Genomic DNA, 57671 nt, shown 5'->3' with positions numbered 1-57671 from the left:
GGCGGAGTGTCGTCGCTATCGTCACGGCCGGTGATCCGTCCTGCCACCCGCGCGCCTGCCGCGAGGGGGAACAGGAGCGAGTTGAAATAGCCGAGCTTGCGCGGCCGGAGACCCGCCGCCTCGATCCCCTTCACCAGCGTCGCCTTGGAATAACGGCGGTGATGGTGGTTCACCACATCATGCGCGCTCCACATCCATTGGTGCGCCGGAACGGTGATCAGGATCTTGCCGCCTGGCGCCAACCGCACGCGCATCGCACGCAGTGCCGCCACATCGTCCTCGATATGCTCGACAACGTCGAGCACGGCGATCAGATCATAGTGGCTGTCCGGCACGCCCGGGAGACCGGGCAGCGGCGCCTCGCCGACTGGTTTGCCAAGTCGCTGGCTGGCGATGCCGCGCGCCGCAGGGTCGATCTCGATCGCGTCCACGGTGCCAAACCGCGCCAGCATCGGGAGATTGTGCCCGGTGCCGCAGCCGATCTCCAGAATGCGCGCCTGCTTCGGGAGCTTGCCCTCGCGCGTCAGATAGTCGGCGAGGATGTCCCGGCGCGCGCGATACCACCAATGGGTGGAATCATGCTCGGCCATGCGATCGTAAACGCGGCGATCCATATCAGCGGAATACCCACAAACGGTTGAGTGCGAAGGTCACGAGCGGCGTCACGAACACGATGGGAATGAGTGGCCACCACCATGAGCCGGCGTACATGGCATCGTCGGTCAGCAGCCATACCCAGAAGGTGTTGACGCCATAGCTGACCAGCGACACCGCGAAGAACTTGAACATCGACGCTTTTGCCGACGCGGCGTGACCGCGAAAGCTCCACTTGCTGTGGAGGACATAACCCGACAGCATTGCGACGAGATAACCGGCAACGTTCGCAACCTGCTCCGAGGTGATCTGGAACGCGGCCAATGGCGAATAGACGATGGCATAGCAGACCGTGGCCAACCCGCCGGCCACGCCGAAGCGGACGAGCTGCCAGAAAGTCTCGCGCATTTGCGCCGTCACGAACTTGCCCCGAACCGCGTCCACGCCCTGTCCTTTGTGCCTCTTGAGGCCACTCTCATTCCGTTCGGGCTGAGCTTGTCGAAGCCCCGCCCTTTTTCTAAGCCGAGGCCGAATGCAGCGCCTTCGACAAGCCCAGGGCAAACGGATGATTGTCGCGGGCGTCTAAAGCCCAGACGCCTGCGAGGAAAGCCCCGTGAACAAGTCTCTCCCGCCGCTCGCCGCCGAGCTCGACCGGCACTGGATCAAGCTGACGACGATTGCCTGGGTGGTGATCGCGATTTTCTACGTGTGGAAGCGCTGGGCGGCGATCCACTGGCTGTCGCTCGGCGACACCGACGACAACATGCGGCTGATGCAGGTGCGGGCGCTGCTCGACGGGCAAGGCTGGTATGACCTGCGCAACTATCGGCTCAATCCGCCGGGCGGCTTCGACATACACTGGTCGCGCATCGTCGATCTGCCGATCGCCGGGCTGATCCTGTTGCTGCGCCCCTTCGTCGGGGTGGCGGAGGCAGAGAAGCTGGCCTGCGGCATCGCGCCGCTGATCCCCTTGTGCATCGTGCTGATCGGGCTGGGGGCCACCGTGCGGCGACTGGTGGCGCCGCTCGCCTGGCCGCTGGCGATCGTTTTCTTCATGGGATCCACCGTCGGGCTGATGATGTTCATGCCCGACCGTATCGACCATCATGGCTGGCAACTGGCGATGCTAAGCCTGACGGTCGCCGGCCTGTGCGACCCCGATGGACCGCGCGGCGGCGTGACAGTGGGGCTGGCAAGCGCCGTCTCGCTCGCGATCGGGCTGGAAATGCTGCCCTATTGCGCCATGGCCGGTGCGATCACCGCCTTGCGGTGGGTGTGGGATGCTGGCGAGCGCCAGCGCCTGCTGAGCTATGCGCTGACGCTTGGGGGCGGTTGTGCGGCTGGGTACGTGGTGTTCGCCTCCGAGGCGAATCGCGTCATGCGCTGCGATGCGCTCACCCCGATCTGGCTGAGCGTGTTCGTCGCGGCCGGGGCCTTGCTCGCCCTGCTCGCCTTGGTGTCTCCACACAACCGCACCGCACGCTTTGCACTCGCCGCCGTGGCTGGCGCCGTGATCGCGGGCGGATTCGCGACCTTGTTCCCGCAATGCCTGTCGCGACCCGAGCAAGTGTCGGACGAGCTGTACGCTAGCTGGCTCAGCAACGTGCGTGAGGCCAAGCCGATCTATCGCCACGCTTTCCGCACCGGCTTCCCTATGATCGCGCTGCCAGTGATGGGGCTGATCGGTGCGGGGATCGCCACCTGGCGCGCGCGCAAGAGCGACACGGCGCTCGGCTGGACCTGCGTGAGCCTGTTCGCTCTGTTCGCGGTGGCCATGCTGTTCTGGCAGGTGCGCGGCGGTGCGGCGGCGCAATTGCTGGCCGTGCCGGGGGTGACGGCGCTCGCCTGGATCATCCTCCCTTGGCTGTTCGGACAGAAGTCGCTTCTGATCCGCCTTTTCGGCGGGGCGGCGATCTTTGTCCTCATCTCGGGCACCTTTGCCAACCTTATGTTGCGCAATCTGCCAATTGACCGGCCCAAACCCTATGTTCAGCGGGTCAACCGCGCGACGGGACTTTGCGTCACCATGCCGGCGATGAACCCACTGAACCGCGTACCGCGAGCGACGGTCTTCACCTTTGTCGATCTTGGGCCCCGCCTGATCACGCTAACGCATCACAACGCCATTGCCGGTCCTTATCACCGCAACGGCGACGCGATCTTGGACGTCCAACACGCCTTCAAGGGCTCGCCCGAACAGGCCCGCGCGATCATGAAACGGCATGGCGCCACGCTGATGCTGGTGTGCCCGAATATGGCGGAATCGACCGTTTACCGCGACCGTGCCCCAGGCGGCTTTTACGACCGGCTGGCGCATGGGGAGAGGTTCGACTGGCTCACTCCCGTGCCCCTCCCGAAGGGATCGCCGTTGCGGCTGTTCCGGGTAGAATAGCGCCAGTCAGGCGGCGGGCAGGGTTAGCACGAACCGGGCGCCCTCGCCCGGCGCGCTGTCAACGGTGAGATCGCCGCGCATAGCGCGCGCCAGCCGCCGAGCGATGTAGAGGCCAAGGCCGCTGCCACCGGGTTCGCCCGGGTCGACACGTTCAAACTTGGCAAAGATCCGTTCCTGATCCTCGATAGCGATCCCCTTGCCCTGATCAGCGACGATCGCGAACACTCGCTCGCCTTCACGCTGCAAGCGAAGCCAGACGGTGGTGCCCCGTGGGGAATAGCGCACCGCATTGCCAATCAGGTTGACCATGATCTGCAGCGCGCGGCGAAACTCGCCATGTGCCGGCTGCGGCTGATCCAGACCATTCCGGTCGATCGTCACCCCGGCGTCTGCTGCACGCACCGAAAGGAGGCCGGCAGCGCGTCGGACCACATCGGCGAGATCGATGCCATCATCCTCGACGACGAAGTCCTCGCGCTCGATCGCTTCCATGTCGGCCAGATCGTCGATCAACCCCATCAGATGTCGCCCGGCACTGGCGATATCCGCGGCATAATCAGCGTATTGCGGATCGATAGGGCCATCGACGCCAGCGTTGATGCTGTCGGCATTGGCGACGATCTGGCCGAGCGGTGCACGCAAAATGGTGTCGAGCCGCTGGTTGAAGGCGACGCCGATCCGCTGCGCCGACGGCGCGTGTTGGTGGAAGGTCGCGCCAACAAAGCCGGCGAACGCACCGCCACGATCGCGCCGCACATGCCCTGCTAACAGCACGCGCGCGTCGTTGCTGCGCAACGTTGCCGGCTGATCGGCAAAATCTTCCAGCGTCGCCACCGCTTCGAGAAGGGGCAGCACGCCCTGCTGATTACTCTCCAGCGCGAACAACCGTGTCAGCGGTTGCCCCAAAGCATCGGCCGCATCGAAGCCGTGACGCGCCCCTGCCTCGATCGCAAGCTGTTGAATGCGCAGACCCGAATCAGTTTCCCACGTCCAGTCGGCACCAGCCGGTGGCGGAACAGGGCCGCTGGTCTGGACTGGGCGCCAGGCGGGTCGCTCGCGGGTTGGCGAAATGGCGAGGGTAACGCCGCCCTCGACCGGAGTGGCGCGCACCCAACAATCGAGATCAAGATCCATGTCGGCGATCGTCACCGCACGTGCCACCAGGATGCGCAGACGTCGTGCAAGCCGCACGACGGTCGCGAGTTGCGGCGTCGCTAGCGGGCGGCCGATTGCGCCGCCAGCACGCTCGTTCAAGGCGGCGAAATCGGTATCGGCTTCAACCAGCCGATCCTCGCCGTCCACCCGCGCCGTCAGGATCGCGCCCTCAATCACCGGCGCTCCTTCCGATCAAAAGCGCGGATTGCGGCGCGGAACTCGGGATGAAGAGATAGGGGTTCTAACGCAGTACGCGCCGTTTCCGGCGGGATCGCGGCGATCGTGTCGAGCATGTCAGCGAAAGCATCGATGTCGCGTCGGGGATCGGCGTCCGACAAGGCAAGACCGATCCGGGCGATTGTGGCTCGATCGAAACCACGAGCCCGTAGCGCGAGCCACAATCGATCGCCGTCGGGATCGAGCACCAGCGCGCGCGCCTCCCTGAAGTCGATAGAGGCCATGTGGGCGACCAGACCGATGAACAGTGTGGACAGGCCCTCGTCGACCGACTGGACCAGCAAGTCAGCCGTTTCCGCCGGACGCGGATCCAGCGCGGCGGCAAGCCGGAGCGCGATGGCCTCGAGGCGATCCTGATCGTCGTGCGCGGCGAGGCTGCGCTCCGCTCCGGCGACCAGCGCGCGATCGATCTCCGTTTGTCGGGTGGGATCAGCCATGTCTGGCTGGCGGAGTGCGGCGGCGATCCACCAGACCAGATGACGGTGAGAATGAGAAGAAAGTTCGCCATGGCAGCCCGCCTCCGATGAACGGCGGCGATTTTCGGCGAGAAGATATGCTGTAGCGGCGGCAGATGTCACCCCATCGCGGCTCGCGGTGAGCCGCGGCAGCAGCATTGGCTGCGACCCGGGCGCGCGGTTGGCGATCAGAGCGTCGCCGAGCAGATTCTGCCGCACCTGTCCAAGCAGTTCGTCCATCAGCGCACGGTCGCGCAGCACCCCGGCGTCAAGCAGGCGGCCGAGCAGTGCCGGTGCTTCCCCGGCCGATTCAAACCCGCCAGCGACGTGTCGGGCGGCATGGCCGGCTAGTTCGCGCGCGATTCCGCGGACTGCGCGGCTCAGCATCGCGCCGAGCGCAGCGCGAGTGCGATCGTCGAGGCGATCATCCTCGACCAGGAAAAAGTCGTCGATTGCCGTAGCGAGCCGAACCTCGGCGCGCCGCTCGGCAGCAGCCGCCCGCGCAAACAGCGCGGCGGCGTCCGCCGCTGAAGGCCCGGGAGCGTGAGGGGAATCGACCAACATGGGAGCGCCTCTAACGCGCGCTCCGTTAAAGCGCTGCTAAGCCGATGCGCGAAGCGCTTCGATCGCTAGCGCTAGCGTCACAATGGCGTAGAGCGTAGCGGCAACGAGGCCGAGCAGCGGCAGGCCAAGCAAGGTGCCGGCGGCGAGCACGACCAGATAGGCGGGCGGATCACCCCAGCCGATCGGGCGGGCACGGCCGCTTGCACGCTCCCCCAGGCCCACCGCAGCGACCAGCGCCAGGGCGAGAACCAGCGCAGTGAGTTCCCCAGTCTCTACGTCGATCGAATGACCCAGCAACAGCGCCGCCAACGCAGGAACGCCGCGCACCAGCACTTCCATAACCCGCGCGATCGCCGCTTCGTCGCGCAGCCAAGCAAAGCTCGTCGCGAGCGCAGCCGTTGCCACGCCGAAGAGCGCGATCAGTAGGCCGATCGTCAATTGCCCCACCCAAAGGCCGGCCAAGCCGGCGAGGCCGAGCACCGTTGCGGCGCCCGCAAGCGCGGTGGTCGGCACGTGGCGGCGCATCAGTGGCGGCAACGCCAGCCGGGCAAGCGGACGCACGACCCAGCGGTTGAACCACCCTGGCCGTGTCGCCAGCGTTGCCGCCACGACCGCGCGGCTGCGCGCCTCCAACGTTTCGCGGCGCCGTTCGACGCCATGCCCGCTGCGGCGTTCATCCTCCGGAAGGACAAGGCGAAGCGCCCCCGCCTGCGCGGCGACGTGGAGCAGCGCGGATTGCACATCATAATCGCGCGGCATGGCGGCCACTTCGCCCAATCGCCGCCCGTCGAGCCGCGCCACCCCGGCCCAGGCATCGCCGCCACCGATCAGCTCGAACCCGGTATCCGCCTCCCCCTCAGGCGTGACCAGCAGCACATCGCCCTTTTCGCGGGTGAGCGGCAGCAACACACTCTCAGTGGTTACAAGCCCATCGGCAAGCACCAGCAGGTGCGATAAGGGATGCAGCCGCGCCGCTGCCTCCCCGGCGCTGCGCACCGTATCAACCGCCACGCCGCGGCCGCCGATGCGCGCAACCGCGCCCAACAATTCCGGTGTCAGTCGGGCGACCACCACGACGATCTGCGAGACGCCCGCGGCGATCAGCAGCCGCGCCTGATATTCGATCACCGTCACGCCGGCGAATGGCAAGGTCGCCGCTAGCGCGCCGGGACGGTCATCGGCATCCTGAACGGCAAAGATCAGCCCTGCGAGCATCGCGCGCTGTTACGGATTGTCCCGGAGCGGGGCAATCGCGAACGCAGTGGAGCAGATACTCTATCGCGTTATACCGGATTGTTTCGACACCGGTGCACGACGAGCCATGGCTTTGCCCCTGGAGGCCTGGATCCTGAAACGAGTTCAGAGCGGCGGCAGAATGGTGGACGGGAAACCTAAAGCCGCGCAATGGCCTGGCGAAGGCGCTTGGTCATGGCGGGCTCGCCAACCGGACGGCGGGTAGCTTCGGTGGCGAGGGCGACCAGACGGACGGCACCAAAGCTTGCCGCCAGCCCCTTCAACCGCCACGCCGCCGCACGCCAGCTATCCTCATCGGTGGCGGCTTCAAGGGCGGCAAGGCCACGGTGCGCGCTCTCGACAAACGCTGCGCGCAGCTCGGCGATCAATGCGGGATCATCTCCCACTGCCGCAGCCAGCGCCGCATCGATTGCCCCCGGATCAATGGCCATTGGTAGGGCGCTAGCACGCAACGCTTAATCGCAAGTTGCCGCTATTTGCTTTGAGCGAGGTGAATTCGTGATAGACCTCCAGCCATGAACGGGGGGCCGACAATCATCGACATGCGCACGCGAAACGCGGGCAATCCGGACGTGCAGCAAACGGCACAACCGCCGGCTGCGGTGGCCGAGCAGTTAATGCTGGAGGAAGCGGATTACACGGCGCCGCCTGAGGGGGTGGAGCCGGTATCGTCCTGGCGCACGGTTGGACCGATCGCGCTGGCGGCGCTTGCGACGCTGTGGGTCGGAATGTTGCTGTGGATGGCACGTGACAGTCTGGCTGCCATGCCGGCGCTGGACCTTGCCCAGTTCGGTGCGGCGCTGGTGGCGGTGCCCGCGCTGGCTGGGATCGTATGGCTGATCGCGTTACGCACCAGCCGGGCGGAAGCGCATCGTTTCGGCGCCACAGCGGGCGCAATGCGCGCCGAGGCTGCCGCATTGGAGCAAACGGTGGCATCGCTCGCCGCCGCGCTGGAGGACAATCGCCAGCGATTGGCGGAGCAGGCGGGCCAACTTGGCACGCTGGGCGACAGCGCCACGGCGCGGCTCACCGCGGTGGGCCGGGGCCTTTCCGAGGAAATCGACCAGGCGGACGTTCACGCCCGATCGCTCGCGGAAGCCGCGGGTGTGGCGCAGAACAGCCTGTCCGTGTTGCTCGCCACCATGCCCGAGGCGCAGGCGGAGGCCGATGCGCTGACCGGGCGGATCGAGAAGGCTGGGCTGACCGCCAGCCAGCAGGCCGCCGCACTTGACGCTCAGATCGTGGCGCTAACGGAGCGGGGGCGTGAGGCGGAAGCAGTAGCCGGCGGGGCGGCGCAAAAGCTGGCAGCGCATATCGCGCGAATGGAAGCGACCAGCGAAACGGCCGGCGCGCGGCTGGAAGCAGTAACGGCTGAGATGTCGGCAGCGGTGGACGCCCTGCTCTCACGCACCGCAGATGCCGTTAACGAATCGCGCAAGGGCATCGCCGCGCAGGGCGAGGCAATGCTGGCCATGATCGGGGCCAATCAGGCCGCGCTCGACGCGGCAGTGCGTGACAGCGCGGGATCGCTGGCGGAGCGGATCGGTGCGATCGAAGTGGCGGTTGATCGGATCACCGGGCGGCTCGATCACCATCGCGCGGCAAGCGACGGCCTTGTTGACGGCCTGCAAGGGGCATTGGCGGGGATCGAGGATCGCCTCGCGCGTCTGCACCAGCAGGGGGTTGAGCGCACACAGATGTTGGCGGCCTCGATCAGCGCGCTTGGCGGATCGGCCGATGCGATGACCCAGGCGCTGGCCGCCGGCGACGCCATGGCCGGACGCGCGATCGAGACCACGGACGCCTTGCTGATGGCGCTGGATGCCGCCACGCGTGAGATCGACGAAACTCTGCCGGCGGCCGTGGATCGGCTCGACACCCGGGTGTTGGCGGCGAAGGCCGTGGTGGTGGCGGCAAAGCCCGAGTTGCTTGCGCTCGTCACGGCGGCGGAAAGCACGCATGAGGCGATCGAGGCGATCGCCAAGGTAATCGCGGACCAGCGCGGCAATGTCGACACGCTCACCGGCACGTTGCTGGACACGCTGTCGACAGGGCGCGCCAAGGCCGATGCGATGGGGCAGATGGTCGACGAGGCCGCCGATCGCGCTAATCGCTTTGCCGAAGAGGCGGCGCCGCGACTAATCGAAATGCTGCTGCGCGTGCGCGACACCGCGACCCAGGCGGCGGAACATGCCCGCGAAGTGCTGGGCCGCGTCGTCCCGGAAGCGGCCGATGCCTTGGAGAAATCGGGCGCGGCGGCGCTGCGCCGGGCGGTGAACGCCGGCGTCGATACGCAGATCGCGCAGATCGCAACCGCGGCGGATGCGGCAGTCACCGCGGCGTCGCAGGCGGCGGCGCGGCTGGACGAACAGCTGCGCGCGATCGACGCGCTTGCTGCGTCGGTGGACACGCGGATCGACGTGGCGCGGACCGAGCGCGAGGTGCAGGAGCAGGAAAGCTTCGCACGGCGCGCCTCCTTGCTGATCGACGCGCTGAACTCGGCCTCGATCGACATCACCCGCACCTTCTCGCCCGATATCGCCGACAGCGCCTGGGCGGCGTATCTCAAGGGCGATCGCGGGGTATTCACGCGACGTGCAGTGCGGCTGCTGGGCGATGTGGAGCATCGCGCCATTGCAGAGATGTATGACGAGAACGAGGGCTTCCGCGACCAGGTGAACCGCTACATCCATGATTTCGAAGCGATGCTGCGCACGATCCTGGCGCAGCGCGATGGCTCACCACTGGGCGTGACATTGCTGTCGTCGGATATGGGCAAGCTGTACGTGGCGCTCGCGCAGGCGATCGAGCGGCTGCGGTAGGCAGCGTCGCTCAGCAGGAGCCGTGGTTGACAACGTGCCGGCTGGAGCCGCGCCGCCGATACTGCTCGAAATTCACCATTCGTCAGGCTGGGCTCGTCGCGGCATGCGCTTTCCGCAAAACTCGACAGTTGAGGGTAGGCGGCATGCTGGCTGCCGGGAAATGCCCGGCGTGACCTAGTGGGCCTGGCCGTATCCCGCCGTGGTCGGGTTACGTTAGACAGGGACCAGGGCGGCGCCTCACCCCCTCAATACTTCGTCAGGTCCACCATGTCGGTCGTGATCCAGCCGAACGTATAGTTCAGGTAGAACAACACAAAGAGGATCGTCGCGACGATCGTGACGCGCAGCGCCAGCCGGCCGAGCAGAAATTCGTGCGGGGCGCTTTCCGCCTGACCCCGCACATGTTCGACGTTAGCTTCCTCGCTGGTCTTCATGCCGAACGGCAGAACCAGAAAGACTGAAAACACCCAGAACAGGATGTAGATCGCGAGCGCCGACGTCCATTGCATGACGCGTCAGACCTCCAGGATCAGCACGTCGACCATCGGCTTCTTGCCCGTCCAGCGCGTGGCGCAGCGGCGCACGGCTAAGCGGATATCTTCGCGCAGCCGGTCACGGTCGCGGCGGGCGCCTTGCATGGCCTCTGCGGCAGCTTCCTCTGCCTCGGCAATGAATTCGGGGCGCTCCTCCTCGACCGGAATGCCTTGCAGGCGGACCTGCGGGGCGCCGGCCAGGCGGCCGTGCTGCGTCACTGCAACAGCGACCGAAATCTGCCCGTAAAGGCCGAGCCGGCGGCGTTCGTTGATCGTCGCGCCGTCCGCCGGCAGGATCACATCACCGTCGAGAACGAGGCGACCGACCTGGGCGTGGCCGATCTTCTCGGGCTTGCCGGGTGCCAGCCGCACCAGATCGCCGTCGGTCTGCACCAGTGCGTTCGGAATGCCTTGCGCCTGGCCGAAGCGGGCGTGCTCCATCAGGTGGCGCATCTCGCCGTGGACGGGCACCAGCAGCTTGGGCCGCAGCCAGCCGTACAGAGCGGCTAGCTCGGGCTGGCCGGGATGGCCGGAGACGTGGACGTGCGCCTGCTTCTCGGTCACCATTTTCACGCCCTTGCCGGCGAGCGCGTTCTGGATGCGGCCGATGGCGACTTCGTTGCCGGGGATCTGCTTGGACGAGAAGATCACCGTATCGCCCGAGTCGAGCTTGATCGGGTGCGATCCGGCAGCAACGCGGGCGAGCGCGGCGCGCTCCTCGCCCTGCCCGCCGGTGGCGACGATCAGCACTTCGTTGCGCGGCAGGCGCATCGCCTCTTCGGGGGTGATCGTGTCGGGGAAGTTGCGCAGGTAACCGCAGGCCTTGGCAACCTTGATGATGCGATCGAGCGAGCGGCCGGCGACGCACAAGGCGCGGCCGGTTTCCTCGGCCACTTCGCCGAGCGTCTGGAGGCGCGCAGCGTTGGATGCGAAGGTGGTCACCAGCACGCGGCCGCGCGCCTTGGCGATCGTCTCCATCAGGCCGGTGCGGACGGTGCTCTCGGAGCCCGACGCCTCGGCATTAAAGACGTTGGTCGAATCGCACACCAGCACGTCGACGCCCTTGTCACCGATCGCGGTGAGCTGTTCCGCAGACGCGGGCTTGCCGATCACCGGATCGGCGTCCAGCTTCCAGTCGCCGGTGTGGAAGATACGGCCGGCCGGCGTGTCGATCAGCAACGCATTCGCCTCGGGGATCGAGTGCGACATGGGCACGAATTCGAAGCCGAACGGGCCGACCTTGAAGGCGTCGCCCGGCTGGATCACGCGCAGCTTGATGCGATCGGCGATCCGTTCCTCTTCCAGCTTGTGGCGGATCAGGCCGGCGGTGAAGGGGGTGGCGTAGATCGGCACGCCGAGTTCGTCGGCGAGATACGGCAGCGCGCCGATATGATCCTCATGCCCGTGGGTGATGACGATGCCGTCGAGCTTGTCGAGCCGCTCTTCGATGAAGGCAAGGTCTGGCAGGACGAGGTCGATGCCGGGATATTGGTGATCGGCGAAGGTGACGCCGCAATCGACCATCACCCAGCGGCCGCGGCTGCCATAGAGGTTCACGTTCATGCCGATCTCGCCCGAACCGCCGAGGGCGCAGAAGAGAAGTTCGTCGTTCTTGGAAATGGTAGTCGTCCTTGGTGGTCACGCCTGCTGGTGCGGGCGTGCAGGCGCCGGCGCGCCCTATTCTGACGGCCTCATTGTCTGGGGGAGGCCCCTGCCCCAATCTCTTCGTCATCCCGGACCTGATCCGGGACCCATCTTTCCTCGAGCGCTGCGGGCTCAAGCGGAGCGAAGCGCTCGCGGCGCCTTGGATCCCGGCGCGAGGCCGGGATGACGATCAAATCTCACCCACCGATATGGGCGCGCTCCCACATGAGCGCCAGACCCTGGATCGTCAGATCGGGCTCGATCGCGTCGAACACTATTGTATGCTGCTCGAACAAGGTCGCGAGGCCGCCGGTGGCGACGACCTTGGCGGGGCGGCCGATCTCCGCCTTCATGCGGCTGACCAGCCCCTCGATCATCGCGATATAGCCCCAGTAGATGCCGATGTTCATCTGATCGACGGTGTTGCGGCCGATCACGCCGACATGATCCTTGGGCGCCTCGATCGCGATGCGTGGCAGCTTGGCGGCGGCGTTGACCAGCGCGTCGAGCGACAGGTTGATGCCGGGCGCGATGATGCCGCCCTTATAGGCGCCGTTGAAATCCGACACGTCGAGCGTCGTCGCGGTGCCGAAGTCGATCACGATCAGGTCGCCATGGTGCAGCGCGTGCGCGGCGATGGTGTTGACCGCGCGGTCGGCGCCGAGGCTCTGGGGCTCGTCGACGTCGAGCGCGACGCCCCATTCCACGGGCGGGCGGCCGGCGATCAGCGCGTCGTGGCCGAAATATTTGGAAGAAAGAACTTCTAGATTGTGCAGCGCGCGCGGCACCACGGTGGAGATGATCACGCCATCAACGTCGCTGCGTTGATAGCCTTCCAGCGTCAGCAGCTGGCTGAGCCAGACGGCGTATTCATCGGCGGTGCGGCGGGGATCGGTGGCGATGCGCCAGCGCGTCTTGATCTCGCGGCCGTCCACAAGGGCAAAGACGATGTTGGTGTTCCCGGCGTCGATCGCGAGCAGCATGATCCCCCTCCCCTAAACCAGGAAAACGTCGCCAGCGTGAATGACACGTGTGTCGCCATCCGCCAAGCGAAGCCGTAACGCGCCGTCGCTCGTCAGGCCGTCATAGCTGCCGGACACCGATGATCCGTCCGACAAACGGGCGAGCAGCGGCGTGCCGGGCGGATGCGCCTGTTGCTGCCAACGTGCCACCACCGGCTCCAGCCCCTCAGCGCGCCAGATCGCCAGCCAACGGGCGAAATCCACGACGAGATGCTCGTAGAGTTCGGCGGCGGAGTGGATCCACAGGCGACCGGCGAGGCTAGCGGTTTGACGGCCCTCGATCGACGGGTGGCTGGCGAGATTGACGCCGAAGCCGGCGACGATTGCATCACCGCTTCGTTCGAGCAGGATGCCCGACAGCTTGGCGCCATCCAGCAGCAGGTCATTGGGCCATTTGATCTGTACCGCGGGGCAGCCAAGCGCCGCGATCGTCTCGGACAGCGCCACGGCGCAGACCAGGGCGAGCGACGCGGGCGACGGATCGCCCGGACGGACGCGCACCAGCGTGCTCGCGTAGAGGTTGCCGGTGGGCGAACTCCACCCCCGCCCCTGGCGGCCCCGACCGGCGGTCTGGCGCTCGGCGCGAAGCCACAGGCCTTCTTCTGCGCCGTCAGCCGCCAGCGCGAGGACGTCGGCGTTGGTCGAGCCGGTTTCGGCGACCGTCCGAATCTCGCTCAGAACAGCGCCTGCGCTGCGGCCATCGTCCACGCGCTCAGCAACGGGATTGCGAGGTAGCCGAGCGGCGACACCACAATTGCCGCCACCGCGATCAAGCCGCCTTCGAGCTTGTCACCTTCCCCGAACGCCGCGGCAGGTTCGTCGAAGTACATAGTCTTGACGACGCGCAGGTAATAATAAGCGCCGATCGTGCTCGCCGCGATGCCGACCACCGCGAGCGGGAACAGCCCTGCGCGCACGGCTGCGTCAAACACCGCGAACTTCGCCCAGAAACCGAACAGCGGCGGGATGCCAGCCAGGCTGAACATGAAGATCGCCAGCGCCGCGGCGAGACCGGGCCGCGTGCGCGACAGGCCGGAAAGCGAGGCAATCGTCTCAATCGGCTGGCCATCGGTGCCGCGCATCTGCAGCACGACCAGGAACGAGCCAAGCGTCATGACGACGTAGATCGCCATGTACGTCAGCACCGCAGCAACGCCCTCGGGCGTTCCGGCGGCAAGGCCGATCAGCGCGAAGCCGACATTGTTGATCGACGAATAGGCAAGCAGGCGCTTGATGTTGCTTTGGCCGATCGCGGCGACCGCGCCGAAGATGATCGACGCGAGCGCGGCGAAGATGACGATCTGGCGCCACTGCCCCTCGGCCGGCCCCATCGCCTCGATCGCGATACGGGCGGCGAGGCCCATCGCGGCGACCTTGGGCGCCGACGCGAAGAAGGCGGTGACCGGGGTCGGCGCGCCTTCGTACACGTCGGGCGTCCACATGTGGAACGGCACGGCGCTGATCTTGAAGGCGATGCCCGCGAACACGAACACCAGGCCGAACATCAGGCCAATCGACTTGCCGTCACCCGAGAGCGGCGCGGCAGCATAGGCGCCGGCGATTTCCTCAAACAGCGTCGAGCCGGTGAAGCCGTACACGAGGCTGATGCCATAGAGCAGGATGCCGCTGGCGAGCGCGCCGAGCACGAAATACTTCAGCCCCGCTTCGGCCGAGCGCTGGTCCTGCCGCATGAAGCTGGCGAGGACGTAGGCGGCGAGGCTCTGCAGTTCGAGGCCGATGTAGAGCGTCAGCAGGTCACCGGTGGAGACCATGATGCCCATGCCGATCGCCGACAGCAGGATCAGCACCGGATATTCTGGACGCAGGTCATCGCCAGCGGTGCGCTCGAAGAAGCGCGGCGCGAGCAGGATCGCCACAGCCGCGGCGACATAGATCAGCACCTTGGAGAAACCGGCGAAGGCGTCGGCGCGGTACATGCCGTCGAACGCCGTGTTGCCGCTCGTCGCTGGGCCGATGAGCGCCAGACACGCGCCCCCAAGCACCGCCACCGCGGTCCAGGAGACGGCACGGGTGGACGACGGTCCGCCCCAAGCGGCCACCAGCATCAGCGCTAGCGCGCCGAGCGCCAGCACGATTTCGGGAAGGGTCATCGCGACCTGCGATGCGTAGGTCATTTAGTGCGCCTCCCCGTGCGCGGGTGTTTCAGCGTGAGCGGGCGGGACGATGCCGGTGCCAGGAGTCGGGCGCGAGTCACCCGCCGGCTGTGCGCGCTCGATACGAGCGAGCAGGCGCTGCGTATCGGCACGCATCGGCGCCAGGAAGCTCTCCGGATAGACGCCCATCCACAGCACCACGGCGGCGATCGGCGCGAGCAGCCAGAACTCACGGCCAGACAGATCGGACATTGCGCGAACCTCATCCGACTTGATCTCGCCCCAGACGACGCGACGATACAGGTACAGCATGTACGCTGCGCCCAGGATGATGCTGGTCGTGCAGAGCAACGCGATCGTGGTCGACACCTGATAGGTGCCCATCAGCGCGAGCAGTTCGCCCGGGAAGTTGCTGGTGCCCGGCAGGCCGATCGAGGCCATGGTGAACAGCAGGAACAGGATCGCATAGCGCGGCATGTTGTTGGCGAGGCCGCCGTAGCGCGCGATCTCACGGGTGTGCAGACGATCGTAGATCACGCCGACACACAGGAACAGCGCGCCCGAGACGAGGCCGTGGCCGAGCATCACCAGCATCGCACCTTCGATGCCCTGCGCGTTGAAGGCGAACAGGCCAATGGTGACGATCGCCATGTGCGCGACCGACGAATAAGCGATCAGCTTCTTCATGTCGGACTGCACCAGCGCGACGAGGCTGGTGTAGATCACCGCCACGGCGCTGAGGCCGAAGACGAGCCAAACGAGCTGCGCCGAAGCCTCCGGGAACATCGGGATGCTGAAGCGAAGGAAGCCATAGCCGCCGAGCTTCAGCAGCACGCCCGCGAGAATCACCGAACCCGCGGTCGGCGCTTGGACGTGCGCGTCGGGCAACCAGGTGTGGACCGGCCACATCGGCATCTTGACCGCGAATGACGCGAAGAAGGCGAGCCACAGCCACGTCTGAACCTCAGGCGGGAAGTCGTAGTTCATCAGCGCCGGGATCGACGTCGTGTCGGCGGTGATGCTCATGTAGAGCATCGCGATGAACATCAGCAGCGAGCCGAGCAGCGTGTACAGGAAGAACTTGTACGACGCGTAGATGCGGTTCGCCCCGCCCCATATGCCGATGATCAGGAACATCGGGATCAGGCCGGCTTCGAAGAAGATGTAGAACAGGAAGATGTCCTGTGCCGCGAAGGTGCCGATCATCAGCACCTCCGTCAGCAGGAAGGCCGCCATGTACTCGGGCACGCGCTTCTCGATCGCCTGCCACGACGCGCCGATGCAGATCGGCATCAGGAACACGCTGAGCGCGATCAGCAGCAGCGCGAAGCCGTCGATGCCGAGCGCCCAGGAGAAGCGACCGAACAGCGGGGCATATTCAACGAACTGCCATTGTGCGCCGCCCACGTCGAAGCTGAGCCACAGGATCACGCCGAGCGCGAGATCGGCCAGCGTCGCGGCGAGCGCGAGCCAGCGCGCGCTGTTCGCGGACAGGAAGAGGCAAGCAACCGCGGCGATGGCCGGGATCGCCAGCATCAGCGAAAGGATCGGGAAGGATGTCACGACTTAACGTCCGTTCGCCCTGAGCAGATGGAGATGAAGGTGGCGCTCATCCTGCGATCACCCAGGTTGCCGCGGCGGTGAGGCCGATCAGCATCACGAAAGCATAGGTATAGACGTAACCCGTCTGCACCCGACCGGCGAGCCGGCTGGACAGCGCGACCACCCAGGCCGACCCGTTCGGGCCGAACCGGTCGATCGTGCCCTCGTCGCCCTTGTGCCAGAGCAGACGCCCGATCGCGAAAGCGGGACGGACGAACAGCAGGTGATACAGCTCGTCGAAATACCATTTGTGCGCGATGAAATCGTAAAGCGCATCGAACGTGGTGGTGAAGCGCTTCGGCAGGTCGGTCTTGTAGATGTACGCCATCCACGCGCCGAACAGGCCGATGATCATCACGATCGTCGCGGCAAGCTTCACCATCAGCGGCACGGCATGCATTTCGTGCATGAGATGTTCGTTGAAGAACAGGCTGCCCTTCCAGAACGTCTCGCCCGCTTCGGGTTCGATGAACCAATGGTGGAAGATGAAGCCGGCTGCGACCGCACCGATCGACAGCACGATGAGCGGGATCAGCATCACCAGCGAGCTTTCGTGCGGGTGGTAGCCCGCGGTGCCCGTCGGCTCCTCATGCGCATCATGCCCGTGCGCATGCGGCGAATGGCCGGCATCCTCCGCCGCCGGGTCGCCATGCGCGTGCGCGTCATGGTGGCCGTGGCCGTGCGCGTCGTGGACGGCGTGCTGGATATGCTCCGACCCGGCCCAGCGCGGCTTGCCCCAGAAGGTGAGGAACATCAGACGCCACGAGTAGAAGCTCGTCAGCAACGCCGCGAAGGTGCCGACCCAGAAGGCGCCCTGCCCGCGGCCCGATGCCCAGGCCACTTCAAGGATCGCGTCCTTCGAGTGATAGCCAGCGAAGCCGCCGACGCCATAGATGCCGACGCCGGTGATCGCCAGCGTGCCGAGCAGCATCGCCCAGAAGGTGATCGGGATGTGCTTACGCAGACCGCCGTAGAAGCGCATGTCCTGCTCATGGTGCATCGCGTGGATCACCGAGCCGGCACCAAGGAACAGCAGCGCCTTGAAGAAGGCGTGCGTGAACAGGTGGAACATCGCCGCGCCGTAGGCGCCGACGCCGGCGGCGAAGAACATGTAGCCGAGCTGCGAGCAGGTCGAATAGGCGATCACGCGCTTGATGTCGGTCTGCGTCGTGCCGATCGTCGCAGCGAACAGGCAGGTGGCGGCACCGATGCCGGTGACGACCATCAGCGCAGTCTGCGAGGTCTCGAACATCGGCGACAGGCGGCAGACCATGAACACGCCCGCGGTGACCATCGTCGCGGCGTGGATCAGCGCCGACACCGGGGTCGGGCCCTCCATCGCGTCCGGGAGCCAGGTGTGAAGGCCGAGCTGCGCCGACTTGCCCATCGCGCCGACGAACAGCAGCAGGCAGAGCACCGTCATCGTATCGAAGCGATAGCCCAGGAAGCCGATGGTCGAGCCGGCCATGCCGGGCGCAGCCTCCAGGATCGCTGGGATCGAGACGGTGTCGAATACGAGGTAGGTGCCGAAGATGCCGAGCATGAAGCCCAGGTCACCGACGCGGTTGACCACGAACGCCTTGATCGCCGCGGCCTGCGCGCTCGGCTTCTTGAACCAGAAGCCGATCAACAGGTAGCTTGCCAGGCCGACGCCTTCCCAGCCGAAGAACATCTGGATCAGGTTATCGGCCGTCACCAGCATCAGCATCGCGAAGGTGAACAGCGATAGATAGGCGAAGAACCGCGGCTGATCCGGGTCCTCGCTCATATAGCCCCAGCTATAGAGGTGAACGAGCGCCGACACGCTGGTGATCACCACCAGCATCACGCTGGTCAGCGCGTCGACGCGCAGCGACCAGGACGCGTCGAACGTGCCCGAGGTGATGAAGTGCAGCACCGGCGTGACGCTGGCCGACAGCCCACCGGTCATGAAGCCGAGGAAAATCGGCCACGAGAGCAGGCACGACACGAACAACGCGCCGGTGGTGATGCCCTTGGCGACGCCGCTGGGGATCGACTTGTTGCCGAAGCCCGCGACGATCGCTGCCAGCAGCGGCAGGAAGACGATGAAGAGGATGGAGTTCACGGGTCGTTCAGCCCTTCATCCGGCTGGGATCGTCAACCGAGATCGAGCCCCGGCCGCGGAAGAAGATGACGAGGATCGCGAGCCCGATCGCCGCCTCGCCGGCGGCGACGGTCAGCACGAACATCGCGAAAACCTGGCCGACGAGATCGCCCAGCGCCGCGCTGAACGCGACGAGGTTGATGTTCACGGCGAGCAGGATCAGCTCGATGGCCATCAGGATGACGATGATGTTCTTCCGGTTGAGGAAGATACCCAGCACGCCCATCGTGAACAGCAAAGCCGCCACGACGAGATAGTGGATGAGGCCGATCGACCCGGTCACAGCTGCACCCCCTGTCCGATTTCCGGCCGCATGTTGCGCGTCGCATCCTGCGGACGGCGCGCGATCTGGGCCGCGATGTTCTGCGGGCGAACGCCCTGCCGCTGGCGATGGGTCAGCACGATCGCGCCGATCATGGCGACCAGCAGCACGAGTCCGGCGCCTTCGAACACGAACAGGTAGCGCGTGTAGAGCAAATTGCCGATCGCCTGAATGTTCGGGATCGTCGGATCGACCGGCGCGCCGCGACGGGCGAGATCGACACCGCCCGCGCTCCATGCGCCGACCGCGATCAGGATCTCAGCGACCAGCGCTACGGCCAACACGAGGCCGATGCCGAAATAGCGAACAAAACCAGCGCGAAGCTGCGCGAAGTCAATTTCGAGCATCATCACGACGAACAGGAACAGCACCGCGACCGCGCCGACATAAACGATGACGAGCAGCATCGCGATGAACTCGGCACCGACGAGCACCATCAGCCCGGCGGCATTGAAGAACGCCAGGATCAGCCACAGCACGCTGTGCACCGGATTGCGGGAGGCGATCGTCATCGCGCCGGAAACCAGCACCACGATCGCGAAGATGTAGAAGGCGATGGCTTGGATCATGCCGCCACCCCGAGAAGCAGTTGAATCATCGCGTGCCGCCTACCGGTAAGCCGCATCGGCGGCAATGTTCGCCGCAATGGCGCTTTCCCAGCGATCGCCGTTATCGAGCAGCTTGGCCTTGTCGTAGATCAGCTCCTCGCGCGTCTCGGTCGAGAATTCGAGGTTCGGACCCTCGACGATCGCGTCCACCGGGCAAGCCTCCTGGCACAGCCCGCAGTAAATGCACTTGGTCATGTCGATGTCGTAGCGCGTGGTCCGGCGGCTGCCGTCGTCGCGCGGTTCCGCCTCGATCGTGATTGCCAATGCGGGGCATACCGCCTCGCACAGCTTGCACGCGATGCAGCGTTCCTCGCCATTAGGATAGCGACGCAGCGCGTGTTCGCCGCGGAAGCGCGGCGACACCGGATTGCGCTCGAACGGATAGTTGATCGTCGCCTTGGGCTTGAAGAAATACCTCAAGGTCAAAGCGTGCGCCTTCACGAACTCCCAGAGAGTGAAGGCCTTGATCGTCGAAGCGATACCCATATCAGATCCCAACCCGGTAGAGCATTAGCACGCCCGACACGAGGAATACCCAGAACAGCGACACCGGCAGGAACACCTTCCAGCCCAGCCGCATTAGCTGGTCATAGCGATACCGTGGCACGGTCGCCTTCACCCAGCTAAAGCAGAAGAAGAAGAACAGGATTTTGGCGAACAGCCAGATGATCCCCGGCACGTAATAGAGCGGCGCCCAGTCGATCGGCGGCAGATAGCCACCCCAGAAGAGCGTCGCATTCAGCGTGCACATCAGGATGACGTTCGCGTACTCGCCGAGCCAGTAGAGCGCGAAGCTCATCGACGAATATTCGGTCTGATAGCCAGCGACGAGCTCCGACTCCGCCTCGGTGAGGTCGAACGGCGCACGCTGCGTTTCGGCGAGCGACGAGATGAAGAACATCACCGCCATCGGGAACAGCAGCGGATTGAGGAAGAAGCCGTTGATCGGCGTGTTGAGCACGCCGCGCTGCGCCTCGACAATCGAGGTGAGGTTAAACGAGCCCGCCCACATCACGATCGAGATGAGGATGAAGCCGATCGCGACTTCATAGCTGACCATCTGCGCGGCGGCGCGGATCGCCGAGAAGAACGGATATTTGGAGTTGGACGACCAACCCGCGAGGATGATGCCGTACACGCCTAGAGACGAGGCGGCGAGTACGTAGAGCAGGCCGACGTTGATGTCCGCCAGCACCACGCCGATGTCGAACGGCACCACCGCCCAGACGATCAGCGCGACCGTGAAGGTGATGATCGGCGCCAGCAGGAACAGGCCGCGGTTGGCCGCTGCAGGGACGATCGTCTCCTGCAGGAACACCTTCAGGCCGTCAGCGAACGACTGCATCAGTCCGAACGGGCCAACCACGTTGGGGCCGCGGCGCAGCGCCATCGCCGCCCAGATCTTGCGATCGGCGTAGATGATCATCGCCACCGCCAGCATCAGCGGCAGCGCGATCACGAGGATGCCAATCAGCGTGGCAAGGAACCACGCCCAGCCGTGGGGCAGACCCAAGGTAGTGTTGAAAAAGGCGGTCATTCCGCGGCCTCCGCGAAGGTTTCGCCGTGGACCAGTTCGGCCGAGCAGCGCTGCATCGTCGGCGAGGCGCGGCAGATCGCGTTGGTAAGATAGAAGTCCTTGATCGGATAGCCTTCCATCACGCCTTCGGCGCACGTGTCGAGCGACGGCGGGTTCCAGGCAAAGATCACCAGACCCTCGTTGGCGAGGTCGGGGCAATCGAGCGCCATGGCCGCGCGCAATTCCTCGATGGTGTCGAACGGCAGGACGTTGCCCAGTCGCTCCGACAGGGCGCGAAGGATCGTCCAGTCCTCGCGCGCATCACCCGGCGGGAAGACCGCGCGATTGCCACGCTGAACGCGGCCTTCGAGGTTGACGTAGGTGCCCGACTTCTCGGCATAGCTCGCACCCGGAAGGACGACGTCGGCCGCAGCTGCGCCCCTGTCGCCGTGATGGCCGATATAGACCTTGAAGCCGGCGAACTTCGTGAAGTCGGCTTCGTCGGCGCCGAGAAAGAAGCTGAGCTTCGCGTCGTGAAGCGCTGAAATCCCGTCCTTTTGGGCGTAACCCAGCATCAGTCCACCCATCCGCGCGGCGGAGAAGTGAACGACGTTATAGCCGTTCCAGCCCTCGCGGACGAGATTGAGCGACCTGGCCAGCTCAAGCGTCGCGCCGTGTGCGCCCTTAAGCGCCGCGCCACCGACGATCACCGCCGGCCGCTCGGCCTTGCCGAATGCTTCGGTCAGCGCCTCGGGCAAGTTGCCGAGCACGGCGAGATCGTTGCCGAGCCATTCGACCTTGTAGGTCAGCTCGGTCTCGGGGCCGATCGCCCACACCTTTGCGCCGCGCTTGATCGCCTTGCGGATGCGCGTGTTGACGAGGCTCGCCTCCCAGCGGAGGTTCGTCCCCACCAGTAGGATCGCGTCCGCGCGCTCGATGCCGGCAATCGTGGTATTGAAGTTCACCGCAGCGAGGCTCGACGTGTCGTACGTCATGCCGGTCTGCCGCCCTTCGAGCAGCGACGAGCCCAGGGACTTGAGCAGCGCCTTGGCCGCGAACATCGTCTCGCAATCGACGATGTCACCGGCGACGGCAGCGACGCTGTCACCCGCGGTCTTGGCGACCTCGGCGATGGCGGCGAACGCCTCGTCCCAGGTCGCCGGCACCAGCTTGCCGTCGCGGCGCACATAAGGCTTGTCGAGGCGGCGGCGGACCAGGCCGTCGACGGCGTGCCGCGTCTTGTCGGTTGCCCACTCCTCGTTGACGTCCTCATTCACCCGCGGCAGCGCGCGCAGCACCTGACGGCCGCGGCTGTCGAGGCGAATGTTGGTGCCCACCGCGTCCATCACGTCGATGGTGAGCGTCTTCTTGAGCTCCCACGGGCGTGCTTCGAACGAATAGGGCTTCGAGGTCAGCGCGCCGACGGGGCAGAGGTCGACGACGTTGCCGCTGAGTTCGCTCGTCACCGCCTCTTCGAGATAGGAGGTGATCTGCATGTTCTCGCCGCGATAGATCGCGCCGATTTCCTCCACGCCCGAGACTTCCTCGGCGAAGCGGACGCAGCGGGTGCACTGAATGCAGCGGGTCATGATCGTCTTGACGATCGGCCCCATGTACTTCTCGGTGACGGCGCGCTTGTTCTCCTGGAAGCGGCTGTGGCCGCGACCATAGGCCATCGCCTGGTCCTGCAGGTCGCACTCGCCGCCCTGATCGCAGATCGGGCAATCGAGCGGGTGATTGATCAGCAGAAATTCCATAATGCCCTCGCGGGCATGCTTCACCATCGGCGAGGTGGTGAACACTTCCTGGTTGTCGGCCGCCGGCAGCGCGCACGACGCCTGCGGCTTCGGCGGTCCGGGCTTCACCTCGACCAGGCACATGCGGCAGTTGCCGGCGATCGACAGCCGCTCATGATAACAGAAACGCGGGATTTCCTTGCCGGCCGCTTCGCACGCCTGGAGCACGGTGGCTCCCTGCGGCACCTCAACCTCGATCCCGTCTACCTTCAGCTTGGGCATTATTCTGCAGCTTCCTGCATGGGGGCGAGACCGCCGCCCTTACGTTCGGTGATGCGGCGTTCCAGTTCCGGGCGGAAGTGGCGGATGAGGCCCTGGATCGGCCAGGCAGCCGCGTCGCCCAGTGCGCAGATCGAGTGGCCCTCGACCTGCTTGGTCACCTGCTGGAGCATGTCGATCTCGCCGATCTCGGCGTCGCCGGTGCGCAGCCGCTCCATCACGCGCCACATCCAGCCGGTGCCCTCGCGGCACGGCGTGCACTGGCCGCAGCTCTCGTGCTTGTAGAAATACGAGATGCGGCTGATCGCGCGGACGACGTCGGTCGACTTGTCCATGACGATGATCGCCGCGGTGCCGAGGCCGGAGCCGACCGCTTTCAGGCCGTCGAAGTCCATGGGCGCGTCCATGATGTCCTTTGCCGGCACCAGCGGGACCGACGAGCCACCGGGAATGACCGCCAGGAGATTGTCCCAGCCGCCGCGGATCCCGCCGCAATGCTTTTCGATCAGCTCGCGGAAGGGGATGCTCATCGCTTCCTCGACCACGCAGGGCTTTTCGACGTGCCCGCTGATCTGGAACAGCTTGGTACCGCGGTTATTCTCCGCGCCGAAGCTGCTGAACCATTCCGCGCCGCGCCGCAGGATCGTCGGGGCGACGGCGATGCTCTCAACGTTGTTGACCGTCGTGGGGCAGCCATAAAGGCCGGCGCCGGCCGGGAACGGGGGCTTGAGGCGCGGCTGGCCCTTTTTGCCCTCCAGGCTCTCGATCATCGCGGTTTCTTCGCCGCAAATGTAGGCGCCCGCGCCGCGGTGGACGAAGACGTCGAAGTCGTAGCCCGAACCGCAGGCGTTCTTGCCTACGAGGCCGGCGTCATACGCCTCCTGCACCGCAGCGAAGAGCGTCTCCGCCTCGCGGATATATTCGCCGCGAATGTAGATGTACGCCGCGCGCGCGCGCATCGCGAACCCGGCGACCAGCGCGCCCTCGATCAGCTTGTGCGGATCGTGGCGGATAATTTCTCGATCTTTACACGAACCGGGCTCGGATTCGTCGGCATTGATAACCAGAAAGCTCGGCCGCTCGGGGCTGGGCGTCTTGGGCATGAACGACCATTTGGTGCCGGTCGGGAAGCCGGCGCCGCCGCGGCCGCGCAGGCCCGAGGCCTTCATCACGTCGATGATCTTGTCCTGCCCGAGATCGAGCAGCGCCTTGGTATTGTCCCAATCACCGCGGCCGCGCGCAGCCTGCAGCGTCCACGGCTGGTAGCCGTAGAGATTGGTGAAGATGCGGTCCTTGTCCGTCAGCGATGTGATGACGCTCATGCGCTCGCTCCCACGGCAGGCGTGTTCCATTCGGAACGGTAATCGTGGTTCTCGTTCACCATCGCGGTCAGCGTGGTTGGGCCGCCGAGCGGCTCCACGGTGTGCCGGCCCGGCTCCTGCGTGCCGGCCTTTGGCTGTTCGCCCCGCGCCAGCGCGTCGAGGATCGCGATCGTGCGATCGTAATCGAGATCCTCGAAGTTATCGTCGTTGATCTGGACCATCGGCGCCGAGGCGCAATTGCCCATGCACTCGACCTCGGTCAGCGTGAACAGGCCGTCGGGCGTGGTCTTGCCCTTGATCAGCCCCTTGTTCTTGCACGCCGCCAGCACGTCGTCTGAACCGCGCAGCATGCACGGCGTGGTGCCGCAGACCTGCACATGATAGCGGCCGACCGGCGCCAGGTTGAACATCGTGTAGAAGGTCGCGACCTCGTACACGCGGATGTACGGCACGCTGATCTCGCGCGCGACATATTCGATCACCGGGATGGGCAACCAGCCCTGCGTGTTCGTTTCGGCACCCACCTGGCGCTGCGCCAGATCGAGCAGCGGGATCGACGCCGACTGTTCGCGGCCGGCGGGATAGCGCGCGAGGATCGCGTTGCGTTTCTCACGGCTTTCGTCGGACCAGGCGAACGCGCCCCAGCGTGCGCGGACCTCTGCCTCGTCGGGGATCTGGGGAGCGTCAGCCATCAGCGGTCACATTCACCAAAAACGATATCCATCGCGCCGAGAATGGCGGTGGTGTCCGCGAGCATGTGGCCGCGGCTCATGAAATCCATTGCCTGCAAGTGCGAAAAGGCGGTCGGTCGGATCTTGCAGCGGTACGGCTTATTGCTGCCGTCCGAGATCAGATACACGCCAAATTCGCCCTTCGGGCTCTCCGTAGCAACGTACACTTCGCCCGCGGGCACGTGATAGCCTTCGGTGTAGAGCTTGAAGTGATGGATCAGCGCTTCCATCGACTGCTTCATCTCACCGCGCTTGGGTGGCACGACCTTGCGATCGAAGCTGGCGGTCGGACCTTCCGGCATTTCAGCCAGGCACTGCTTCATGATCCGCGCGGACTGGCGAACCTCCTCGACGCGCACCATAAACCGATCGTAGCAGTCGCCGCGCGTGCCGACCGGCACTTCAAAGTCCATCTTGGCATAAACGTCATAGGGTTGCTGCTTGCGCAAATCCCAGGGGATCCCAGCTGCGCGAATCATCGGGCCAGAGAAGCCCCAACGGATCGCATCATCGCGGCTCACCACGGCGATATCGACGTTGCGCTGCTTGAAGATGCGGTTGTCCGCGACAAGGCTGATCGCATCCTCGAACAAGCGCGGCAGGCGCGAGTCGAGCCATTCGGCGATATCGGTCAGCAGCTTCAGCGGCACGTCCTGCCGGACGCCGCCAGGCCGGAAATAGTTCGCATGCATGCGCGCACCGGAGGCACGCTCATAGAAGTTCATGCAGTCTTCGCGCAACTCGAACAGCCACAGGTTCGGCGTCATCGCACCGACGTCCATCACATGACTGCCCAGGTTGAGCATGTGGTTCTTGATGCGGGTCAGCTCGGCGAAAAACACGCGAAGATATTGCGCGCGGATCGGCACTTCGAGATCGAGCAACTTCTCGATCGCGAGCACGTACGAATGCTCCATGCACATCGGCGAGCAGTAATCGAGCCGATCGAAATACGGGATCGACTGCAAATACGTCTTGTATTCGATGAACTTCTCAGTGCCGCGATGGAGCAGGCCGACGTGCGGATCGATCCGTTCGACGATCTCGCCGTCGAGCTCCATAACGAGGCGGAGCACCCCGTGGGCGGCGGGATGCTGCGGGCCGAAGTTGATCGTGTAGTTCTGGATCGCGACATCACCCTGGGTGTCGTGCGCGCCATCCAGCGCGCCGACGGTGCGTGCGACAGCGGGATCGACGTTCGGATCAGCGACGTCGATGACGGGGATTCCGGTCATTGGTTCTGCCCTCCCTTGCCGGGGATGACATCGGGGTCGGCCGGCTTGGGTGTATCATTGGGGTGCGGCTTGCCCGCGCCGGTTTCGGCGCTGCTGTTGGCATCTTCCTTGGCGTATGGCTCGCTCGGCGCATCGGCCGGCCTCTTGTCGCTTTGTGCGTCGTCCGCCTTGCGGACCTGGTCGGCTGTCACCGGCGAGGGCGCACCCTTGGCCTGCGGCAGCGCGGCACCCTTCTCGTCACCCGGAAGGACGTATTCGGCGCCTTCCCAAGGGCTGGTGAAATCAAAGGTGCGAAAATCCTGCGCGAGCTTCACCGGCTCGTACATGACGCGCTTCGCTTCTTCCGAATAGCGCATCTCGACAAACCCTGAGAGCGGGAAATCCTTGCGCTGCGGATGGCCGCGGAAGCCGTAATCGGTGAGGATCCGGCGAAGATCCTGGTTGCCCGCGAACAGCACGCCGTACATGTCGTACACTTCGCGCTCATACCAGCCGGCGACCGGCCACATCGCGGTCACCGATGGCACCGGCGTATCCTCGCTCGCCGTGACATGCACGTGCAGACGATGATTGCGGGTCAGCGAGAGCATGCAATAGACAACTTCGAACCGCTCTTCGCCGCGATCGGGATAATCGACGCCAGCGATGTCCATCAGCTGCTGATATTCGAGGCCCGGCGTGTCGCGCAGCGCCGTCAGCGCCGCGATCAGGTGATCGCGATGGACGTGCAACTGGATCTCGCCGACGTGCGCGAAGGCATTGACCAACCCCTGCGGGATCGCCGCGCGCGCCGCGTCGAGCGTCGCATCATTGAGCTCATAGGCCCACTTTGGCGCGGGCGCCCTCACCGTTCGATGCTCCCGGAACGACGGATCTTACGCTGAAGCTGCATGATCCCGTATAGCAGCGCCTCCGCGGTCGGCGGGCAGCCCGGAACGTAGATGTCGACCGGCACCACGCGATCGCAACCGCGCACGACACTGTAGCTATAATGGTAATAGCCGCCGCCGTTGGCGCACGAGCCCATCGAGATGACGTACTTCGGCTCAGACATCTGATCGTACACGCGGCGCAGAGCCGGGGCCATCTTGTTGCAGAGCGTGCCCGCGACGATCATCACGTCAGACTGGCGCGGGGAAGCGCGCGGCGCGGCGCCGAAGCGCTCCAGATCGTAGCGCGGCATGTTGACGTGGATCATCTCCACGGCGCAGCAGGCGAGGCCGAAGGTCATCCACCACAGCGAGCCGGTGCGCGCCCACTGGAACAGCTCCTCGGTGGAGGTGACAAGGAAACCCTTGTCGGTCAGTTCGCCGTTCAGATCATTGAAAAAGCCGGGATCGGGCTGAACGAGGCCCGTTCCGCTCGAGATCGCGCGAGCGTCGCGCTGCAATTCTACGGGGCCGGAGTGCATGGTCATTCCCAATCCAGTGCGCCCTTCTTCCAGGCGTAGACGAGCCCGAGCGCGAGCTCGCCGATGAAGATCATCATGCTGATCCAGGCCGTCCAGCCGAGATCGAACACGCTTACTGCCCATGGAAATAGGAACGCCGCTTCGAGATCAAAGATGATGAAAAGGATCGCAACCAGATAAAAACGCACGTCAAATTGTGCGCGGCTGTCCTCGAACGCGGGGAAACCGCATTCATATTCGCTGAGTTTTTCAACCGACGGCTTGTACGTCCCGGTGAGACGGGACACCGCCATCGGCAGAAACACAAATGCCGACGACAGAACCAGCGCCACGCCCAGGAACATCAGAATCGGCAGATATTGCGACAGATCGACCATCAGCGCTCTCGTTTGGGGCTTCTCTCGCAGCTGCGAACGAGAAAATTCGCGGTCGCTTTAGGCCCGCGAAACCCATGGGGCAAGGCATGGCACCGGTGAGAATCACTCGCAATTCCTGGGGTGGCCGGCATCGGCAGCATCGGCTAGCAACCGGTTACAATGGCGCAACCAAGCAGCATCGAAGAACAAGCGATCACGCATGCGGCGGCCTCGCCCATGCTCGCGCGGACACGCGCCTGGGCCGCGGTGAACAGCGGCACAGGCAACATCGCCGGACTCGCAAAGATGGGCGATCTGCTGGCGGACGCCTTTGCGGCCCTGCCCGGTTCGCTGCGGCTGGTCGAGCCTGCTGCGGCGGAGCGCGTTGGAGTGGACGGCACCGTGTCCGCGATTGAGCATGGCCGGCATCTGCATCTGTCGGTGCGGCCGGACGCCCCTGCCCGGCTGCTGCTGACGGGACATATGGATACGGTCTATCCGGCGGATCATCCATTCCAGGCGCTGACCGATCGGCCCGACGGCACGATCAACGGGCCGGGGGTTGCCGACATGAAGGGCGGGCTCGCGGTGATGCTCGCCGCGCTGGAGGCGATCGAGGCGGTGGGATGCCCGATCGGCTATGACGTGATCATCAACTCGGACGAGGAGACCGGCTCTTTCTCCTCCGCGGCGCTGATCGAGGAAGCGGCGCAGGGCAAGCTGGCGGCGCTGACCTATGAACCGGCGCTGCCCGACGGAACGCTGGCAGGCGCGCGGGGCGGCACGGGCAATTTCTCGATCGTCGTGCGCGGCCGATCGGCGCATGCGGGGCGCAATCCGGAGGACGGGCGCAATGCGATCGTCGCGGCGGCGGCCTTGGCAGTGCGGCTGAGCGAGGCCAAGGGGCCGCGGCTGGCGGTGAATCCGGCGCGGATCGATGGCGGCGGGCCGAACAATGTCGTGCCCGACCTCGCCGTGCTGCGCGTCAACTTTCGCCCCAAGGACGCGGCCGAGATCGCCCGTGCGCGCGCCGCGATCGATGCGGCGGTCGCCGATGTCGCGACCGCGCATGACGTGCGCGTCGAGGTGCATGGCAGCTTCAACCGTCCGCCCAAGCCGATTGATGCCAGGGCGGCACGGCTGTTCGATCTGGTACAAGTCGTCGGCGCCGACCTGGGCGTGCCGATCGCTTGGCGGGACACCGGCGGTGTGTGCGACGGCAACAACATCGCCGCCGCCGGTACGCCGGTGGTCGACACGATGGGCGTGCGCGGCGGCGCCATCCATTCGGCGGACGAATTTCTGATCGTCGACAGTCTTGCCGAGCGGGCGGCGCTGTCGGCAGTGACCATCCTGCGGCTGGCGGAGACGGGGCTTTGAGCGGAACGGGGACGTTTGTTGTCCGGGCGGCGCGCGACGAGGATCTCGCGCATCTCTACGAGATGGCTAAGCTGACCGGCGGCGGTTTCACCAACCTGCCGCCCGATCGCCGCGCGCTGAAGGCAAAGCTCGACCGCAGCCATGCCGCCTTCGAGCGTGACGAGCCGAGCGTGAAGGACGAATTGTTCGTCCTGATCCTGGAAAATGTCACCACCGGCGAGGTACGCGGCACGTGCCAGATCTTTACGCTCGTCGGCCAACATCATCCCTTCTACAGCTATCGCATCAGCACGCTGACCCAGCATAGCCGCGAGCTGGAACGCACATTTCGCGCCGAGATGCTGTCGCTGACCACCGATCTGGAAGGATCGAGTGAGGTCGGCGGGCTGTTCCTCCATCCCGGCGAGCGCGCGGGCGGGCTGGGGCTGCTGCTGGCGCGCAGCCGTTACCTGTTCATCCGAGCGCATCGTGCGCGCTTCGGCGACCGCATCCTGGCCGAGCTGCGCGGGGTGATCGACGAGGCGGGAGGTTCGCCGTTCTGGGACGGGCTGGCCGGGCGGTTCTTCGGCATGAATTTCCAGGATGCCGACGCCTTCAACGCCATTAACGGACACCAGTTCATCGCCGATCTGATGCCCAAGCATCCAATCTATACCGCAATGCTATCGGAGAGCGCGCGGGCGGCGATTGGACTGCCGCACCCGTCGGGTCGTGCGGCGATGCGGATGCTGGAGAATGAAGGGTTCGCCTTCGAGAAATATATCGACATCTTCGATGGCGGGCCGACCATGACGGCGCGGATCGATGCGGTGCGGTCGATCCGCGAGGCGCGGGAAGCAGCTGTTGTGGCATGCGATCGCGATGGCGGCTCCGAGGCGCTGGTCGCGCATGGGCGACTGTCGGACTTCCGTTGTTCGTTCGGCACGGTGCGCGAGGTGGGCGATCAAGTGGTGATCGATCCGGGTTGTGCGCAAGCGATCGGCGCGCGGGAAGATTCGACCGTGCTGCACGTGGGGCGGTTGTGACGAAGTTCAGCGCCCTACCCGTTCCTGCCGAGCGCCGTCGAGGCACGGGTTTCAGGCGATTTTTCTTGTGGCATGTCCCTCGACTTCGCTCGGGACGAATGGTGGGGGCTGGTGCATGATCCGCGAGATCAACTTCGACGGCATCGTCGGGCCGAGCCATAATTATGCGGGCCTCAGCCCCGGCAATCTCGCGGCGACGCGCAACGCAGGGGCCACCGCGCATCCGCGTGCCGCCGCGCTGCAAGGCATTGCGAAGATGCGCGCCAATCTCGCTTTGGGGCTGACGCAGGGCATCCTGCTGCCGCATCCACGACCCGACCATCGCTGGCTCACCACGCTCCACACCGATTATGCGAACGCGGCGGTGCATCTGAAAGCACGGGCCTTTTCAGCGTCGTCGATGTGGGCGGCCAACGCGGCCACTGTCTCGCCGGCGCCGGACACGGCGGATGGACGCTGCCATATGACCGTCGCCAACCTCGTCACCATGCCGCATCGCAGCCATGAATGGCCTGCGACGCTGGCGCAGCTGCGCCTCGCCTTTGCCGATGATCATTTCGCGGTGCATGCGCCCGTCCCCGCCCCGTTCGGTGATGAGGGTGCGGCCAATCACATGCGGCTGTGCGCCGGGCATGGCACGCCCGGCGTCGAGGTGTTCGTCTATGGCGAGCGCGGCGGTCCCTTCCCCGCGCGCCAGCATCGCGAGGCGTCGGAAGCGGTCGCGCGGGCGCATCGGCTGGATCCCGCGCGAGTGCTGTTCGTCGAGCAATCAGCCGAGGCGATCGCGGCTGGGGCCTTCCACAATGACGTGGTCGCGGTCGCCAATGAACGCACGCTTTTTGCGCATGAACAGGCGTTTTCCGGGCGGGACGCCTTCTACGCCGACCTGCGGCGGCTGATGCCGGAGGTGGAGATCGTCGAAGTGCCGGCGGATCGGGTCAGCCTGGCCGATGCGATCCAATCCTATCTGTTCAACGCGCAGCTCGTCACCGCTGGCTCGGGCGAGCAGACGCTGATCGTGCCGGCCGAGGCGCGGGAGAATGCGGCGGTGTGGGGCTGGCTGCAAGATCACCTTGCCAGCAATGGGCCGATCCGGGCGGTGGAGGTGGTCGATGTGCGCGAGTCGATGGCGAACGGCGGCGGGCCGGCGTGCCTGCGGCTGCGCATCGCGTGCGACCCGGCGTTGGTCGACTTGCGCTTCCTCGTGGACGAGACCAAGCTCGACCGGATCGCTACGGTAATCGAGGCGCACTGGCCGGAGGCGATCCACGCCGAGGCGATCGGCGATCCGGCGCTGGTCCGGCATGTGAGCGAAGCGCGCTGCGCGCTGCTCGAAAGCCTCGACCTTGTCGGGTTAATTGACACTTAACCAAGTCGGGCAAGGGGAAAGGCGCAGAAATCCGGGGTTGGCCCGCTTGTTGCTGAGGGCTGGGCATGTTTGCCCGCATCGCTCGCCTGTTCACGATCAAGACGAAGTTCGAAGCGTTCATGGTGATCTACGGCCTCGGCCTGGGCGCCACCGAGCGCGGGGTACATTACCTGCGCGACTATCCGGGAGTCGGCGGCTGGCTGCTGTTCGCGGTCTGCCCGATTGCGGTGTTCATGGCCGGCGGGCGCATCCTCGAATCGGTCGAGCGCAACAGCGAATAACCGCTCAGGGATGAAGCAGCGGCAGGATCGACGCATAATCGTCGGTCCAGCCGCTGGACGCCGGATGGCGCTTCATCGCGACCCAGCCGGTGCCCGTTCGCTCCAAGCGGCCCAGCGCCCGTGGATCGCGCGACAGCGCTACCCAGTGCGACAGCGATCCTTCCTCGTCAGCCGGATCGTCGAGCAACTCGATCGCGTGCCATCCCCCCGCCTGCGCGGCAGCCGATACGACGGGTGTCAGATCCATGTAGCGGTTCGAGATATGCACCAGCAGCAGGCCGCTTGGCTGCAAGGCGCGCGCGTAATCGGCGAAGGCCTCGCGCGTCAGCATGTGGATCGGCACCGCGTCTGATGAGAAAGCGTCGAGCGCGAGCAAATCGAAGGAATTCGGCTTGGCCGCGGCGATCGACAGGCGCGCGTCGCCGATCTTGATCCGCGCCTCGGGTGCGCAGGTGCGCAGGAAGGAGAAACGCTGGCGCGCCAAATCGGCGACCACCGGATCGATCTCGAAAAACGTCCAATGCTGCGTCGGCCAAGCGTAGCAGGCGAGCGTGCCCGTTCCCAGCCCGACCACGCCGATGCGGCTCTCCAGTCCGTAGAGCGAGGGTGCCAGCGTCATCGCGCGGCCGACGCCTGACGAGGGCACGTAATAGGTTGTCGGCTGTTGCTCGCGCTCGGGGGAGCCGAGCAATTGGATGCCGTGCAGCGTGGTGCCATGCGTCAGGGTGCGGCGATCATGCGCTTCGGTGACGCCATAGACGCCGAAATAGCTGCGCGTGCGCACGTCGCCGGCAATCGTATCCTTGAGCGCGCCGATCCCGCCGAACAGCAACAAGGAGACGGCGAGCACCAGCACATAAGCGTGCCGCACGCCGATCGAGGCGAGCCCCGTCACCGCGACAACGGCGAAGACGATCCCGGCCTGCTGCTCGCCGAACCATGCCGCCGGACCCCACTGGCGAAGCACCAGCAACAGGCCGAGCGCGCCGGCGATCGCGGCGAGCGCCGGCACTCCGCCGCCCTTCCACCACAAGACGCGGAGTGGCTGGACCAGGAACATCTGCGGCACCAGCGCACCGGCGGCAAGGATCAGCAGCGGATATTCCCAGGTCCAGTCGAACAACCCCGGCGCGATCAGGCCGGCGAACAGCCCGCCCAGCGCTCCGCCGATCGACATGGCGAGATAGAAGCCGGTGAGCCGTTCGGGCGCGGGCCGAAGGCGATACATGGCCGTGTGCAGCGCCACGCACACCATGAACAGCAACGTCAGCGCGAGCAGCAAGCCAAACATCGGCTGAAGGTGCGAGCCGCCGATCATCAGGCCGCCGAAAAGGACGATCGTGATCGGAGCGATGCGGGTAATGAAGTCGGCCGGCGCGCGCCGATCGGCAAAGGCGATCGAGAAACTGAGGAGATAAAGACCCAGCGGGATAACCCACAGCAGCGGCATGGCGACGATATCGGTGGTGATATAAGTCGACGTGGCCAGCATCAGCCCGGAGGGCACGAAGGCGAGTGCGATCCACAGCGCCACGCGCCGCCACCCCGGCCGCTCGCCGGCACCGCTCAAGGCGACTGCCTGCCCGCTGCTACGCGGCAAGTGCCAGGCAATGGCGGTGACCAGCGCGACGAGCAGGATATAGCCGGCGCTCCACAGCCAGCGCTGGCCATCGACGGGCAGCAACGGCTCAACAAGGAGGGGATAGGCGAGCAGGCCGGCGAAGCTGCCGAGGTTCGACGCGGCGTAGAGCCGGTACGGATCCTGATCAGGCCGGGCGGCGGCGAACCAGCGCTGGATCAGCGGCGCTTGCGCGGAAACGGCAACGAATAGCGGGCCGATGGAGGCGGCAAAGAGCCAAGGCACCCACAGTTCGGGCGCAGTACCTTCGGGCAAGGGCCATCCGAGCACACCAATGGGCAGCCACAGGGCGGCAAGTGCAAGCACGACGAGATGTACGCTCGCCTGAATGCGCACCCGCAGCCCACCGAGCGCATGGGCATAGCCATAGCCGGCGAGCAGCAGCGCCTGGTACACCAGCATGGCGGAGTTCCACACTGCCGGCGCGCCGCCGAGCCGCGGCAGCGCGATACGCGCCACCATCGGCTGGACGAGGAACAGCAGGAACGATCCGGTGAGGATCGTCAGCACGAAGAGGGATCGGTCGGCGCGAACAGTCACGCGGTGGGGCGATCAATCGAATAGCGCAGGTGGCGGCGCAGCCGGTCGCCCGGCTCCAGCACGGGATGGTCGAAGTCCCCGCCCTCCACGCGCGTCATGCCGAGGCGGATCATCAGCCCCCAGCTGCGTTCGTTAGCGGGCACGGTGATGGCGTGGACGCGCTCGGTGCCGCGCTGCCACGCACGGGCGAGGCATGCTGCGGCCGCCTCGCGCGCATAGCCGCCGCCCCATGCCGCACGCGCGAGCCGCCAGCCGATTTCCGGCAGGTCCTCGATTGGGGTTCCGGGCGGGCCAGCCTTGATGCCGCAAAAGCCAAGGAACGCGCCGCCCTCGCGCCGCTCGACCGCCCAGAAGCAATCGCCGGTCGCGTCGGCAAGGGCGTTCATCCGCTCGACGGTTGCCTCGCAAGATGCCTCGTCCATCGGCGGGCCGAGGTAGCGCATGACCTCGGCGTCTTGGCCCATCGCATGGAAGGGAGCGACATCATCGACACGCCAGCGGCGCAGGATGAGGCGGTCGGTCTCGATCATCTCGGTTTGCCTATATTCAACAGCGAGGAGCCATAACCCTCGCCATCCCGGCGCCGTGCCGAGATCCACGGGGCTGCGTACCTTCGAGCCGGCGGAATTGCGGGTGGGTGGATGCCGAGACAAGCCCCGCATGACGGTGGTTGACTGAAGTCACGGACGTTCGATCCGGTAGGTGACCGTATCGCGGCGCGGATCATCGGCGGCGAATTGCGGGTGAGCGAAGTCGAGCGCCGGATCGTACATCATGCCAAGCCGCTCCATCAGCCCGCGGCTCTTTACGTTCTGCCGCGCGGTGATGGCGACGATCGCCTCCTCGCAGCGGTTCGCCCAGCCCCAGGCGAGGCTCGCTGCGGCCGCCTCGCGCGCGTAACCGCCGCCCCAATAAGGCTGCGCCAGCATCCAACCTATTTCCAACGTCCCGGCGATCGGCGTCTCGGCGGCGCCCGGCTTCAGCCCGCAAAAGCCGATCGTCTTACCGTTTTCACGATGCACGACCGCCCAGAAGCCGAGCGGCGCGTATGAGGCGTGGCGCGCGAGCGTCGCATCACTGTCGGCTACCGACTTGACCGGGCCGAGATCGGCCATGACGGCTGGATCCGCCCACATCGCATGGAGTGGCGGGCGATCGGCCGCTTCGGGCCTTCGCAGGATCAGGCGGTTGGTTTCGATCACGCGGCCAGCAGACGGGCGGCGTGTACCGCATGATAGGTCAGCACGCCCGAACAGCCGGCGCGCTTGAAGGCGGTTAGCGTTTCCAGCACCATCGCGTCCCGGTCCGCTGCGCCAGCCGCGACCGCCGCCTCGATCATCGCATATTCGCCCGACACCTGATAGGCGAACACCGGCACCGCGAAGCGCTCCTTCACCCGGCGCGCGATGTCGAGATAGGGCAGGCCCGGCTTAACCATCACGCTGTCGGCCCCCTCGGCGAGGTCGAGCGCGACCTCGCGTAGCGCCTCCTCAGCGTTGCCGTAATCCATTTGGTACGTCTTCTTGTCGCCCTTCAGCAGCCCGCGGCTGCCCACCGCGTCGCGGAAGGGGCCGTAGAAGGCGCTGGCGTATTTGGCGGCGTAGGCCATGATCTGGACGTTGCTGTGCCCCGCCCCTTCCAGTGCGGATCGGATCGTGCCGATACGACCGTCCATCATGTCCGACGGCGCGATGATGTCGGCGCCTGCCGCGGCCTGGTTGAGCGACTGGCCCACCAGCACCTCCACCGTTGCGTCATTGAGGACATAGCCCACCTCATCGACCAGCCCATCGTGGCCGTGCGCGGTATAGGGATCAAGCGCCACGTCGGTGAGGATGCCGATATCGGGCACCGCGTCTTTCACCGCACGAATGGCGCGGCACATGAGGTTGTCGGGATTGAGTGCCTCACGCCCGTCATCGCTGCGCAGCGAGGCTGGCGTGTTGGGGAAGAAAGCGAGACATGGGATGCCGAGCGCGTGCGCGCCCTTCGCCTGCGCAACTATCAGATCCACCGACCATCGCGAGACACCTGGTAAGCTGGCGATCGGCTCCTCGACCCCCTCTCCTTCCGCGATGAACAGCGGCCAGATGAGGTCCGCCGGGGTGAGCGTGGTTTCGCGATGCAGGCGCCGGCTCCAGTCGGCGGCGCGGGTGCGGCGGAGGCGGAGCGCGGGAAAGGCAGCGTGCATGCGCTGTGCCTTGCGCCCGTGGCGCCGGACGCGCAAGCGTTACGGGGGCGAAACCGCGTCTCGTGCGTTGCGGGCCTCATGAGCGAGATCAAGTCCGCCGCGCTGATTGTCAACGCCAAGTCGCGCAAGGGGCAAAAGCTGTTCCGCCGCGCGTGCAAGCGGCTGGAGACGCTGCCCTTTCCGGTCGATGCGCATGCGGTGGAAAAGCCGGAACATCTCGAACGCACGGTGAAGCGGGCGCTGGCGAAGAAGCCGGACCTCGTCATCCTAGGCGGCGGCGACGGTACGGTGAGCGGGCTGGTCGATCTGCTGGTCGGGCATGACGTGATCTTGGGCGTGCTGCCGCTCGGCACCGCCAACAGCTTTGCTCGGACACTCGGTTTGCCGCTCGATCTGGACGGAGCGATCGACGTGCTCGCGACTGGCGTGCCCAAGCGCATCGACCTCGGCATGATCGACGGCGATTATTTCGCCAATTGCGCCGCCATGGGCCTCTCACCGCAAATCGCTGAGACGGTGCCGCACAACCTCAAGAAGGTGTTCGGCCGCGTCGGCTATCTTGGCTGGGCGGGGGTTCAATATGCGAAATTCGCCCCCTTTGTCCTGATCGTCGATGACGGCAAGGAAGAGCGGCGTCTGCGGGTGGTGGAGGTGCGGATATCCAACGGCCCCTATCATGGCGGCACGTGGCTGGTAGATGAGGCGGCCGTCGATTCCGGGCAGATCGTGGTGCAGGCAGTCACTGGCCATTACCGGCGTCGGCTGCTGAAGAACTGGTTTTCCAATTTCTTTGGTCTGGCAGCGCGACACCAGGACACGATCTCCTTCACCGGTCACGATTTGAAGATCGATACCGAGCCGCGCCTGCCCATCTCGATCGACGGAGAGGTGCTGGCGCATACGCCGGTGCGGGCCAAGATCGCAGCGGGGATCATCCGGGTGATGGTGCCGCGCAACAACGCCTGACGACCACCGTTCCTCCCGAGAAAGTCTTGTACTTCGATTTCGCTCGGGACGAACGTAGCTCAGGCCGCCGGCTTCAACCCGCCTGCTGGCTCGATATCGGCATGGCTGCGCTCGTCGCAATGCTCCTCGGGCACTAGCAGACCGCCCTCGCGCCATTTGCCGTAGCGGTAGTAAAGCGCCGCCAGCGCAACGTTTGCGGCCGATCCGACTGGGAAGCTCCACCAGAGTGCATCTGCGCCGAGCATTGGCAGCAAGGCATAGGCGACGCCCAGCCGCACCGGGAACATGGCGATCGTCAGGATCGCGAGCGGACCCCAGACCGCACCATTGGCGCGTACCACGCCGAACAGCACCATGGTGCCGCCGAACAGGATGAAGCCCCAGGTGGCGAGCAGGTTGATGTTCTCCGCGATCGGCAGCGCGGGGCTGCCGCCCGGAATGAACAGGCCGATGATCGCGCGGTCGAACACCAGCACCAGCGCCACGACGACACCGGTGATCGCCACATTGTAGAACAGCCCCGCGCGCGTGATCCGGGTGACGCGATCCCAGCGACCGGCGCCGATGTTCTGCGCGGCCATGGCCGACACCGCCGCGCCGACCGCCATGGCCGGCATCTGTACGTAGCCCCAGAGCTGCTGGACGATGCCGTAGGCTGCCACCGTATCGATGCCGTTGCGGTTGACCAGGCCGACCATCGCCAGCGCGGAGGTGGACAGTACCAGCATCTGCGCGCCGATCGGCAGCCCCTTGCCCAGGATCGTGCGGACCAGCGCCGGCTCGGGCAGGATGTAGCGCCATTCCGCGCCCTTCAGCCGCAGCGGCAGATCGCGCCACGCGATCCACGCAGCCAGTGCCGCGAGCGCGACGATGTTCGCGAGCAGGGTCGCGGCGGCCGATCCGCCGATGCCCATAGCCGGGAACGGACCCAAACCGAGGATCAGCACCGGGTTCATGCCCGCATCCACCAGCACCGCCAGCCCCATGAACCACAAGGGCGTGACCGAGTCGCCAGTGCCGCGCAGCCCCATGAACATGAGGACGAGCAGCATCGACGGCGGCAGCGACAGGAAGATCACCCGCAGATAGTCGACGGCGGGCGTGAATGCGTCGGGCGGCGTGGCCAGGGCGACGAGGATCTGCGGCGCGAAGATCCAGCCGAGCACGCCCACGATCACCGACCCGACCAGCACCAGCCCGATCGCCGATCCGAACGCGCGCCTCGCCGCATCCACGTCACGCCGGCCCCAGCTCTGGCCGACGATGATCGTCGCCGCCATGCCGAACCCGAACACCGCGCCGAACATCAGGAACATGATGATATGCGCGTTGGACGTTGCCGCCAGCGCGCCTTCGCCGAGGAAGCGGCCAACCCAGATCGCATTGATCGAGGTGTTGAGCGATTGCAGGACGTTGGAGGCCAAGGTCGGCAGCGCGAACATCAGCAAAGCGGAGCCGATGGGGCCGGTGGTGAGATCGCGCTGGCCGGATCGGGCAGGCGCGTGGGCGATCGGTTCTTCCATGTCGCCCCCTCCTACCCCTTTGCGCCGGCTTCGTTCCGGTCACCGTTCGTCCATGCGGCACGCGGGGCGGGTGGACAAGCGGGATTTCGTGTCCACTGTTGGCGCGAATGTTGAGAAAGTTGAGGCGCTGGCGAGGTATCTCTCAACATTCGTGGGCGCGCGATCATGGGGGTGAGCGATGCCATGAAAGGCATGGTGTAGGACAGGATTTGGGGCGTTTATCCTCCCCGCACGGGGAGGATATGGGTGGCGCCTCTCTAACCCGTCACTCTGAACTTATTTCAGGGTTCACGCCTCGGCCCCTCAGGCCACGGCTTGGGGCGCGGTGGATGCTGAAACGAGTTCAGCATGACGCTTATTGAAGCGGCGACTGCTGCTTCTCGATCCGCGCGACGCCTAGCCGGGGGATGTCGATCGCGGGACAGCGGTCCATCACCACCTTCAGGCCAGCGGCTTCGGCGCGGGCGGCGGCTTGCTGGTTTATCACGCCCAGTTGCAGCCAAACCGACTTCGCGCCGGCCGCGATCGCCTCGTCCACCGCGTCGCCAGCCGCTTCGGAGCGGCGGAAGATGTCGACCATGTCGATCGGCTCGCCAATCTGCGACAACTCGCGGAAGACATATTCGCCGTGGACGTGCTCGCCCGTGATCTGCGGGTTGACGGGGATCACGCGATAGCCGTGGTCCTGCAGCCGCTTCATCACGCCATAGCTGGGCCGATCGGGTCGGTCGGAAGCGCCGACCAACGCGATGGTGCGGGTTTCCTCGAGCAGCGCCTTGATGTCGGCGTCGGCGGTCAGCGGCATGGGAGGGGCCTTTCGACGATGGTCCGCTCGTGCCGCCGCCAAGATGCATGCGGCACGACCGGTATCTGACTAACGCGCACCCGCCCCGCCGGTTTCCAGCCAGCCAGCAACCGCCCGGGCAAGCGGGCGGAAGACGGTGTCTGCGGGATCAGTCGCCGGGGGCACGCCCGCGTCGGACGCCGTACGGATGTCGATCGCCAGCGGCACGCGGCCGAGGAACGGCACGCCGAGATCGCGCGCAGCCGCCTCCGCGCCGCCCTGACCGAAGGGATCGGAGACTTCGCCGCAATGCGGGCAGGCATAGCCGGCCATGTTCTCCACAAGGCCGATGATCGGGATCCCGGCCTTGTTGAACAAATCGATCGCGCGGGTGGCATCGATCAGCGCCAGATCCTGCGGCGTGGAGACGATCACCGCGCCGGCCGGCCGATATTTCTGGATCATGGTGAGCTGGACGTCGCCGGTGCCGGGCGGCAGATCGAGCACCAACGTATCCGCCGCGCCCCAATCGGCCTCTACCAACTGCCCCAGCGCGCCCGCCGCCATCGGCCCGCGCCAGGCGATCGCCTTGCCGGGCTCGATCAGTTGGCCCATCGACAGCATCGGCACGCCATAAGGCGTCGGCACGGGAATCAGCACCTTGTCCTTGGCCTGCGGGCGCTGGCCCTCGGCGGCCATCAGCCGCGGCTGCGACGGGCCGTAGATATCGGCATCGACCAGTCCGACGCGCCGCCCTTCATGACTGAGCGCGATGGCGAGGTTGGCGGCCAGCGTCGATTTGCCGACCCCGCCCTTCCCGCTCGCCACCGCGATCAGCCGGCGGTTGGCGCGTTCCGCCGTCACCACCACGCGTGCCCCCGGTCCGGCGGCCATGCGCACCGCCGCCTCCATCGCGTCGCGGGCCTTGGCGTCGAGCCCGGTGGCGTCGAGCACCACGCCGGCGCGATCGCCCTCGATCCGCACCGTGGCGCGCGCGCCGGCGACGGCCGCGACGGCCTGCTTGATCTCATTCTCGTCCATGGCGACGCTCGATACGCGGGTGGGCACTGTTTTTCGAGGGCAAGACACCTATAAAGGCCAGCATGACCAATTTGCCATCGTGGCTGCGCCGACCATCGATCCTGTTGAACGATTCCTCCAATGGCCCGTGGGGCAACGGTGGCGGTGACGATAATAATGGTGGGGGTAGCGGGCCGCGCAATCCCTGGTCAGTGCCGCCTGGCGGGCGCAAGGGCGCCCCGAAGCCGACCGCGCTGGACGATTTCCTGAAGCGCGCGCGTGGCGGCGGATCGGGCGGCGGCGGTGGGCCGCAGTTGCCGCTGGGCGCCAATCCGCGCGTTCTTTGGCTGATCGGCGCGGCGCTGATCGTCGCCGTGTGGTTGATCTTCACCTCCTTTCACCAGATCGGGCCGCAGCAGCGCGGCGTGGTTACCTTCCTCGGGCGATATTCGGGCATGCTCGATCCGGGGATCCGGCTCACCCTTCCGGCGCCGCTTGTTGCGGTGCAGAAGGTCGACGTGGAAGCAGTGCGGGTGGACGAATTCCCGCGCGACGGCAGCGACACCGTGCTGACCGGCGACCAGAATATTCTGGACCTTGCCTATACCGTGCGCTGGCGCGTCGATAATCCGCGCGATTTCGTGTTCGAGATCAAGGACCCGACCGAAACAGTGCGTGCCACCGCCGAAAGCGCGATGCGCGCCGTGCTGGCGACGACGACGCTGAACGAAGCGATTGGTGCCGGCCGTACCACCATCGAGGCGCAAGTCGCGCAGATGATGCAGCAGATCCTGAACGATTATCGGGCCGGCGTGCGCGTGCAGGGCATATCGATCAAGCAAGCGGCAGCGCCTGCCAGCCTGATCGACGATTTTAACGCGGTAACTGCTGCCCAGCAGGAAGCAGTGGGCAATCTCAACAATGCGCGCAGCTATTCGCAGCAAGTGGTCGCCCGTGCGCAAGGTGAGGCCGCGTCATTCGACAAGGTGTACGAACAATATCGCCTTGCCCCCGAGGTGACTCGCCGCCGCATGTATTACGAGACCATGGAGGCCGTGCTGGCCAAGACTGACAAGACCATCGTGGAGACCCCAGGGGTCGCGCCGCTGCTGCCGCTCGACCGCGCGCGCCGGCTTGAAGAGCCGAACGCCCAGCCTGCCCAGCCGCAGCAGGGAGGCAGCCGATGAACCCGGTGATCCGTAATCCTGTCGTTGTGGGCTTTGCCGCGCTTGGCGCGGTGATCCTCAGCGCCGCCACCTTCGCGATCGTGCCCGAGACCAAGCAGGCGGTCATTCTCCGCCTCAACAATCCGGTCGGTTCGCCGGTGAACCAATATCAGCCCGGGCAAGTGGTCGGCCGCACGGGCGCCGGGCTGATCGCCCGAATCCCGTTCATTGACAAGATCGTGTGGGTCGACAAGCGCGTGCTCGACGCCGATCTCAACAATACGCTGGTGCTCTCGACCGACCAACTGCGGCTGAATGTCGATGCATTTGCCCGGTTCCGCATCACCGATCCGCTTCGCGCCGTGACCTCCACGGGCAGCACGTCCAACACAGAGGAGCGCGTGGCCGATCAGCTTCGCCCGCTGCTCGGCACTGCGCTGCGCAACGAGCTTGGTAAGGTGCGCTTCGCAACGTTGCTCAGCCCCGAGCGGAGCCAGGTGATGGAAGCGATCCAGAATTCGCTGGAGCGGGATGCGCGCCAATATGGCGCCACCATCGTGGATGTGCGCATCAAGCACGCCGACCTGCCTGACGGCAGCCCGCTGGACAGCGCGTTGCAGCGGATGCGCACCGCGCGCCAGCAGGAAGCGAACACAATCCGGGCGCAGGGGCAGAAGCAGGCGCAGATCGTGCGCGCCGAAGCAGACGCCAACGCCGCCCGGATCTATGCCGAAGCATTCAGCAAGGATCCGAGCTTCTACGATTTCTACCGCGCGATGCAGTCGTACCGGACCACGTTCGGCGCCGACGGCGGGCCGCGGCCGGAAGGATCGACCAGCATCATCATGAGCCGCGACAATGCCTATCTGCGGGAGTTCAACGGCAACCGCTAGCCTTGCAACGGGAATGCGGCCGGATCGTTGCGTATTCAAATGCCGTTCATCGATTTAGCGGCATCATCGCCCGGTTCGGCTGACCCCGGCCAAACGAGAGGAACATGACGATCGTGCGTTACGCCTACGCCCTCACTGGCGCCCTACTTCTCGGCGGCACCGCCGCCTCGCTCGCGTTGCAGAACCCGGCAACTGCGCAAAGCGCGCAAAACGAGCCCGGTTCCATGCAGGCATCCGCGCCGCGCGCCGGCGCGCCGATGAGCTTCGCCGACATGGTGGCGAAGCTGCAGCCGGCGGTGGTCAACATCTCCACCGACCAGAAGGTCACGGTGGCGCAGCCAGCCAATCCGTTCGCCGGCACGCCCTTTGCCGAGCTGTTCGGCCAATTCGGCGGCCGCGGCGGTGGGCAGAATGGCGCGCCGATCACCCGCGAGGCGCAGTCGCTGGGCTCGGGCTTCATCATCTCGCCGGACGGCTATGTCGTCACCAACAACCACGTCGTCGCACCGGGCAACAGCCGCGCGACGGTGGAGGCGATCCGGGTCACTTTGCCCGATCGCAAGGAATATGTGGCGAAGCTGGTCGGCCGCGACGCCGCGTCTGACCTTGCGCTGCTCAAGATCAACTCGCCCACCCCGCTGCCGTATGTGAGGTTCGGCGATTCGGAGGGCGCGCGGGTCGGCGACTGGGTGGTCGCAATCGGCAACCCGTTCGGCCTGGGCGGCACCGTAACCGCCGGCATCGTCTCGGCGGTGCATCGTGTGACAGGCCAGGGCGGCGCCAATGATCGCTTCATCCAGACCGACGCCTCGATCAACCAGGGCAATTCGGGCGGCCCGATGTTCAACCTGAAGGGCGAAGTGATCGGCATCAACAGCCAGATCTTCTCGCAGTCGGGCGGCAACATCGGCATTGGCTTCGCCATTCCGGCGGAGGACGCCAAGCCGATCATCGACACGTTGATGAAGGGCAAAACCGTCCAGCGCGGCTATATCGGCGTCGCGATTCAGCCGCTGACCGACGACATTGCCGCAGCGCTCAACCTGCCGAAGAATTCGGGCGAGATCATCGCGCGTGCCGAGCCGGGTGGCCCCGCCGCGAAGGGCGGGCTCCGCGCTGGTGACGTGGTAACCCGGGTCAATGGCAAGCAGGTGACGCCTGAGACAACCTTGTCATACCTGGTCGCCAATGTGGCGCCCGGCCAGCAGGCGCGGCTCGACGTGATCCGTGACGGCAAGCCCACCACCGTTACCGTGACAACGACGGTGCGCCCGGCTGAGGAGCAACTCGCACAGCAGCTCGGCGGTGATGGCGAGAGCTTCGGCGACGATGATTCGGCCGAAGATGCGGCACCCACGGCGAACGGCATCGGTGTGACGGTGCAGCCGCTCACCCCGGCGATCGCTCGCCAGGTCGGCGTCGATTCGACGGTGCAGGGCGTAGTGGTCGCGGCGGTCGATCCGGCGAGCGATGCTGGGCGGAAGCTACGCCGTGGGGACGTGATCGTATCCGTCAACTCGGTGCCGGCGCGTGCCGCCACTGATGTGGCGCGGGCGGTACAGGCGGCCAAGGCCGCGGGTCGTCCGCAAGTGCTGCTCTCGGTAGTGCGCGGTCGCAATCCGGCCGGGTTCATCGCGGTGAAGATCAAGTAACGCCCGTTCACCGGTCAAGGCGAAGGGGCCTCGCGCACGGCGCGAGGTCCCTTTTCTTTTTTGCTCGCGGCCGCGCGTGGCGGATGGTGGCGGGGCCTTAAGGCGGCTTAAGGTAGCAGCATGGACGGCAATCTCTTCATCGGCGCTGACACTGGCGGCGCGCACCCGCAGTTTCTAGATCTCAGGCGCGCCAATCGCCACGGGCTGATCGCGGGGGCGACCGGCACCGGCAAGACGGTGACGGTGCAGGGCGTGATTGAGGGCTTTTCCGCCGCGGGCGTGCCCTGCTTCGTGGCGGACGTGAAGGGCGATCTCGCCGGGCTTGCCATGCCAGGCTCGCCGCAAGGCAAGACGCACGCCGCCTTCGCCGAGCGCGCGGCGCTGATCGGCGATGGCGACTGGCGCTATGCCGATACACCGGTGCAGTTCTGGGACCTGTATGGCGAACAGGGGCACCCGATCCGCACCACCGTGTCGGAAATGGGGCCGTTGATGCTCGCCCGGCTGCTCGGGCTGAACGACGTGCAGGAGGGCGTGCTGACCATCGCCTTCCACCTCGCCGACGAGGAGGGGCTCCTGCTGCTCGACCTTGACGATCTGCAGGCGATGCTGGCGCATTGCGCCGGGCGGGCGAGTGAGCTGACTGCCCGCTACGGCAACGTTTCCAAGCAGTCGGTGGGCGCGATTCAGCGCGCCTTGCTTCAACTGCGCGGCCAGGGCGGTGACCGCTTCTTCGGCGAGCCGGCGCTCGATCTTGCCGACTTCATTCGTAGTGACGAGCGCGGACGCGGTTTGGTGAACGTGCTTGCCGCGGATAAGTTGATGGCGGCTCCCAAGCTTTACGCCAGCTTCCTCCTTTGGCTCCTGTCCGAGCTATTCGAGACCTTGCCCGAGATCGGCGATCCCGATCGGCCGGTGCTGTGCTTCTTCTTCGACGAGGCGCATCTGCTGTTCGACGATGCGCCCGAGGCGTTGATCGACAAGATCGAGCAGGTCGTGCGGCTGATCCGCTCCAAAGGCGTGGGTGTCTGGTTCATCACCCAGAACCCGATAGACATCCCCGATACCGTCGCGGGACAGCTGAACAATCGCATCCAGCACAAGCTCAACGCCTATACGCCGCGCGACCAGGCGGCGGTGCGCGCGGCGGCACAGACCTTTCGCGCGAGCCCGGACGTGAATGTGGCAGCGGCGATCACCGAGCTGAAGATCGGCGAGGCGCTGGTGTCGCTGCTCCAGGCCGATGGGGCGCCCTCGCCTGTCACTCGTACCCTGATCCGCTCGCCGGGCAGTCGCGTCGGGCCGCTGACGCCCGAAGAACGGCGGGTGATCGTGGAGGCCGACGCAGTTGGTGCGAAATACGACGTGCTGGTGGATCGCGAGTCGGCGGAAGAGATGCTCGGCGCCAGAACGTCAGAGGCGGCCGCCGCCGCCGCGGAGGCGCGGGCGGCTGATGATGCAGCGCGTGCCGATGCCGTGCGCGCGAAGGCGGCCGCGAAGGCGGAGCGCGAGCGGATCGCGCAGGAGCGGGCGGCGGAGCGCGAGGCGGCGAACTCACCATGGAACCGCGCGGTGGCGTCGGCGACGCGCGCGGCGGGATCGTCAGTCGGGCGGCAGGTGGCGAACGAGATCGGCAAGCAGTTGTTCGGATCGGGGCGCGGCAAGGCCTCGGGCGGGCTGATGGGGTCGGTGCTTCGCGGGGTGCTTGGGGGGTTGTTTCGGGGGCGGTGACGAGACGGTTGGCGTCAGCAGCGCCGCAGCCCCAATTCACGACGTCATCCCCGGACTTGATCCGGGATCCCGCTTCTTCTTCTCGCATCCCCTGCGGAAGGCAGCGGGACCCCGGACCAAGCCTGGGTGACGAGGTGAATGGGTGGGTGCCGTTGCCGTTGCGCGTTTCGTTATGCCGGGCTGGTCCCGGCATCCAGCCCTCCGCACACTCCCCGGCGCATGGCTACGCGGCACCCTGGATGCCGGGACCAGCCCGGCATGACGGAGTAAGAAAAAGGGCGCCCGGTTTGTCGCGGACGCCCTTTTCTTTATCCCGCCCCGGCGGAGCCGCCCTTCGACTGCCTGCCAAGGCAGGCGCTCAGGACAGGCTTCGTCGATCCTCGCTTGTGCGAGGCCGTACCGACAACGCCCGTGCGGCGAGCCTTTGGCCGCCGCACCGCGTGCCGGCACGGCACGCTCAGGCGCTGTAATACATATCGTACTCGACCGGGCTCGGAGTCATTTCCCAGCGGGCGACCTCGCTCCACTTCAGTTCGACATAGGCCTCGATCTGGTCCTTGGTGAACACATCGCCCTTCAACAGGAAGTCGTGATCGGCCAGCAGGCTGTCGAGCGCCTCGCGAAGCGATGCGCAGACGGTCGGCACGTTGGCCAGTTCGGCCGGCGGCAGATCGTACAGGTTCTTGTCCATCGCGTCGCCGGGATGGATCTTGTTCTGGATGCCGTCGAGGCCGGCCATCAGCAGCGCGGCATAGGCCAGATAGGGGTTGGCCATCGCATCGGGGAAACGCACCTCGACGCGCTTCGACTTCGCGCCCGTGCCGTATGGGATGCGGCATGAGGCCGAGCGGTTGCGGCTGGAATAAGCCAGCAGCACCGGTGCCTCATAACCGGGCACCAGCCGCTTGTAGCTGTTGGTGGTCGGGTTGGTGAAGGCGTTTATCGCCTTGGCATGCTTGATGATGCCGCCGATGAAATACAGGCAGGTCTCCGACAGGCCGGCATAGCCGTTGCCGGCGAACAGCGGATTACCCTTTTCCCAGATCGAGAAGTGGGTGTGCATGCCCGAGCCGTTATCTTCCTTGATCGGCTTGGGCATGAAGGTCGCCGACTTGCCATAGGCATGCGCGACCTGGTGCACGACGTACTTGTAGATCTGCATGCGATCGGCGGTGGTGGTCAGCGTGCCGAAGGTGAGGCCGAGCTCGTGCTGCGCAGCGGCCACCTCATGGTGGTGCTTGTCGCAGGGCAGGCCCATTTCGATCATGGTTGAGACCATTTCGCCGCGGATGTCGACGGCGCTGTCGACCGGCGCAACGGGGAAATAGCCGCCCTTGGCGCGCGGGCGGTGCGCCAGGTTGCCGCCTTCATAGGCGCGGCCAGTGTTGGTCGGCAGCTCGATATCGTCGATCTTGAAATAGGATTCGGCGTAGTTCGTGTCGAACTGCACGTTGTCGAACATGAAGAATTCGGCTTCCGGGCCGACGTACACGGTGTCGCCAATGCCAGTGGAGGCGACATAGGCCTCAGCGCGCTTCGCCGTGGTGCGCGGATCGCGCGTATAGCCCTCGCCGGTCGACGGCTCGAGAATGTCGCAGAACACGATCAGCATCGGGGTGGCCGAGAAAGGATCGTCGTAGATGGCGTCCAGATCCGGCTTCAGGATCATGTCGCTCTCGTTGATCGCTTTCCAGCCTTCGATCGACGAGCCGTCGAACATCAAGCCGTCGGTCCACTCATCCTCGCCCATCAGGCTGGCGACCATGGTGAGGTGCTGCCACTTGCCCTTGGGATCGGTGAAGCGGAGATCGACCCACTCGATCTCTTCTTCCTTGATGCGGTTGATGATGTCTGCGGCGGTCGTTGCCATGTCTTCGTGTTCCTTCTGTTCTCTCTAATCCCCCTTCCGCGTGCGGGAGGGGTTAGGGGAGGGAATGTCTTTGGCGGAGTGTTGGCGGACAGGCCCTCCCCCAGCCCCTCCCGCACGCGGGAGGGGAAATTAGGCGTTCAGATTGCGTCGTCGTTGCGTTCGCCGGTGCGGATGCGCAGCGCGGTTTCGACGGGGATGACGAAGATCTTGCCGTCGCCGATGCGGCCGGTCTGCGCGGCCTGCGCGATCGCCTCGACCACGCGATCGACCAGGCCGTCCTCGACGACGACCTCAAGCTTCACCTTGGGCAGGAAATCGACGACATATTCGGCGCCGCGATACAGCTCGGTATGGCCCTTCTGGCGGCCGAAGCCCTTGGCCTCGGTGACGGTGATGCCGGACACGCCGACTTCGTGGAGCGCTTCCTTCACCTCATCGAGCTTGAACGGCTTGATGATCGCTTCGATCTTCTTCACGCGAAAACGCCTACCCTGGTTAGAACCCTCGCCCCGATAACGGTGCTTGCATCGAACGTGCCAGCCGGGGGCGCAGAGGGCAAGCTAGAGACTCGACGAGGCGTGCGGGCTTGCGGATGCCTCAATAATGGGCAGCGTCCACCGGATTGCCTGTTCTTACAGCACGCCAAACCCCGTTCGTACTGAGCTTGTCGAAGCACGTGCAACAAGCGCTAGCGCCCGTAACACGTCCTTCGACAAGCTCAGGGCGAACGGAGGAGGGATCAGCGGACGCCGGTGGGGACCGGCGATTTCTGCGCTTCCGGCGCCGGCGCCACGGTCTTCGTCGCGCCACCCAAATTCTTCTGCGCCCAATGCGCTTCGTCGATGACGTAGAGGCGGATCAGCTGCGCCTGCTCCGGCGTCAATACGCGGGCGAAGCTGACCATGCCGCGGTCCTTGAGCATGCCGTCGATCAGGATCGCCTTCCACGTATCGGCGTCCGCCAGCGCCGGCGAGCGCTGGAGGTTGGGCAGCACGCCGCCGCCGCCGGCACTCGCGCCGTGGCAGACCTGGCAATAACGGCCGAACAGCGCCTGGCCCTGCGCCACCTGCTGCGGGGTGGCCTTGTTCTCGGGCAGGTTCACCGGCGTTGAATCCTGCGGCTGGGTGCCGGGGAGCTGGACCTTACCGCCGAGCTTGAAGACGAGCAGGCGCGGCACGTTGGGGACGTCCCGCGCCTTGCCGATGGCATAGCCGATCGACAGCGGCAGCGCGCCGCCGCGGCCGGCGAGCACCGCGACATATTGTTCGTTGCCAATCATGAAGGTGGAGGCGCCGGCCATGATGCCGGTGCCGACGGGATAGGTGAAGAGCTGCTTGCCGCTGTCCGCCGCATAGGCGCGGAACTCGCCTAGCGCGGTGCCTTGGAAGACGAGGTTGCCCGCGGTGGTCATCGTGCCGCCGTTCCATGGCGTCGGGTAATCCACCGTCCAGCGCGCCTTGTTGGCGACGGGATCCCACGCCACCAGTCGGCCGGTGGCGCCGGCGATTGCCTGCTTCACCGCCACCGCATCGCGCGGGTACATGGCGTTGCCGAGATCCTGGCCGACATTGAAGCCGAGTGGCTTGGGCGCGTCGAGCGGCGAGGACGGGTTGAGATAGGCGGAGCCGACGATCTGCGCGGGGATATAGGCGAGGCCGGCCTGCGGGTTGAAACTCATCGGTTGCCAGTTGTGCGCGGCGATGGCGCTGGGCGTGGCGAGGAAGGGCTTGCCGGTTTTGTAATAGCGCGCCTCGGGGTTTTCGATCGGGCGGCCGGTCTTCATGTCATAGCCGCTCGCCCAATTGACGCCGGGGATGAACTGGCCGGCGTTGAGGAGCTTTCCCTTGGTGCGATCGACGACGTAAAAGAAGCCGTTCTTGGGCGCCTGCATCAGCACTTTGCGCGGCTGTCCGCCAATGTTCAGCGTAGCGAGGTTGATCGGCTGCGTGGCGGTGAAGTCCCACGTCTCGCCAGGCGTCTCCTGATAATGCCAGACGTACTGGCCGGTGTCGGGTTTCAGCGCGACGATTGAAGAGAGGAAGAGATTGTCGCCCTGCCCTTCGCTGCGCAGCCCGTGGTTCCAGGGCGAGCCGTTGCCGACGCCGAGGTAGAGCTGATCGAGCTCCGCGTCATAAACAATCGAGTCCCAGACGGTGCCGCCGCCGCCCGATTGCTTCCACTGGCCGTTCTTGGACCAGGTCGGCGCGACCTTCGCCATTGCCGCGTCGCTCGCCTCGCCGTCGGGGGCGCCGGTGGGATTGGGGACGGTGTAGAAGCGCCACTTCTTCGCGCCGGTGGCGGCGTCATAAGCGGTGACATAGCCGCGCACGCCGAACTCGGCGCCGCCGTTGCCGATCATCACCATGCCCTTTACCACGCGCGGCGCGCCGGTGATCGTATAGGGCTTGCTGTTATCGGTGGTCTGGACCGACCAGTCCTGCTTGCCGGTTGCCGCATCGAGCGCGATCAGGCGCCCGTCGATCGTGCCGAGATACAGGCGCCCCTTCCACGCCGCGACGCCGCGGTTGACGACGTCGCAGCAGGCGTGGACGCCCTTTTCCTTGTTCACGCCGGGATCGAACTCCCACAGCTTCTTGCCGGTGCCCGCGTCATAGGCGAACACCTTGGACCACGGGCCGGTGACGAACAGCTTGCCGTCGATGACGATCGGCGTCGCTTCCTGCCCGCGCGCATCGGGCATATCGGCGTACCAGGCGAGGCCGAGCTGGCCGACGTTGCCAGCGTTGATCTGGGTCAGCGGGGAGAAGCGCTGTTCGGCATAGTTGTAGCCGGTCATCGCCCAGTCGCGCCCGTCGCCGCCGGTCGTGAGCAACGCGGCGTCCACCTTGCCGACGCCGGTGGCCGCGCTGCGATCCGCCGCGGCCGGTTCGTCCGTCGCCGCCTTGCACGATGTGAGCGCCAGCGCCGCGAGCAGCGCCCATCCGAACCGCATATTCCTCTCCCCGCCCTTGTTCGAGCTTTGCGGCGGAGACTGACGCAGGTTGGGGGTGAAGGGAAGTGGTTACGTCGGGTGGGACGGCCTGACGAAGGTGTCAGGGTTGGTATTCTTCCGTCACCCCGGACTTGATCCGGGGTCCCGCTTTCTTCTCGAAGTTGGGAGAGGCAGCGGGACCCCGGCTCAAGGCCGGGGTGACGCGTGAGATCAGGCGTAGGGCGGCTTGTGCAGGCCGGCGGGCGAGACGGTGAAGATCTCGCAACCCGTTTCCGTGATGCCGATCGAATGTTCGAACTGCGCCGATAGCGAGCGGTCGCGCGTCACCGCCGTCCAGCCGTCGTCGAGCAGCTTCACGTCGGGGCGGCCGATGTTGATCATCGGTTCGATGGTGAAGATCATCCCCGGCTTCAACTCCGGCCCGGTGCCGGGGCGGCCGACGTGGACCACTTCGGGTGCGTCGTGGAACAGTCGGCCCAAGCCATGGCCGCAAAAATCGCGCACCACGCCGTAGCGGTGCGACTCGGCATAGCGCTGGATGACGCTGGCGACATCGCCCATCGTGTTGCCGGGCTTGGCCTGTTCGATGCCGAGCATCAGGCATTCGTAGGTCACCTCGACCAGACGCCGCGCCTTCAGCGGCACGTCGCCGATCAGGTACATGCGCGACGAATCGCCGTGCCAGCCATCGAAGATCGGCGTGACGTCGACGTTGACGATATCACCCGATTTCAGCGTCTTCTCGCTGGGGATGCCGTGGCAGACGACATGGTTGATCGAGATGCAGCAGCTATGCGTGTAGCCGCGATAGCCGAGCGTCGCGGGTACGCCGCCGCGGCTCTTGATGAAGGCATAGACGAGCGCGTCGATCTCCGCGGTGGTCACGCCGGGCACCATGTGGGCCGCGATCATGTCGAGCGTTTCGGCGGCGAGCTTGCCGGCGGCGTGCATGCCGACAAAGGCATCCGGCCCGTGGAGCTTGATGGCGCCGTTGCGGCCCAGCGGCGCGTCGCTGGTGACGGTCACATATTCGGTCATGTCCGCGGATATAGCGTGACGGCGGCACTTTTGCGAGGCTATGCCGATTCCTGCATGGATAGCGAACGCATCTGGACCGCCGCGCTCGTCGTGATCGGGGACGAGATCCTCTCCGGGCGCACACAGGACAAGAACGTCGCGCAGATCGCGCAATGGCTCAACGTCCAGGGCATCCGGCTGGTCGAGGTACGCGTGGTCGCGGATCGCGAGGAGGCGATCGTCGAGGCGGTGAACACCCTGCGCGCACGCAACGACTATCTCTTCACCACCGGCGGGATCGGGCCGACGCACGATGACATCACGGTGGATGCGATCGCCGCCGCGCTTGGCGTCGCCGTCGAGCATCATCCTGCTGCCGTTGCAGTGTTGGAGCGTTATTATGCCAGCCGCGGCGGCGCGACTGAGGCGCGGCTACGCATGGCGCGCGTGCCTGAAGGCGCGAACCTGATCGAGAACCGCATGTCGGGCGCGCCCGGCATCCGCATCGGCAACGTCTTCATCATGGCCGGCGTGCCGCATATCACCGCGGGCATGCTCGATTCGCTGACCGGCACGCTGGAAGGCGGCCGCCCGGTGGTGAGCCGGCAGATCGGTTGCTGGGTAGCGGAGAGCGAGATCGCCGATCTGCTGCGCCAGGCGGAGCGCGACCATGCCGGCGTGGCGATCGGCAGCTACCCCTTCTTCCGCGAAGGCCGCACCGGCGCGAACTTCGTGGTTCGCTCGCCCGACGGCGCGGCGGTGGATCGCTGCATCGAGGATCTGACCGCCTCACTCGAGGGGGCGGGTTATCACGTGTTTCCCGACGGGATCTGAGCCGCGCTCAGCCAAGCTCCGCATTGCTGAGGATCCGCGCCCGTCCGCGCCGCTTTGCTTCGTAGAGCGCAGAATCGGCACGCCGCATCGCTTCATCAAAGGTCGCGCGTGAGACGGCGGTCGTGCCCGCCGAAAACGTAAGCGGGCGATCGCCGAGCCGCGCCAGCGGCGTCGTACGAAGCCGCTCCGCGATGCGCATCAGCACGGTTTGCGCCACGGCCTCGGTGGCGCCGGGGAAGTAGATCAGGAACTCCTCGCCGCCCCAGCGCGCAACCATGTCGGTGCGGCGCACGACAGCCATCACCGTTCGGGCGAAATCATGCAGCACCCGATCCCCCGTGTGATGCCCCAGTTGATCGTTGATCATCTTGAAGTGATCGAGATCGACCAGCGCAAGCGCACCGACGGTCTGCCGCTCGGCCAGCGTGTCCAGATGCACCTGTAGCCCGCGGCGATTGAACACGCCGGTCAACGGATCGATGCTCGCCTCGCGACTCAGCGCGCGCATGCGTTCGGCGGTGACCTCCGCGGCCCGGTTAACGCCGGCGAGCAGCCGCGCGGCAAGATCCGTGCCGGTGATCGCGGGCACTGGCGGGATCTGCCCATGCTCGGCATCGTTCAGCGCCCTGACGGCAAGGTGGATCGGCGCGAGGAGGGCATAGATGCCGCCCACCGCAACCAGCATGCCGACCAACGTCGCGCCCGTCACCACCGCCGCGCCGGTGAAATCGAGGCGCCCCGTGGCCGCCGCCCAAGCGATGAACGCCAGAAGCGGCAGGTGCGTGGCAACGAAGCACAGCGCGAACAGCCGCATCTGCAAGCTGCGCGGGAAGATGAATGAGCTTGCCAGATACAAGCGCATACTGGGCACGATCCCTTTGGTTACGTCCGCCGCTTCAACACCGGCGGACCATTCACCTCTGGGAACCGGACCTTACTCAATCATTAGCATTGCGCCCAAGCCAGCCCGGAAGACGATCAACCGAGTCAGCTTTCGATCAATCCCGCCATCCGTTCCACCGCCTCGGCAAATTCGAGCTTGAAGTCCTGAACCACTTGGCCCGCGGGGCGGACCTGATCGATCAGCCCGACGCCTTGACCGACAAAATAGGTCACCATCTCACGCGCCGCGGGATCGCCCTTTTGCGCGGCGAGATCGCAGGCGCGGATCGCCGGTTCGCTGATCAGGCTTTGGTACGGCATCGGCAATGCCCCGGGGGAGGCCGGCCCCTCCCACGCATCGGTCCAGGCCGAGCGAAGCTGGCGCGAGGGCTTGCCGGTGCGGCTCTTGGACCGGACCGTGTCGCGCGACGTGGCGGCGACCATCTTGTCACGGAACACATCCGAACATTCGCTTTCCGGAGTGGCGAGCCAAACCGAGCCGGTCCACACGCCGTCCGCGCCCATCGCCATGGCGCCGGCCATCTGCCCGCCGGTCATGATCCCACCAGCCGCGAGCACCGGCACGCGCTTGCCCTCGGCCTCCAGCGCGCGGATCACTTCGGGGACCAACACCATAGTCGATACCTCGCCGCAATGGCCGCCGGCTTCCCCGCCCTGGACGACAAGGATATCGACCCCTGCCTCGACCTGGCGGATGGCATGTTCTTTGGCGCCGACGAGTGCCGCAACGGGCACACCGCGCTCGCGCCCCATGTCGATCATCGCCTGTGGCGGGACGCCAAGGGCGTTGGCGATCAGCTTGATCGGGTGGCGGAAAGCGACATCAAGCATGGCGAGCGCGAGATTGGGATCGAACGGTGCCGGCGCGTTGGAGTCGGCGCGTTCCTCGGGCATGGTGAAATGGTGCTTTTCGGCGAGCTGGCCGACAAAGGCGCGGTGCTCCGCGGGCACCTTGTCGAGAATCGAGGCGCGGGTCAGGCCCTTGACGCCGCCGGTGGCGAGATTCTCTGGGATCAAGACATCGAGGCCATAAGGCTTGCCGTCGACATGCGCGTCGATCCAGGCGAGCTCGGTCTCAAGGCTTTCAAGCGTGTGGCCCGTCGCGCCAAGCACGCCGAACCCACCAGCACGGCTGACCGCAGCGACGACGTCGCGGCAGTGGCTGAAGGCAAGCAGCGGAAAATCGACGCCCAGCATGGCGCAGATCGGTGATTTCATGAGGCCTCTCCCGGTTTGTTTTGCGGCAGTGTCGCCGGTCGGGAGGGGAAAGGGAAGCGTATATCCCTCTCCACGCGCGGGGAGAGGGTGGCCGAGCCGGAGGCGAGGTCGGGAGAGGGGCTGCCATGAGCGTAGCGCCCGGACACTGCCCCTCTCCCCGGCCCTCCCCCACAAGTGGGGAGAGGGAGAACAACCTTACGTTCGGGCTGAGCTTGTCGAAGCCTTGTCCTTCCTCGCAAGGAAAGGCAGCCCTTCGACAAGCTCAGGCGAAGGAAAGTCCGCTCTCAGAAACTAACCGTCAGCCTTGCAGTCACCTTGTCACCCGCGTGTCGCGCGTTCGCATAAGGCGATGCCAATGTGCGATCGTCGATGTCGGTGCCGGTGTAGAGCAATCCAAGCGTGATCGGCCCGGTGATGTGATCCACGCCCAGCGACCAATCGGTATAGTCGCCGCCGGGCCGCAACCGGGCCGCGCGCTGCCAATCATCGACGCTGCCGGTGGAATGCCCCACCCCGGCGTTCACCGTGAAGGGCGTCGCTGGCACGCCGACACGGGCGCGCGCACCGATCCAAAGATTGTCGCCGCCGATCGCGGCCTGATCGGGCGCGTACCGCGCATCGACGCCGACCTCCGCGGGCCCAAGCGCATAGCTCGCGCCGAAACCGGCTTCGACATAGTCCATCCGCCCGGCCGCACCCGCGAACAGATGCCCGGTGACAAAGCCGTCGAGCCGCAGCCCGCCGCCGATCTCGCGCGCGAAGCCGCCGGTCACGTCGGCGACCGCATCAGCGCCGCCATGACGCGGATCGCCGCGCGTGCCGGTGACGCGAACACCAAAGTCGAACCCGGCCGGCGTTCGCACCGACACGCTGGCAGCGGGGGCAAGTTCGCCGTCGCTCCAACTGATGCCGCGGCGCCGTTCGTCCGTCGCCACCTCAACGCTTGCATCCAGCGACTGCGCCCAAGCCGGAACGGCCGACGCACAGCACGCGGCGGCCACCATCACATCAAAGGCTCGCACCTTAGCTGCGAACCGGCGAATGAGCGGCATCGAGTTCGAGCGCGAGCGCCTCGCGGTCACGCTCGGCCACGGCGAGCAGATGCTGGCGCACCTCGCCCGTGCGCGCGGCAACGTCCTGCGCGATGGCATTACGCTGTCCCGAGCACCAGCCGGGGCGGCTGCCCTCGATCGGCGCGTCGCTGGCGATGGTGCGCGTCAGCACATGGCCCGCCGCGCTGCGCGCTTCACGCTGAACGCTGACGTTGGCCTGCCACGTGCAGCGCAGCGTGCCGGCACGTCCCGGGGCGGACACGGCGCCAACCTGCTTGTGGGCAACGTCCATGTCGCTGCGATACGTCACGTCGACACGCTGGCCGCGATGATCGATTTCGACACGGTGGGCATCGGCCATGGGCGCGCCGGCGGTGGGGGAGCCGAGCAACAGCCCGGCGGTAATGATGAGGTTCATGTTCGGTCTCCTGCCTATGCGCCGGACTATTTTGCCCGTACGCGGGACCGCGCCGACCTGCGCGGTACCCTTGCACATGGTGCAACAGCCCGGCGCGTTCAATGTAGGCGTGGGTCCCGCAATGCTTTGACACTCTCGGGCGCCGCCACTCCACCGACATGCGCTTGTGGCCGCGCCAGACAGCCCGCGGCGTTCTGAACGATCCGAGCGCCCGCGCTTCCTTCCCATCGCAAGGTGGGGAGGCTCGGCTTCGTTACGTCGCCATCGGCAGGCGGAGCCGCACCAGCAGCCCGCCCAGGTCTTCACTTTCCTCCAGGCTCACCGTGCCTTCGTAGATTTCCGCCACGTCGCGGACGATCGCGAGGCCCAAGCCAGTGCCCGGCTTCCCCGTGTCGAGCCGCACGCCGCGGTCGAAGATGCGGATACGGTCCGGTTCGGGAATGCCCATGCCGTCGTCCTCGATCATGATCTCGACGAAACCGGCCTGTGCGCCGACGGTCACGAACACGCTGCCGCCCCCGTATTTGGCAGCATTCTCGACCAGATTGCCCATGATCTCGTCGAGATCCTGCCGCTCGATATGCGCGACGAGGTTCTTCGGCCCGTCCATGTCGACGCGCACGTGCGGGTAGAGCCGACGCACCGCGCGCTCGACCGATTCGACGCTTGGCCACACGTCCGCCCGGCTGTGCGCCGAGCCGCGCCGGCCAACGGCGCGCGCGCGGGCGAGATGGTGATCGACTTGGCGGCGCATCGTTCGCGCTTCGCGCACCACCGTGTCAGCAAGGTCGTCGGACTGCGCGGTGGCGGCGTTCATGATCACCGTCAGCGGTGTCTTGAGCGCATGCGCGAGATTGCCGGCATGGCGGCGCGCTTCTTCGGCCTGGGTTTCATTGTGCGCCACCAGCGCATTGAGCTCCTCGACCAAGGGCGCTACTTCGACCGGCAGCGGCCCGGCGATCCGGTTGGTGCGCCCGCCGCGCATCCGTGCGATCTCCAGCCGCAGCTTCCGCAAGGGCAGCAGCCCATAATAGGTCTGCAAGGCGGCCAATACGGTGAGCCCGAGCCCGAGCAGAAGAAAGCTGCGCACCAGCGTTCGCCTGAGCGCGCCGATCTGTGCGTCGAGCGCTGCACGGCTTTGCGCCACCTGAAAACGCCATCGCACGGTTGATCCGGGAAGCTTCACGTCGCGCTCGACGACGCGCAGCTTCTCCGTT

General features: G+C 65.9%; 52 protein-coding genes (2 of these 52 cut by a window edge). 12 read left to right on the top strand and 40 right to left on the bottom strand.

Features of this window, described 5'->3' with window-relative positions; all coding sequences use genetic code 11:
• Both SPHI_RS04540 and SPHI_RS04535 read right to left on the bottom strand, forming a co-directional pair.
• Positions 1-614 carry the 5' portion of a class I SAM-dependent methyltransferase gene (locus SPHI_RS04540; RefSeq protein WP_076743709.1) on the bottom strand. It extends 115 nt beyond the left edge of the window, so the window shows 614 of its 729 coding nt (coding positions 1-614); the start codon lies at positions 612-614; its stop codon lies off the left edge, out of view.
• A gap of 1 nt (position 615) precedes the next feature.
• Positions 616-1038, bottom strand: a complete 423-nt coding sequence (locus SPHI_RS04535; RefSeq protein ID WP_233130684.1) for a GtrA family protein — start codon at positions 1036-1038, stop codon at positions 616-618.
• Positions 1039-1207: 169 nt separating this feature from the next.
• Here SPHI_RS04535 and SPHI_RS04530 point away from each other — a divergent pair, with 169 nt between their 5' ends.
• Positions 1208-2986, top strand: a complete 1779-nt coding sequence (locus SPHI_RS04530) for a hypothetical protein (protein WP_076743708.1) — start codon at positions 1208-1210, stop codon at positions 2984-2986.
• 6 nt (positions 2987-2992) lie between these two features.
• On the opposite strand, the gene SPHI_RS04525 is transcribed toward SPHI_RS04530, so the two are convergent.
• The 4 genes from SPHI_RS04525 to SPHI_RS04510 form a co-directional block, all read right to left on the bottom strand.
• Positions 2993-4318, bottom strand: coding sequence for a sensor histidine kinase (locus tag SPHI_RS04525; protein ID WP_076743707.1), 1326 nt, complete (start codon positions 4316-4318; stop codon positions 2993-2995).
• The gene (locus tag SPHI_RS04520; protein ID WP_076743706.1) at positions 4315-5397 is read right to left on the bottom strand and encodes a DUF2336 domain-containing protein; all 1083 of its coding nucleotides are present in this window, start codon (positions 5395-5397) and stop codon (positions 4315-4317) included. Before SPHI_RS04520 ends, SPHI_RS04525 begins: the two co-directional genes overlap by 4 nt.
• Before the next feature lie 36 nt (positions 5398-5433).
• Positions 5434-6612, bottom strand: coding sequence for a hypothetical protein (locus SPHI_RS04515; RefSeq protein WP_076743705.1), 1179 nt, complete (start codon positions 6610-6612; stop codon positions 5434-5436).
• A 176-nt stretch (positions 6613-6788) separates the two neighbouring features.
• On the bottom strand, positions 6789-7082 hold the full coding sequence (locus SPHI_RS04510) for an Hpt domain-containing protein (protein ID WP_076743704.1): 294 nt from the start codon (positions 7080-7082) through the stop codon (positions 6789-6791).
• An 84-nt stretch (positions 7083-7166) separates the two neighbouring features.
• Between SPHI_RS04510 and SPHI_RS04505 the strand changes: the two genes are divergently transcribed.
• The gene (locus SPHI_RS04505) at positions 7167-9473 is read left to right on the top strand and encodes a coiled-coil domain-containing protein (RefSeq protein WP_076743703.1); all 2307 of its coding nucleotides are present in this window, start codon (positions 7167-7169) and stop codon (positions 9471-9473) included.
• A 245-nt stretch (positions 9474-9718) separates the two neighbouring features.
• On the opposite strand, the gene SPHI_RS04500 is transcribed toward SPHI_RS04505, so the two are convergent.
• The 18 genes from SPHI_RS04500 to ndhC form a co-directional block, all read right to left on the bottom strand.
• Entirely contained in the window at positions 9719-9982 is a 264-nt protein-coding gene (locus tag SPHI_RS04500; protein WP_076743702.1) for a DUF1467 family protein, read from the bottom strand.
• A gap of 6 nt (positions 9983-9988) precedes the next feature.
• Positions 9989-11626: a ribonuclease J gene (locus tag SPHI_RS04495; protein WP_076743701.1), complete on the bottom strand. Its 1638-nt coding sequence runs from the start codon at positions 11624-11626 to the stop codon at positions 9989-9991.
• A gap of 221 nt (positions 11627-11847) precedes the next feature.
• Complete coding sequence (locus SPHI_RS04490) at positions 11848-12633, bottom strand: type III pantothenate kinase (RefSeq protein ID WP_076743700.1); 786 nt, start codon at positions 12631-12633, stop codon at positions 11848-11850.
• A 12-nt stretch (positions 12634-12645) separates the two neighbouring features.
• On the bottom strand, positions 12646-13380 hold the full coding sequence (locus SPHI_RS04485) for a biotin--[acetyl-CoA-carboxylase] ligase (RefSeq protein ID WP_233130682.1): 735 nt from the start codon (positions 13378-13380) through the stop codon (positions 12646-12648).
• On the bottom strand, positions 13347-14807 hold the full coding sequence (nuoN, locus tag SPHI_RS04480) for an NADH-quinone oxidoreductase subunit NuoN (RefSeq protein WP_076743699.1): 1461 nt from the start codon (positions 14805-14807) through the stop codon (positions 13347-13349). Before nuoN ends, SPHI_RS04485 begins: the two co-directional genes overlap by 34 nt.
• Positions 14808-16349: an NADH-quinone oxidoreductase subunit M gene (locus SPHI_RS04475; protein WP_076743698.1), complete on the bottom strand. Its 1542-nt coding sequence runs from the start codon at positions 16347-16349 to the stop codon at positions 14808-14810.
• A 46-nt stretch (positions 16350-16395) separates the two neighbouring features.
• On the bottom strand, positions 16396-18474 hold the full coding sequence (nuoL, locus tag SPHI_RS04470) for an NADH-quinone oxidoreductase subunit L (protein ID WP_076743697.1): 2079 nt from the start codon (positions 18472-18474) through the stop codon (positions 16396-16398).
• Positions 18475-18481: 7 nt separating this feature from the next.
• Positions 18482-18784, bottom strand: coding sequence for an NADH-quinone oxidoreductase subunit NuoK (gene nuoK / locus SPHI_RS04465; protein ID WP_076743936.1), 303 nt, complete (start codon positions 18782-18784; stop codon positions 18482-18484).
• A gap of 8 nt (positions 18785-18792) precedes the next feature.
• Positions 18793-19404 (bottom strand): NADH-quinone oxidoreductase subunit J, encoded by a 612-nt coding sequence (locus SPHI_RS04460; protein ID WP_076743696.1) that lies wholly within the window; start codon positions 19402-19404, stop codon positions 18793-18795.
• 39 nt (positions 19405-19443) lie between these two features.
• Positions 19444-19929, bottom strand: coding sequence for an NADH-quinone oxidoreductase subunit NuoI (nuoI, locus tag SPHI_RS04455; protein WP_076743695.1), 486 nt, complete (start codon positions 19927-19929; stop codon positions 19444-19446).
• Position 19930: 1 nt separating this feature from the next.
• Positions 19931-20980 carry an NADH-quinone oxidoreductase subunit NuoH gene (gene nuoH, locus SPHI_RS04450; protein ID WP_076743694.1) on the bottom strand — a complete coding sequence of 350 codons (1050 nt, stop codon included), beginning with the start codon at positions 20978-20980 and terminating at the stop codon, positions 19931-19933.
• Positions 20977-22977 (bottom strand): NADH-quinone oxidoreductase subunit NuoG, encoded by a 2001-nt coding sequence (nuoG, locus tag SPHI_RS04445; RefSeq protein WP_076743693.1) that lies wholly within the window; start codon positions 22975-22977, stop codon positions 20977-20979. Before nuoG ends, nuoH begins: the two co-directional genes overlap by 4 nt.
• On the bottom strand, positions 22977-24296 hold the full coding sequence (gene nuoF, locus SPHI_RS04440) for an NADH-quinone oxidoreductase subunit NuoF (RefSeq protein WP_076743692.1): 1320 nt from the start codon (positions 24294-24296) through the stop codon (positions 22977-22979). Before nuoF ends, nuoG begins: the two co-directional genes overlap by 1 nt.
• A complete protein-coding gene (locus SPHI_RS04435) occupies positions 24293-24988 on the bottom strand; it encodes a complex I 24 kDa subunit family protein (RefSeq protein ID WP_076743691.1) in 696 nt (231 codons plus the stop codon). The genes nuoF and SPHI_RS04435 overlap by 4 nt, the downstream gene beginning before the upstream one ends.
• Complete coding sequence (locus SPHI_RS04430; RefSeq protein ID WP_233130680.1) at positions 24988-26262, bottom strand: NADH-quinone oxidoreductase subunit D; 1275 nt, start codon at positions 26260-26262, stop codon at positions 24988-24990. Before SPHI_RS04430 ends, SPHI_RS04435 begins: the two co-directional genes overlap by 1 nt.
• Positions 26259-27110, bottom strand: coding sequence for an NADH-quinone oxidoreductase subunit C (locus SPHI_RS04425; protein WP_076743690.1), 852 nt, complete (start codon positions 27108-27110; stop codon positions 26259-26261). Before SPHI_RS04425 ends, SPHI_RS04430 begins: the two co-directional genes overlap by 4 nt.
• Positions 27107-27673 carry a NuoB/complex I 20 kDa subunit family protein gene (locus SPHI_RS04420; protein ID WP_076743689.1) on the bottom strand — a complete coding sequence of 189 codons (567 nt, stop codon included), beginning with the start codon at positions 27671-27673 and terminating at the stop codon, positions 27107-27109. The genes SPHI_RS04425 and SPHI_RS04420 overlap by 4 nt, the downstream gene beginning before the upstream one ends.
• 2 nt (positions 27674-27675) lie before the next feature.
• A complete protein-coding gene (gene ndhC / locus SPHI_RS04415) occupies positions 27676-28050 on the bottom strand; it encodes an NADH-quinone oxidoreductase subunit A (RefSeq protein ID WP_076743688.1) in 375 nt (124 codons plus the stop codon).
• Between the two features lie 159 nt (positions 28051-28209).
• Here ndhC and SPHI_RS04410 point away from each other — a divergent pair, with 159 nt between their 5' ends.
• The 4 genes from SPHI_RS04410 to SPHI_RS04395 all read left to right on the top strand — a co-directional run bounded on the left by SPHI_RS04410 (position 28210) and on the right by SPHI_RS04395 (position 32084).
• On the top strand, positions 28210-29409 hold the full coding sequence (locus tag SPHI_RS04410) for a hydrolase (RefSeq protein ID WP_076743687.1): 1200 nt from the start codon (positions 28210-28212) through the stop codon (positions 29407-29409).
• A gap of 62 nt (positions 29410-29471) precedes the next feature.
• Positions 29472-30434: an arginine N-succinyltransferase gene (locus SPHI_RS04405; protein WP_233130719.1), complete on the top strand. Its 963-nt coding sequence runs from the start codon at positions 29472-29474 to the stop codon at positions 30432-30434.
• A 115-nt stretch (positions 30435-30549) separates the two neighbouring features.
• Entirely contained in the window at positions 30550-31803 is a 1254-nt protein-coding gene (locus SPHI_RS04400) for an N-succinylarginine dihydrolase (protein WP_076743685.1), read from the top strand.
• 65 nt (positions 31804-31868) lie between these two features.
• Entirely contained in the window at positions 31869-32084 is a 216-nt protein-coding gene (locus SPHI_RS04395; RefSeq protein WP_076743684.1) for a hypothetical protein, read from the top strand.
• Between the two features lie 4 nt (positions 32085-32088).
• On the opposite strand, the gene SPHI_RS04390 is transcribed toward SPHI_RS04395, so the two are convergent.
• From SPHI_RS04390 to hemB, 4 genes are all read right to left on the bottom strand, one after another.
• The gene (locus SPHI_RS04390; RefSeq protein WP_076743683.1) at positions 32089-34263 is read right to left on the bottom strand and encodes a spermidine synthase; all 2175 of its coding nucleotides are present in this window, start codon (positions 34261-34263) and stop codon (positions 32089-32091) included.
• Positions 34260-34793: a GNAT family N-acetyltransferase gene (locus SPHI_RS04385; RefSeq protein ID WP_076743682.1), complete on the bottom strand. Its 534-nt coding sequence runs from the start codon at positions 34791-34793 to the stop codon at positions 34260-34262. Before SPHI_RS04385 ends, SPHI_RS04390 begins: the two co-directional genes overlap by 4 nt.
• Before the next feature lie 150 nt (positions 34794-34943).
• On the bottom strand, positions 34944-35465 hold the full coding sequence (locus SPHI_RS04380; RefSeq protein ID WP_076743681.1) for a GNAT family N-acetyltransferase: 522 nt from the start codon (positions 35463-35465) through the stop codon (positions 34944-34946).
• Positions 35462-36454 carry a porphobilinogen synthase gene (gene hemB, locus SPHI_RS04375; RefSeq protein WP_076743680.1) on the bottom strand — a complete coding sequence of 331 codons (993 nt, stop codon included), beginning with the start codon at positions 36452-36454 and terminating at the stop codon, positions 35462-35464. The genes SPHI_RS04380 and hemB overlap by 4 nt, the downstream gene beginning before the upstream one ends.
• A gap of 78 nt (positions 36455-36532) precedes the next feature.
• On the opposite strand from hemB, the gene SPHI_RS04370 reads away from it, so the two are divergent.
• Positions 36533-37420 carry a diacylglycerol/lipid kinase family protein gene (locus tag SPHI_RS04370; protein WP_076743679.1) on the top strand — a complete coding sequence of 296 codons (888 nt, stop codon included), beginning with the start codon at positions 36533-36535 and terminating at the stop codon, positions 37418-37420.
• 59 nt (positions 37421-37479) lie between these two features.
• Here SPHI_RS04370 and SPHI_RS04365 read toward each other — a convergent pair whose 3' ends face one another.
• The 3 genes from SPHI_RS04365 to SPHI_RS04355 all read right to left on the bottom strand — a co-directional run bounded on the left by SPHI_RS04365 (position 37480) and on the right by SPHI_RS04355 (position 40768).
• Positions 37480-38943: an MATE family efflux transporter gene (locus SPHI_RS04365; protein ID WP_076743678.1), complete on the bottom strand. Its 1464-nt coding sequence runs from the start codon at positions 38941-38943 to the stop codon at positions 37480-37482.
• 355 nt (positions 38944-39298) lie between these two features.
• Complete coding sequence (locus SPHI_RS04360) at positions 39299-39748, bottom strand: CoA-binding protein (protein WP_076743677.1); 450 nt, start codon at positions 39746-39748, stop codon at positions 39299-39301.
• Between the two features lie 69 nt (positions 39749-39817).
• Entirely contained in the window at positions 39818-40768 is a 951-nt protein-coding gene (locus SPHI_RS04355) for an Mrp/NBP35 family ATP-binding protein (RefSeq protein ID WP_076743676.1), read from the bottom strand.
• A 62-nt stretch (positions 40769-40830) separates the two neighbouring features.
• On the opposite strand from SPHI_RS04355, the gene hflK reads away from it, so the two are divergent.
• The 4 genes from hflK to SPHI_RS04335 all read left to right on the top strand — a co-directional run bounded on the left by hflK (position 40831) and on the right by SPHI_RS04335 (position 46189).
• Complete coding sequence (gene hflK / locus SPHI_RS04350; RefSeq protein WP_076743675.1) at positions 40831-41934, top strand: protease modulator HflK; 1104 nt, start codon at positions 40831-40833, stop codon at positions 41932-41934.
• A complete protein-coding gene (gene hflC, locus SPHI_RS04345) occupies positions 41931-42806 on the top strand; it encodes a protease modulator HflC (RefSeq protein ID WP_076743674.1) in 876 nt (291 codons plus the stop codon). The genes hflK and hflC overlap by 4 nt, the downstream gene beginning before the upstream one ends.
• 113 nt (positions 42807-42919) lie before the next feature.
• Positions 42920-44458, top strand: a complete 1539-nt coding sequence (locus SPHI_RS04340; protein WP_076743934.1) for a Do family serine endopeptidase — start codon at positions 42920-42922, stop codon at positions 44456-44458.
• Between the two features lie 120 nt (positions 44459-44578).
• Complete coding sequence (locus SPHI_RS04335; protein ID WP_076743673.1) at positions 44579-46189, top strand: helicase HerA-like domain-containing protein; 1611 nt, start codon at positions 44579-44581, stop codon at positions 46187-46189.
• A 457-nt stretch (positions 46190-46646) separates the two neighbouring features.
• Here the strand turns inward: SPHI_RS04335 and glnA are convergent, their stop codons facing one another.
• The 4 genes from glnA to map form a co-directional block, all read right to left on the bottom strand.
• Positions 46647-48059 (bottom strand): type I glutamate--ammonia ligase, encoded by a 1413-nt coding sequence (gene glnA / locus SPHI_RS04330; protein WP_076743672.1) that lies wholly within the window; start codon positions 48057-48059, stop codon positions 46647-46649.
• A gap of 137 nt (positions 48060-48196) precedes the next feature.
• A complete protein-coding gene (locus tag SPHI_RS04325; protein WP_066777324.1) occupies positions 48197-48535 on the bottom strand; it encodes a P-II family nitrogen regulator in 339 nt (112 codons plus the stop codon).
• Between the two features lie 263 nt (positions 48536-48798).
• A complete protein-coding gene (locus SPHI_RS04320; protein ID WP_076743671.1) occupies positions 48799-51012 on the bottom strand; it encodes a PQQ-dependent dehydrogenase, methanol/ethanol family in 2214 nt (737 codons plus the stop codon).
• A gap of 210 nt (positions 51013-51222) precedes the next feature.
• Positions 51223-52050, bottom strand: a complete 828-nt coding sequence (gene map / locus SPHI_RS04315; protein WP_076743670.1) for a type I methionyl aminopeptidase — start codon at positions 52048-52050, stop codon at positions 51223-51225.
• A 54-nt stretch (positions 52051-52104) separates the two neighbouring features.
• Between map and SPHI_RS04310 the strand changes: the two genes are divergently transcribed.
• Complete coding sequence (locus tag SPHI_RS04310; RefSeq protein ID WP_076743669.1) at positions 52105-52863, top strand: competence/damage-inducible protein A; 759 nt, start codon at positions 52105-52107, stop codon at positions 52861-52863.
• Positions 52864-52870: 7 nt separating this feature from the next.
• Here the strand turns inward: SPHI_RS04310 and SPHI_RS04305 are convergent, their stop codons facing one another.
• From SPHI_RS04305 to SPHI_RS04285, 5 genes are all read right to left on the bottom strand, one after another.
• Positions 52871-53725 (bottom strand): GGDEF domain-containing protein, encoded by an 855-nt coding sequence (locus SPHI_RS04305; protein WP_076743668.1) that lies wholly within the window; start codon positions 53723-53725, stop codon positions 52871-52873.
• A 125-nt stretch (positions 53726-53850) separates the two neighbouring features.
• The gene (locus SPHI_RS04300; RefSeq protein ID WP_076743667.1) at positions 53851-54984 is read right to left on the bottom strand and encodes an NAD(P)H-dependent flavin oxidoreductase; all 1134 of its coding nucleotides are present in this window, start codon (positions 54982-54984) and stop codon (positions 53851-53853) included.
• A 284-nt stretch (positions 54985-55268) separates the two neighbouring features.
• Positions 55269-56006, bottom strand: coding sequence for a TorF family putative porin (locus tag SPHI_RS04295; RefSeq protein WP_233130678.1), 738 nt, complete (start codon positions 56004-56006; stop codon positions 55269-55271).
• A gap of 1 nt (position 56007) precedes the next feature.
• On the bottom strand, positions 56008-56454 hold the full coding sequence (locus tag SPHI_RS04290) for a hypothetical protein (RefSeq protein ID WP_076743666.1): 447 nt from the start codon (positions 56452-56454) through the stop codon (positions 56008-56010).
• Positions 56455-56707: 253 nt separating this feature from the next.
• Positions 56708-57671, bottom strand: partial view of a sensor histidine kinase gene (locus SPHI_RS04285; protein WP_076743932.1) — the 3' portion only. Its footprint extends 344 nt past the window's final position; 964 of the gene's 1308 nt are visible here — the last part of the coding sequence; the start codon falls outside the window, past its right edge; its stop codon occupies positions 56708-56710.

This window comes from Sphingomonas jeddahensis, assembly GCF_001981525.1.
Lineage (GTDB): Bacteria > Pseudomonadota > Alphaproteobacteria > Sphingomonadales > Sphingomonadaceae > Sphingomonas > Sphingomonas jeddahensis.
This window is presented reverse-complemented; position numbering and strand designations above follow the sequence as displayed.

Bases quoted from the DNA above. Each gene is read 5' to 3' on its own strand.
- SPHI_RS04520 (WP_076743706.1), bottom strand. From the start codon at position 5,397: ATGTTGGTCGATTCCCCTCACGCTCCCGGGCCTTCAGCGGCGGACGCC.
- SPHI_RS04515 (WP_076743705.1), bottom strand. From the start codon at position 6,612: ATGCTCGCAGGGCTGATCTTTGCCGTTCAGGATGCCGATGACCGTCCC.
- SPHI_RS04510 (WP_076743704.1), bottom strand. From the start codon at position 7,082: ATGGCCATTGATCCGGGGGCAATCGATGCGGCGCTGGCTGCGGCAGTG.
- SPHI_RS04505 (WP_076743703.1), top strand. From the start codon at position 7,167: ATGAACGGGGGGCCGACAATCATCGACATGCGCACGCGAAACGCGGGC.
- SPHI_RS04500 (WP_076743702.1), bottom strand. From the start codon at position 9,982: ATGCAATGGACGTCGGCGCTCGCGATCTACATCCTGTTCTGGGTGTTT.
- SPHI_RS04490 (WP_076743700.1), bottom strand. From the start codon at position 12,633: ATGCTGCTCGCGATCGACGCCGGGAACACCAACATCGTCTTTGCCCTT.
- nuoN (WP_076743699.1), bottom strand. From the start codon at position 14,807: ATGACCTACGCATCGCAGGTCGCGATGACCCTTCCCGAAATCGTGCTG.
- SPHI_RS04460 (WP_076743696.1), bottom strand. From the start codon at position 19,404: ATGATCCAAGCCATCGCCTTCTACATCTTCGCGATCGTGGTGCTGGTT.
- nuoI (WP_076743695.1), bottom strand. From the start codon at position 19,929: ATGGGTATCGCTTCGACGATCAAGGCCTTCACTCTCTGGGAGTTCGTG.
- nuoH (WP_076743694.1), bottom strand. From the start codon at position 20,980: ATGACCGCCTTTTTCAACACTACCTTGGGTCTGCCCCACGGCTGGGCG.
- nuoG (WP_076743693.1), bottom strand. From the start codon at position 22,977: ATGCCCAAGCTGAAGGTAGACGGGATCGAGGTTGAGGTGCCGCAGGGA.
- nuoF (WP_076743692.1), bottom strand. From the start codon at position 24,296: ATGAGCGTCATCACATCGCTGACGGACAAGGACCGCATCTTCACCAAT.
- SPHI_RS04435 (WP_076743691.1), bottom strand. From the start codon at position 24,988: ATGGCTGACGCTCCCCAGATCCCCGACGAGGCAGAGGTCCGCGCACGC.
- SPHI_RS04430 (WP_233130680.1), bottom strand. From the start codon at position 26,262: ATGACCGGAATCCCCGTCATCGACGTCGCTGATCCGAACGTCGATCCC.
- SPHI_RS04420 (WP_076743689.1), bottom strand. From the start codon at position 27,673: ATGCACTCCGGCCCCGTAGAATTGCAGCGCGACGCTCGCGCGATCTCG.
- ndhC (WP_076743688.1), bottom strand. From the start codon at position 28,050: ATGGTCGATCTGTCGCAATATCTGCCGATTCTGATGTTCCTGGGCGTG.
- SPHI_RS04410 (WP_076743687.1), top strand. From the start codon at position 28,210: ATGGCGCAACCAAGCAGCATCGAAGAACAAGCGATCACGCATGCGGCG.
- SPHI_RS04405 (WP_233130719.1), top strand. From the start codon at position 29,472: ATGGCTAAGCTGACCGGCGGCGGTTTCACCAACCTGCCGCCCGATCGC.
- SPHI_RS04400 (WP_076743685.1), top strand. From the start codon at position 30,550: ATGATCCGCGAGATCAACTTCGACGGCATCGTCGGGCCGAGCCATAAT.
- SPHI_RS04395 (WP_076743684.1), top strand. From the start codon at position 31,869: ATGTTTGCCCGCATCGCTCGCCTGTTCACGATCAAGACGAAGTTCGAA.
- SPHI_RS04385 (WP_076743682.1), bottom strand. From the start codon at position 34,793: ATGATCGAGACCGACCGCCTCATCCTGCGCCGCTGGCGTGTCGATGAT.
- hemB (WP_076743680.1), bottom strand. From the start codon at position 36,454: ATGCACGCTGCCTTTCCCGCGCTCCGCCTCCGCCGCACCCGCGCCGCC.
- SPHI_RS04370 (WP_076743679.1), top strand. From the start codon at position 36,533: ATGAGCGAGATCAAGTCCGCCGCGCTGATTGTCAACGCCAAGTCGCGC.
- SPHI_RS04365 (WP_076743678.1), bottom strand. From the start codon at position 38,943: ATGGAAGAACCGATCGCCCACGCGCCTGCCCGATCCGGCCAGCGCGAT.
- SPHI_RS04360 (WP_076743677.1), bottom strand. From the start codon at position 39,748: ATGCCGCTGACCGCCGACGCCGACATCAAGGCGCTGCTCGAGGAAACC.
- SPHI_RS04355 (WP_076743676.1), bottom strand. From the start codon at position 40,768: ATGGACGAGAATGAGATCAAGCAGGCCGTCGCGGCCGTCGCCGGCGCG.
- hflK (WP_076743675.1), top strand. From the start codon at position 40,831: ATGACCAATTTGCCATCGTGGCTGCGCCGACCATCGATCCTGTTGAAC.
- hflC (WP_076743674.1), top strand. From the start codon at position 41,931: ATGAACCCGGTGATCCGTAATCCTGTCGTTGTGGGCTTTGCCGCGCTT.
- SPHI_RS04335 (WP_076743673.1), top strand. From the start codon at position 44,579: ATGGACGGCAATCTCTTCATCGGCGCTGACACTGGCGGCGCGCACCCG.
- glnA (WP_076743672.1), bottom strand. From the start codon at position 48,059: ATGGCAACGACCGCCGCAGACATCATCAACCGCATCAAGGAAGAAGAG.
- SPHI_RS04320 (WP_076743671.1), bottom strand. From the start codon at position 51,012: ATGCGGTTCGGATGGGCGCTGCTCGCGGCGCTGGCGCTCACATCGTGC.
- map (WP_076743670.1), bottom strand. From the start codon at position 52,050: ATGACCGAATATGTGACCGTCACCAGCGACGCGCCGCTGGGCCGCAAC.
- SPHI_RS04310 (WP_076743669.1), top strand. From the start codon at position 52,105: ATGGATAGCGAACGCATCTGGACCGCCGCGCTCGTCGTGATCGGGGAC.
- SPHI_RS04305 (WP_076743668.1), bottom strand. From the start codon at position 53,725: ATGCGCTTGTATCTGGCAAGCTCATTCATCTTCCCGCGCAGCTTGCAG.
- SPHI_RS04300 (WP_076743667.1), bottom strand. From the start codon at position 54,984: ATGAAATCACCGATCTGCGCCATGCTGGGCGTCGATTTTCCGCTGCTT.
- SPHI_RS04290 (WP_076743666.1), bottom strand. From the start codon at position 56,454: ATGAACCTCATCATTACCGCCGGGCTGTTGCTCGGCTCCCCCACCGCC.